Genomic DNA, 57,671 nt, shown 5'->3' on the forward strand with positions numbered 1-57,671 from the left:
AAAAGATTTAATTCCCGACCTCGAGGCTGATCTGATTAAAGCGATTCAGAAGATCATCCGTAGACAGGGCTTCCTTTGCCTCGTCCGCAGCGTCGATCACCGCCTGGCCCTGATGCATCATCAGCAGCCGGTTGCCGTACTGAATCGAATATTTCAGATTGTGGGTCACCATCAGCGTCGTCAGGTGCTTTTCCGTTACCAGCTCCTGTGTCAGGCGCATTACATTTTCGGAGGACCGGGGATCCAGAGCCGCCGTGTGCTCATCGAGGATCAGCAGATCGATCGGCGTCATGGTCGAAATCAAGAGGGCCAGCGCCTGCCTTTGCCCGCCGGAAAGACTGCCCACCTGCACGCTGAGCTTATCCTCAAGCCCCAAATCAAGACGCTGCAGCATGGTGCGGTATTCATCGGTACGGCGGCGGCTGACGCCGCGGGAAAGCCCGTAGAACGAGCCTTTATTGTCCGCGAGAGCCATATTCTCTAAAATGGTCAGCTCCGGGCAGGTTCCCTTTGCGGGATCCTGAAATACCCGGCCAATCGATTTGGAACGCTGAAATTCCTTCCTCTTGCTGATATCCTCACCCTTGAGCAGAATGCTGCCGCTGTCGGGCACGATACTGCCGCAGATCAGGTTGAGCATGGTGGTTTTGCCGGAGCCGTTGCTGCCGACCACCGAAACAAACTGCCCGGGCAGGATTTCGAGATTAAAATCGGAAAACAGAACGACCTCACTGACGGAATCGGGGGAAAAGGTTTTGCAGATATTCCGCAGACTGACCATGCTGTCAGATTTGAGTTGGGTTGACGACATGCGGATGCTTCCTCCTTCCCGAAAACGCCTGATTCCCTACCAGAGCCAGTGTGAACAGCAGGGCCATCAGCAGCTTGAGGTAGTTCGTGGGCAGGCCGAGCTGCATCGCGATCACCAGGCAGGTTTTATACAGGATTGCGCCGATCACCACCATGGCGGTGGGGCGAATGAACTTGATCTTTCCGAACAGGCTGGTACCGATAATGACCGAGGCCAAAGCCATAACGACCATACCCGTACCGCCGTAGATATTTGCGGTTTCTGTCTGCTGCGCCAGAATGGAGCCGGCCAGAGCCGTGCAGCCGTTGCCGATCGCAAGCCCGGCGATCTTCATTCGTCCCGGGTCTTTACCGAGCGAGATCACATACTGCGGGTTATTGCCCGAAGCGCGAAGCAGCAGGCCGGACTTCGTCTTTAAATACAGATCGAGCAGCACCTTGACCACGATAACCACCAGCAGCACGATCAGCACCACACGGTAATCCTGCATACCGGGCGGCATCAGGTGAACAATGGGGCCGGAGGTAAAGATGGTCGGCTTATTGTAGAAGGGAAGCACCGCGGAGCCCCTTGTCACCACAAGGTTCACGCTCCACAGGCCCGTCATCACCAGAATACCGGAAAGCAGGTCGGTAATATGCAGCTTTACATGCAGCAGCCCGGTGACGCAGCCGGCAGCCGCGCCGGCCAGAAAGGCCGCAAGGCACGCGACCCAGGGATTTACGCCAACGGCAATCAAAGCCCCTGTTACACACGCGCCCAGCGGGAACGTGCCGTCTACCGACAGATCCGGGAACCCCAGAATCCGATAGGTAATGTACACGCCCATCGCCATAATTCCGTAAATCAGGCCTTCCTCCATTACGTTGAAGAACAGACCAAAAAAAACATCCATTCACTGTTACCCGCTTTCCGTACAAATCAAGTTTGAACACACAGCAATTTCTCTGCCGCGTGTTCGGCGGGCAGAGAAACTGCAAATCAGATCAGGCTTTTGAATCCAGCATCACAGTATCGCAACGCTGTTTGTGTTATTATTTGCTCGATGCCGCGGAATCTTCCGTGACCGCCTGCGCATTTTCGTAATCCTTCGGCAGGGTCATGCCGAAAATGTTCAGAACATCGGCATTATAGACAGGAGCAAAATCCTTTACAATGTAAACAGGGGTTTCTCCGGCTTTCTTTTCACCCTTCAGAATCGAAGCCGCCATTTTGCCGGTCTCTTTGCCGAGCGCGACATAGTCGATTCCCTGAGAAGCCAGGCAGCCGTTTTTCACCTGCTCGATCTCGGAACCGAATACCGGGATGTTGCCCTTATTTGCAGCCTGCAGAACCACCTGCAGATTATTGACGACGTTGTTGTCCGTAAAGTTATTGATGCAGTCGACGCCCTTGCTGACGAGCGACGCTGCGGCGGAAGCAACCTCAGACGCATTGACGACGCCGGATTCCACAACTGCAAAATTATATTTGCTCGCAACCTCTTTCAGAGTGGCCAGCTGGCTGACGGAGTTCGGCTCGCTGGTTGTGTAGAGCACGCCGATTTTCTTCGCATTCGGCAGGAAGGCACGGATCATCTTGACCTGTTCCTCCAGCGGGAGAACATCGGAGCTGCCGGTGATGTTGTTTTCGGGTTTTTCCAGGCTCTTGACCAGCCCGGCCGCCACAGGATCGGAAACCGCGGTAAACACCACGGGGATATCGGTCTCTTTGGCCGCGCTGTAAGCGGACATGGCCGACGGGGTGGCAATGCCGACCAGCATATCATATTTGGAAGAAACCATGTTCTTCGCGATCAGGTCACTGTTGGAAGCGTCGCCCTGCGCATTCTGGAAATCGATGGTCAAATTTTTGCCATCTTCATATCCGGCTTCCTTCAGTCCTTCTACAAAACCTGTGTAGCAGTTATCGAGCGACGGATGCGGCGCATATTGAATCACACCGATCTTTAGTGTTTTCTCTCCGCCGGAAGCGGCGGAAGAAGCAGAGGTGCCATTGGAGCATCCGGCAAATCCTGCGGCCATGACTGCGGTCAGGGAAACTGCGGCAATTTTTTTGATCAGCTTTTTCATAGGAATATCAAACCTTTCTATTTGCATTATTTCAATATTGTTTCTGAGGAATTTTTGATCGGTTCTGCGCTTCCACCAGCCATCCGGCATATGCCCCACCTCCTGTTGGACAATAAAAAAAGCCCTTGCCCCCGATTGCTCAGGGACAAGAGCGTTTGCTCCTGCGGTACCACCCAAATTGACGCTTTTGCGCCCTCTTTTCTCACATACCCGTTTGATATGCGCTCCACTGATAACGGGCAGAGCCCCCGTCGCAGACTACTTGGCACACTGCCGTTCGCCCCGCCCTCATAAGTCCATTCCCCGTGCGATCTCTTACCGCAATTCCACCACATGCGGCTCTCTGAAAAGACATCCTGCCCGGCTACTACTCTTACTCACAGGTTTCTGTTATTGCCCCTATTATATGACGGCGCTTTTCATTTGTCAACACCGCAGATTCAAAATTCCATTTTTTTCGCAGTATCGTCCCTTTCTATACAAATGATCTGATGTTCAATCCAGCGATTTCTTCCCCCGCTTGCGGCGGGGGAAGAAATCATCCTTTTTCTAAAATGAAACGCGATCAAAAGACAACCTCCAGAAATTGACATTCGCCAAAAAACACGGTAAAGTGATAGAGAACAATTTCTATTTTTTGTGATGCAGCGCCTGCCAATGTTTCAAATTTTTACTAAATCAGGTGTATTTTAGAACATATCCATACAATATATAGTAAATGAATTGTGTAAATCTCTTAAAATTCCGTAAGGCGGCGCGCAGCGCTTGCCAAAACGTAAAATCTGCATTACAATAGGAACAGCAAAAGTAGTTAAGCAACCTAACTAATTCAATTCCGTGTCATATTAATCAATACAGGGCCGCCAGACCGGCCTTGTTCATGAAATGCAAAAGCCAAAACAGCCAAAATATTGCGGAGGAAATGGGACGATAGGATGAGAATCGGACTTGACGTCGGTTCCACGACCATCAAGTGCGTCGTGTTGAACGATGACAATCAAATTGTATATCAATCATATGAGCGGCATTTTTCACAGATCACTGAAAAAATGGCGGAGCTTCTGCGCAAAATTCAGGCGGAAGTTTTAAACGGAGCGCCCGCTTATCTGTCAGTGTCCGGCTCGGCGGGAATGGGAATTGCCCAGACCTGCGACTTACCCTTTATTCAAGAGGTCTACGCGACCCGTGTGGCTATGGGCAAGCTGATCCCCGATGCGGATGTGATTATCGAGCTGGGCGGCGAGGACGCGAAAATCCTGTTTTTGACCGGCGGAACCGAGGTTCGCATGAACGGCTCGTGCGCCGGCGGAACCGGGGCATTTATTGACCAGATGGCGACTTTGCTGCACATTTCTCTGGAAGAGATGAACGAGCTGGCCGCACAGCACGAGAAGATTTATACCATTGCTTCGCGCTGCGGCGTGTTCGCCAAGTCTGACGTTCAGCCGCTGCTCAATCAGGGCGCGCGCAAAAGCGATATTTCTGCCAGCATTTTTGCCGCCGTGGCCAACCAGACCATCGCCGGCCTGGCGCAGGGCCGCCCGATCCGCGGCAAGGTGATCTACCTTGGCGGGCCGCTGACGTTTCTCTCCGAACTGCGGGAGAGCTTTGACACCGCTTTGAAGGTAAAGGGCGTCTGCCCCGAAAATTCTTTGTACTACGTGGCGATGGGCGCCGCGTTCAGCAGTGAATCCGCTGTGGATTTGGACACTGCGCTGACGAACATAGAAGCATACCGTGGGAAGAGCGACTTTTTGTCCATCCCCTCTCTGTTCCGCGACGAGCAGGAATACCGGGAGTTTCAGGAGCGCCACCAGAGCTGTCGCGCAAAGCGCGGAGAAATTACCCAATATAATGGAAAGGCGTACCTTGGCATCGACGCCGGTTCCACCACGGTAAAAGCGGTGGTGCTCGGGGAGGACTGCGAGCTTCTCGATTCCATTTATCAGAGCAATTCCGGCAATCCGGTGCCGATCATCCGCGAATACCTGATGAATCTGTACGAGCAGTACCCCAATCTGACGATCTGCTCCTCCGCCGTGACCGGATACGGCGAAGAGCTGCTGAAAAACGCGTTCAACCTGGATTTCGGCATTGTGGAGACGATGGCGCACTTTACCGCCGCCAAATACTTTATGCCGGACGTCGACTTCGTCATCGACATCGGCGGGCAGGACATGAAATGCTTTAAAATCCGAAACGGAGCGGTGGATAACATCTTCCTCAACGAAGCCTGCTCCTCCGGCTGCGGTTCGTTTTTACAGACCTTCGCGAATACCCTTGGGTACGACATTGCGGATTTCGCCCGGAAGGGCTTGTTTGCAAAGAACCCGGTCGACCTTGGCTCACGCTGCACGGTGTTCATGAACTCCTCTGTCAAGCAGGCGCAGAAGGACGGCGCCACCACGGAGGATATCTCCGCGGGCCTTTCCGTCAGTGTTGTCAAAAACGCGATCTACAAGGTCATCCGTGCCGCTTCCGCCGAAGAGCTGGGCAAAAACATTGTGGTGCAGGGCGGTACCTTCCTGAACGACGCGGTGCTGCGCGTGTTTGAAAAGGAGCTTGGCGTCAACGTCATCCGCCCCGACATTTCGGGCCTGATGGGCGCGTTCGGCGCGGCGCTGTACGCAAAGAGCCGGGCCAAAGAAACGAGCACCCTGCTTCCTTATGAGGAGCTCAGGGACTTTACCCACGAGGTAAAGGTAGCCACCTGCGGCCTGTGCAGCAACCACTGCCGCCTGACGATCAACAACTTTGGCGGCAACCGGCGCTTCATCGGCGGCAACCGGTGCGAAAAGCCGGTCACACGCCAGCAGGGCGGGCCGACGCTCGATATCTACACCTACAAGCTCGATCTGCTGCAAAGCTACCAGCCGGTACCCGGTACCCGCGGAAAAATCGGTATCCCGATGGGCCTGAATTTCTATGAGCTGCTGCCGTTCTGGCATTCGTTCTGGACGACGCTGGGCTTTGAAGTGATCCCTTCTCCCCTTTCGACCCGCTCGCTGTATCTGGACGGGCAGCATACCATTCCGTCCGATACCGTCTGCTTCCCCGCAAAGCTGATGCACGGACACATTGAAGCGCTGCTGCGGCAGGGGATCGATACCATCTTTTATCCCTGTATGTCTTATAATCTGGACGAGGGACTGGGCGACAACCATTACAACTGCCCGGTGGTCGCATATTATCCCGAGGTGCTTTCGGCCAACGTGGAGGAGCTCAAGCAGAAAACCTTTATCCACGACTATGTGGGCATTCACAGAAAGCGCGACTTCCCCATTAAAATGCACCAGATTCTGAATCAGTATTTCTCCGGCATCAGCCTGCATGAGGTTCAGAAGGCCGCGAAGGCCGCCTATGAGGAATACGACAGGTATTTTGCACAGGTGCACAAGGAGGGCGAGCGCATCATTGAAGAAGCAGAACGCCTGCACAAGCCGATCATCGTGCTGAGCGGCCGCCCGTACCACCTTGACCCGGAAATCAACCACGGCATCAACAAGCTGATCACCAGCCTCGGCGCCGCCGTGATTTCGGAGGATGTGATCAGCAACCGCGTGGAGAAATTCCGCACCGGCGTGCTCAACCAGTGGACGTATCATTCCCGCTTGTATGCCGCCGCAAAGTACATCGGCACCCGGCCGGACATGAACCTGGTGCAGCTGGTCTCGTTCGGCTGCGGCGTAGACGCGATTACCACCGACGAGGTGCGCGAGATACTGGAAGCGGAAGGCAAAATCTATACACAGATCAAAATCGATGAAATTACGAATCTGGGAGCGGTGAAAATCAGACTGCGCAGCCTGTTCGCCGCATTGGAACAGTGAGGTGATCGTTCTTGGCGGAACTGAAAAGAGATAAGACCGGACGTATCCTGTTTACCAAGGAAATGAAGCAGGAATACACCATCCTTTGCCCGCAGATGGCGGAAATCCATTTTTCGCTGATTATCAATGTCTTCCGCAACTGCGGCTACAATATGGTACTTTTGAAAAACGACGGCCCAAACGTGGTGCATGAGGGCCTGAAATATGTGCACAACGACACCTGTTACCCCGCCCTGCTCGTGATCGGCCAGTTCATGGACGCGCTGAAAAGCGGAAAATATGACCTGGACCGCACCGCGCTGATTATTACGCAGACAGGCGGCGGCTGCCGTGCCTCTAATTACATTCACCTGCTGCGCAAGGCTCTGCGCAGAGCGGGCATGGAGAATATCCCGGTGGTTTCCCTGAATCTGTCGGGCCTTGAGAGCAATCCGGGCTTTTCGCTGACCCTGCCCATGCTGCGCCGCCTGATCGCGGGCCTTGTGTACGGCGATCTGCTCATGCTGCTCGACAATCAGGTAAAACCCTACGAGCTGAAAAAAGGCGAGAGTGCCGCGTTGGTTCAGAAATGGATTACGGAGCTTACCGCTCAGTTCAACCGCGATGAAGGCTATTCGTTAAAACAGCAAAAGGGAAACCTGGAAAAAATCGCCGCGGAATTTGCGGCGATCCCCGTTCACCGCGTGCCGAAGGTGCGTGTGGGAATCGTCGGAGAGATCTTTGTCAAATACTCCCCCCTCGGCAACAACCAGCTTGAGCAGTTCCTTGCCGAACAGGACTGCGAGGTCAACGTACCGGGCCTGCTGAACTTTATGCTGTTCAAGGTGGATAACCGCATGGAGGACATCAAGCTGTACGGCGGCAATCCGGTGAAATTCCGCGTGGTAAAGGCCATGATGGATTACCTGGTAAAAATGCAGGAACTCTTGATCGCCGCCGTAAAAACACAGCCGTGCTTTGAGGCCCCGATGAATTACGCCCACACGAAAGCACTGGTCAAAGACGTGATCGGCTACGGAAACAAGATGGGCGAAGGCTGGCTGCTGACCGCCGAGATGCTCGAGCTGGTGGAATGCGGCTTTGAAAACATCGTCTGCACACAGCCGTTCGGCTGCCTGCCGAACCACATCTGCGGCAAGGGCATGATCCGCCGGATCAAAGAGATCGACGACCGCGCCAACATCGTGCCGATCGATTACGACCCGAGCGCCACGCGCGTCAATCAGGAAAACCGCATCAAGCTGATGCTGGCGGTGGCCCGTGAATCCCTGAAGCAGCGCACAGAAAAGCAGGTTACAACCGCATAGCACTGATAAAACACCCAAAAAAATCAACTTTGTTCCCCGGTTTCCCTACCGGCACAAAGTTGATTTTTTTGACAAATTCTGATATGATAATGACTATCGAAAACCTTTTGGAGTGGTAAATCATGGACAAACAGGAGGAACAGCACGTGAAAAAGTTCATCCAGGAATTTAAAGAATTCGCGATGCGCGGCAATGTGATTGATCTTGCCGTCGGCGTGATCATCGGCGGTGCGTTCGGACAGATCACTTCGTCTTTGGTAAAAGACATTATTACCCCTGTTCTTTCGGCCATTACCGGAAAAATCAATCTGGGCAAGCTGGCCCTGACGATTCCGGATACGTTCGGCGGCGCCGACATCGTAATCGCCTACGGCGCGTTTCTGCAGAACGTATTGGATTTCGTGATCACTGCATTTGTGATCTTCATTATGATCAAGCTGATGAACAAGCTGCGCCAGAAAAAGGACGAAGAGCCGGCTGCCGAGCCGGAGACCCCTGTATTAAGCAAGGAAGAAGAGCTTTTGACCGAAATCAGGGACTTGCTGAAAGAAAACAACAAAGCGTAATGCTCGCTTTGATAAAATCAGAAACAAAAACGCGCTTGGGCGTGGCTTTTATCAGCCGCTTCCAGGCGCGTTTCTGTGTTTCCCTTTAATGAACGATCATGGTAAAAGCATTGTACAGCAGAACAAGAGCCATGATGAGATTCACCGGTAAGTAATACCGATCATATATGCCCTGAATCATTGTGCCGAAAAAGGCCCAAACCGTCGTAGCGCAGGTCCCCATTGTCGCAATCAGAAATGAAGTGGCGAGTATAACACCAAGACTGCTGCTGAAAGGAGTGACATACCCGATCAAAGCGGTGATGCCAAACATATAGATTTTTACATTGATCAGCTGGAGGAGAAAGCCCGATAACAGGCTGGGGGCTTTTTCCGTGTGATCGCTGCCCGGCCTGCTGGTTAATATGTGAAACGCCAGCCAGACAATGTAGGCTGCTCCTATGTATCTCATATAGCCCAAAGCAGACTCAAAGTGCGATCCCAAAGAATAAACCATAAATGCACAGGCTGTTTGTACCGCATAATAGCCTAAGAAAATACCGGCCAGCAAGAACCGGCTTCTTCGAAAGCCGTACCGAACCATTGTATTCAGTGCAAGAAGATTCCCCGGCCCGGGAGTAAACGCATTGATAAAGCAATAGGATAAAAACCCCGATATTGAAAACACTTCCATATAACTCCTGACAAAATAGATAGAAAAAACCGAGGGACATATGCCCCTCGGTTTTTAGAGAAAGGCTTACACCGCCAAATAAATCTTAACCTCGGGATCAGCGCTCCACAAGGGCTTTAACCCAACGAAAACGTCGTTCTGAAACAATTCGCTTTCCAGGTATGCCCTTGCATGTTCGACACTGTCAAAGCCATGCAGCACCTGCACGTCCTCGTCACGAATCAGCAGCTCCTTCGATACAGCCCCCTGAATTCCGGACAGAAACGGCTGACGATAATCGGAATACACCCTGGCTGCCGCAGGACGATTCGCCTCGCTGATGACCATTGTGATTTCAAGATAAGCTTTTGCACTCATGTTTCATACCTCCACTAAAATTGTCTTTGGTTTCCTGTAACCATGCTTAGACTATAACAAAGGTACTCGGCAGAGTAAATATATTAGCAAATTTATAAGTCACTCATAAATTTCTTAGTTTAAGAGGGCAGCTGGCTGCAGGTTTTGCATGGAGGCAGCTTTTTGTCCAGACTGACCGCCGCATGGGTTCTGGACCATTGACAAATGCTTTGAAGAATCGGAAGCACGGATTTTCCCTTTTGAGTAAGAGAATATTCCACTTTCGGCGGAATTTCATTATATTGAGTACGGTTGATCAGGTCATCCGCAATCAGTTCTTTTAGCATCGCGGCAAGCACCGCATCGGTGATATTCCCCAGCTCTTTTCGAATTTCATTATATCTCATAACCTCTGCAGACGACAAAACGCAGAGAATTCTGGACTTCCATTTCCCGCCGAAAATATCGAGCCCGTATTCGATCGGACACATGATTTCTTTTTCCAGTTTGGGTGTATATTTCATTTTGACTGCCTCCCTGCTCCGCTTTCTTTCTGCGAATCACTATAGCAAAATAAAGTTACTATGTCAAACGGAAGCAATGGGTGCAGGCGTATTGGCACCGCATTTATAAAAAGTCCCCTTTTGCCCGGGCCGGCAGGCAAAAGGAGGTTTTTCTGTATCACAGGCTTTCTAAGCTTCGCCGGCAAAGCCGGACATTCTTTTACGCTAAGCTTTTTCTGTAGAAGCGTCTTACCGTTCCCATTTCTTTGCAAGGGACAGGATTTGATCGGCAAAACGGGCCAAATCCTTGTTGGCGCCGCCCTCGTTGCGCAGAACAGTCTGGTGCAGCTGCTTCTCTGCGGCCAGCAGGCGCTGGAATGCGGAAGCAAGCTTGCGGGCTTTGGCCTTCTGGGACTGCTCACCGCGCTGCAGAGAGACATCGACGCCGAAGTCCAGCTCTTTATCTGCCAGCAGGTCGTATCTGGCTTCGAAATTCGGCACATAAATGTCGTAGCCCAAATCGCTCAGCTCTTCTGAGAAAGCAAGGCAGGTTTCACGCTCGCCGTGCACGATAAACACGCGCTGCGGCTTTGGCTGGAACGCCCGCAGCCACTCGAGCAGGCCCTCGTGGTCGGCGTGGCCGCTGAGCGCGCGGAAGTTGTGAATCTGCGCCTGAACGGTGATTTCTTCGCCGAACAGCTTGACTTCTTTGATGCCGTCGACCAGCAAACGGCCCAGCGTGCCGTTTGCCTGATAGCCGACAAATAATATTGCGCATTCCGGCCGCCAGAGGTTATGCTTTAAATGGTGCCGTATCCGCCCCGCCTCGCACATGCCGCTGGAGGAAATGATAACCTTGGGGGTCGTATCGAAGTTCAGTGCGCGGGAATCGTCCGCGCTCTGGCTGATATTCAGGTTGGAAAACGAGATCGGCTTGAAGCCGGAACGCAGAATCTCAAGTGTTTCCTCATCCGCGTAGCCCGACAGGTCGCCGCTGAAAATACGGGTGGCCTCCGCCGCGAGGGGACTGTCCACATACACCGGAAAATCCGGGAAGCTCTTGACCAGATGGCGCTCCTTGATCTCGCGGATAAAATACAGAACCTCCTGTGTGCGTCCCACCGCAAAGGCCGGAATGATCACATTGCCGCCGTTTGCCAGCGTTTTGTCGATCAGTTCCGCGAGCTGAGGGGTGTAATCGTCCACATGCTCGTGCTGCTTCAGGCCATAGGTAGATTCCATCACGGCAAAGTCCGCCTCTGAAACATACTGCGGATTGCGGATCAGGGGCTGATTTTTGTTGCCGATGTCCCCGGAAAAGACCACCTTTTTCGTTATGTTCTCTTCGGTCAGCCAAGCCTCTGTGAATGCGGAGCCGAGCAGATGGCCGGCGTCGGAAAAACGGATCCGGATGCCGGGTGCGGGCTCAAAAATCTCGCCGTACTCGTACGGCTCTAAAAACGACAGGGTCTTTTCCACGTCGTCGAGCGTATAAAGAGGCTCCACCATCTCGTGGCCGGCGCGGCGCCCCTTGCGGTTTTCATTCGTTGCATCCATTTCCTGAATGTGCGCGCTGTCGCGCAGCATAATGGAGAGAAGCTCACACGTTTTGCCTGTCGCATAAATTTTGCCGTGGAAGCCCTGCTTTGCCAAAAGCGGCAGCCGCCCGCTGTGGTCAATGTGCGCGTGCGTGCAGATCACAAAATCTACCGAAATGGGCAGAAACGGAAGAACACCGTTATCCTTTTCATCCTGACCCTGCTGCAGCCCGCAGTCTACCAAAAACCGGACCCCGTTTGTATCCACACAGTGACAGCTGCCGGTTACTTCTTTATCTGCGCCAAAAAAAGTTAAATACATCAAAACGCCTCCCTGCTCTTATTTTCCAAACGCTGCTGATCGCCATTTCGCTTTCAGTCAGCCTTTTGATGCTCCCCCACCAAAGGGCAAGGGGGGCATCAAAATATTTGTTCCTATAAGAATACCGGGGTCAAGCATCAATTGCAAGACCCCGGCAGAAATTATTTTGTCACTTTCGGCGAAAGCAGGCCCTGACGGTATGCGTTGAGCAGCATGGTCAGATCGTAAATCTGATTGCTGATGTCGTTTCCGTTATCGGTATCCATAACCATCATGCGGGCAAAATGGGTTTCAAACACATCGGAACGGGACTGAATGTCCTTATTCTCCTCCAGCGCGCTGCGCACGCCGTCGAACGGCTGGTGCGACTTGATGCGCATTCCATGCGAGTTGTAGATCAGGGTATACCCGGCGATCCCCGTGGTGGGGTGGTATGCCTCGCAGAAGCCGCCGTCGATTACGATCAGCTTTCCGCCCGCCTTGATCGGGCTTTCTCCGTCGCCCGCGCGCACCGGCACATGGCCGTTGATGATATGGCAGAACGGCGTGTTCAGGCCAAACTCCCGAAGCAGCATTTCGCAGACTTCCTCCTGATTGTACCACTTGTAATAGGGATTCTTTTTCTCCGTCCAGGCGCTTTTATCGTCGATGAACATGCGCTCAAACGTCGTCATCTTCTCGCGCCCAAACAGCGGGGAGTCCTTGCCGCTCCACAAATACCACATATAATCGAGGCAGAACGGCTTATCGGCCGCGGTAGGCGGAGCAAAATAAGCCCGGCGCACCAGCTTATCGGAAAGGTCCATCAGCTCTTTGCCTTTTACGATCCGCCCCCCCACGTTGACGCCGGTCAGCTCGCCGTCGGCCGTCATGGGAATGCACCCGTGGAACAGCAGATTCTGATTAAAGCATTTATACATGCTGCCCTTCGCATACAAAAAGCGCATGTGGCGGTTCAGCCTCTCGCTTTCCTTGAAATCTTCTATCAGCCCGTGCAGAATATTCTTCTCTTCTTCGGTGAGCTCATAGGGATTCTCGCGGTTGACGGTCGGGAACACCGTCGTGTTGAGCTTGTAGGTTTTGCCCTCAATTTCGATCGTGCCCTGCTCGTAATTGATCTGGTGCAGCAGCATCCGGTGCTCCATCTGGAATTCCGGGTGACGGCGGATCAACTGGCCCTCCAGCTTAAAGAGGATGATCGAAATCGCCTTGCGGATGGCATGATTCAAGTCCCCGCATTCCGGGTACTGCTCCTTTGCGAACATGGCAAGCTCGCGCATGCTGATGCCGTAGCCGCTCTCCAGCGTGGCAAGATTCCCGCCTGCCACGGTATTGCGCACCACAGCGGCGGCGCACGCCTCGCTGCCGGAGGCCGCGCCCATCCACAGGATGTCGTGATTCCCCCATTCCACATCCACGGCGTGGTGCTGCATCAAAAGGTCCATGATGCGGTCCGCGCCGGGACCACGGTCAAAAATATCGCCTACAATGTGAAGGTAATCCACCGCCAGGCGCTTGATCAGCGAGCAGAGCGCCGTTATAAACTCATCCGCATTATTGATGCCGATGATCGTGTCGATGATCTTCGCATGGTACACCTGCTGGTTGCTGTCCTCCCCAGGCTGGGCGTGCAGAAGCTCGTCGATGATGTAGCTGAACTCCGGCGGCAGGGCCTTTCTGACCTTTGACCGCGTATACTTGGACGCCGTAATACGGCAAACGCCGATCAATTGATGCAGCGTTTTCTGATACCAGGCATCCAGGTTGGATTCCGTCTGCTTGATGTAGCGAAGCTTTTGTTCCGGATAGTAAATCAGAGTGCAGATTTCGGAACGCTCCTGATCAGACAGGGTCTTGCCAAACACCAGGTCCACTTTCTCGCGGATAACGCCGGAGCAGTTATTGACGATGTGGTAAAAAGCGTCGTACTCGCCGTGCAGATCGCTCATAAAATGCTCTGTGCCCTTCGGCAGGTTCAAAATCGCCTGAAGGTTGATAATCTCCGTGCATACCGCCTGAATGGTCGGATAATCCTCCGCCAGAAGCTTTAGATATTTCAGTTCATGGTTCGACAGATGATATTCTGTGCTGCGCATGACTTACATCCCCCTTTAATCAGATAAAATCATACTGAGCTGCAATAAAAACAGTGGATCACGCTTGTGATTTCTCCGCCTTTAATTGCAGGTCAATATCAGTCCTACCGGACAGTGATCGCTGCCCTGTACCTCTGAATAAATCAGGCTGTCGCTCAGCTTTTCCCGCAGCCGTTCGGAAATGAGAAAATAATCGATGCGCCACCCCGCGTTGTTCTGGCGCGCCTTGAACATGTAGGACCACCACGTATAGGCACCGGTCAAATCCGGATACAGCTCGCGGAAGCTGTCCAGAAAACCGCTCGCCAAAAGCTCGGTCAGCTTGCCGCGCTCTTCATACGAAAAACCGGCGTTGCCGATGTTGCTCTTTGCGTTTTTCAGGTCGATCTCCTGATGCGCTACGTTCAGATCGCCGCAGATGATGACCGGCTTTTTTTCGTCCAGCTGTGTGACATACTCGCGGAAGGCATTCTCCCATTCCATCCGGTAGGGAAGGCGCACAAGCTCACGCTGGGAGTTGGGAGTATACACGTTTACAAGATAGAACGACTCAAACTCCAGTGTGATCGCGCGGCCCTCGCCGGTATGATCCGGGTGCCGGATATCATAGCAGACGGAAAGCGGCTCTTTTTTAGTAAACACCGCCGTTCCGGAATACCCCTTTTTTTCAGCGGAATTCCAGTACTGAAGGTACCCCGGCAAATCCAGCTCCGCCTGACCCTCCTGCATTTTGGTCTCCTGCAGGCAGAAAATATCCGCGTCCGCCTCCCGGAAAAAATCAAGAAAGCCCTTATTCAGGCAGGCCCGAAGGCCGTTGACGTTCCAAGACACAAATTTCATACTGCTTCTCCTTTTTGCTGTTTGGCAGCCGGAAGCTGCCGAAAATCATACCAATTTCTCTGTAAAATCCCGTATTTCCTTGCTGAAATGGGACTTTCGGTTTATAATAAACAGATAACAAAGTAATTGGAGGAATTTTAAATGAATCCTGTTGTAACGATCGAAACCGCCGAGCGCGTTATGAAAGTAGAGCTCTACCCTGAGGTTGCACCGAATACCGTGCGCAATTTTCTGTCCCTGGTAAAGAAGGGTTTTTATGACGGCACGATCTTTCACCGCGTGATCCCGGGATTTGTGATTCAGGGCGGCGACCCGGAAGGCACCGGCATGGGTGGCCCCGATTACCATATTCGCGGCGAATTTGCCAAGAACGGCTCCAAGAATGATTTAAAGCACACCAAGGGCGTGATTTCCATGGCGCGTGCTTCTCATCCCGACAGTGCCGGTTCCCAGTTCTTCCTGATGGCCGGCGATGCCCCGTACCTGGACGGCAACTACGCTGCCTTCGGTAAAATCATTGAAGGTCTGGAGGAAGTTGACCGCATCGTGGGGGCGCCTCGCGACGCGAAAGACCGCCCGAGAGAGGATCAGGTGATGAAAAAAGTAACCGCCGAAACCTTTGGCGTAGAGTACGAAGAGCCCGAGACTCTCCCCCTTTGATTTTTCGTTTTATTTTCTAAAGAGCGTCTCTGTCGGGGAATCCGGCAGGGACGCTTTGTTTTCTTTCAAAGCTCATTGATAAAAACAACCAGATTTACTATTAAATAGTATAACATTTTTCATAAAAAGTAAAGGATCGATAAAAAAGCAACGCTCTTTTTTATCGATCCTTCTTTCTAACTCAAACCGCGCAAAGGAGAGGAGGAACCCCATGTCCCCCTCTCTCCTTTTGCATGGAAAATATAAGTAAAAATCGTGGCTTGTAATCTTATTGAAACAGTGACAGCAGAATACCGGCCGCAACAGCGGAACCAATGACTCCGGCAACGTTCGGGCCCATGGCGTGCATCAGCAGATAATTGCCCGGGTTCGCTTTCTGCCCTTCCACCTGAGCCACTCTGGCTGCCATGGGGACCGCCGAAACACCGGCGGAACCGATGAGCGGATTGATTTTCCCGCCCGACAAGAAGCACATCAGTTTCCCGAGCAAAAGCCCTCCGATTGTGCTGAAGCAGAATGCCATCAGTCCCAGGAAAATGATTTTCAGAGTAGCGGGGCTGAGGAACTGCTGCGCCGTTGCAGTAGCTCCAACCGTTACCCCAAGGAAAATCGTCACAATATTGATCAACGCGTTCTGAGCGGTACTGGAAAGCCGCTCCGTAACGCCGGACTCTTTGAACAGATTGCCTAGCATCAGCATACCGATCAGCGGTGCGACAGAGGGCAGCAGCAAAATGCAGAGGATCGTTACCATGATGGGGAAGCAGACCTTCTCCAGCTTACTGACTTCACGCAGCTGCGTCATTTTGATCTCGCGCTCTTTCTTGGTGGTCAGCGCACGCATGATCGGGGGCTGAATGAGTGGGATCAGCGCCATGTAGGAATATGCCGCAATTGCGATGGACGGCAGAAGATCCGGCGCGAGTTTAGAGGTAAGATAAATTGCCGTGGGGCCGTCCGCCCCGCCGATGATACCGATCGACGCCGCCTCCTCTGGGGCAAAGCCCAGGGCCACCGCCACAATAAATGCAATAACAATACCGAACTGCGCTCCCGCGCCCAAAAACAGACTGCTCGGCCGGGCAATCAGCGGGCCAAAATCCGTCATGGTGCCGATCCCTAAAAAGATCAGCGACGGGTAAATCCCCAGCTTTACGCCCTGATATAAGTAATAGAGCAAACCGCCCGCCTGCCCGTTCGCCGGTGCGTCCATCAGCCCGGTAATGGGCAGATTGATGAGCAGCATTCCGAATGCGATGGGCAAAAGGAGCAGCGGCTCGAATTTTTTGACGATCGCAAAATAAATTAACACAAGTGACAGTACAATCATGACCAAGCTTTGCCAGGTTAGAGCCGCAAAACCCGAACTCTGAATCAGCGTTTGAATCGCTTCAATAAACAATGTCCTTCCTCCTATCTATGATCTGTTTTTTCTGTGCGCCCGCTTTCAAATTTGCGGATTCCAACGGTAAAAATTCGAATCAAGAAGTACAGTACCGCCAAAATCCCAAATACGAGAGACATGCAGAAAACACCAACCAATGCAGCTTCCGACACAGTCATTTCGATCCTCCCTTTCTCTCTTAACGCCATGACCGGCTTACCAAAGGGGGAGTTATGCTCTGTAAGAAGCACCGGAAAAAAGACGACAAAAAAGAGCGGGATGCTTCACACAGAAGCTTCCCACCCTTAAAGCTCAAAATCTTGAAAACAGAATTCGGAACCGAATCCTGCCCAACCGGTATTTTGTATTTTCGATTTGTGCCTATTATACTCAAGTTTTCGACAGAAGTCAAGCATTCCTATCAAAATAGATTTTCCTAACCTGCCTGTCTTACAAAGAGAGCGTAAAACCCACGCCGACTTCTTTTACGGGGATTTTTTCATGGATTGCCGCGCGAACGGCAAACGAGGTACAGTGGCAGGGATACAGCTGCCGGATCCCCGCTTCCTCGAAATATCGGATGGTGGCCTTTACCCTTTCGTTTACCTGAAACAAGTGAAAACCACCGATCACACCCGTAACCGTTTGAGTACCGCACACCCGCTTTGCCTGCTCTATGATATTGCAGATGCCGCTGTGCGAACAGCCGGTGATGACAAAAACACCGTCATCCCCGCAGTAGGCCAAGGCAGAATCATCCAGCATATAGTCGTCGCAGAAGTCCTCCCCTGCTTTTTGTTCCCCCAAAGCTAGGCGGGGTTCAAAATCGCACACAGTTGGAATCTCACCAAGGAAGAAAAGATGCTCGCTGAGCCGGATCGGCTCCTTTGTCAGACGCAGACGGCCGATTTCTTGGATTTCCTGCTCTGAAAAAGACGCGCCGATGCTCTCGGTTTCAAACCGCTTTGCTTTCCAGGTATCCGGGTGCGAAACGATCTCCACGTTTGATAAGTCGTATTCATCCTTTAAATACTGCAGCCCGCCCGTGTGATCGTTGTGCCCGTGGGAGAACACGATCTTCGTCAGCCCGCCGAGATTGATCCCCATTTTGCGTGCATTTTTCCCGGCAATGTCAGAATAGCCGGTATCAAGCAGAATTTTTTCACTGCCATCCTCAATATAATAACAGGCGCCGGGCTCCCCCAGATAATATTGATTGATATAGGTATTGTTGTCGACCAGAACCGTCAGTTTCAATGATACTCCTCCTCTTTCTGAATCATTCCATCGGGCGCCTGCCCGATGGCCAGAACCAGATAGGACAAAAGGCATCTTACGAAAGTAAGATGCCTTTTGCCGCAGCCGCAGAAAAAGCTCTTCCGGAGAAACATGCCCTTTCGGAAACCTTTTTCTGCTGCGATTTGAAACAAATAAGGGCACAGAGTGTGAATTACAGCTCTGTTTTCCACAGGCCATGCAGATTGCAGTACTCATAGACCGCAACCGGCTTTTCATCGTCCTGTAATGTAAATACGGCTTTCGGGGCCTCGCCGGGCTGAAGAGCCGTGCGGTGGCCGCCCGTGGTGGTCAGCAGATAAATCCACTGGATATAGTGCTCCGGCAGCATGGGATGCTCTACACTGCCGACAACAGCAGTAACGGTATTCCCTTCAACGGTCACAACGGGAACGTGCTTCTCGGTAGCGGCATCAGTCGTATTTGCAACCAGCTCGGTCATTTTCTCCCCACAGCATACCATGGGTACGCCGGAGCTGAAGATCATTCCAACCAAATTGCCGCAATGCTTACAGATAAAGAATTTTTGTTCCTTGTTCATATTTCTGCTCCTTTCCAATTGTCGTAAAACGGTGATTGCCGTCACATAAATTATATCTCATTCCATCGGTAAAATCTACCTGTGACGGCAAAATTCATTTACAAGGATTACCAGGGCGCCAGCTATTTTGTATCCGCTGTTTTCACCTGCTTTGCAACGATCAGCAGACGGCCATCTTCCCTGGAATACTCGCAGGTTGACAGCAGCAGAAGCCGATCCCCGAACGATACTCTTTCGCCGGTTTGGTACAGCGCGCGCTTTTCGCACGCGGCGACAAACGTTTGAAATTCCTTTTCATCCGAAGGAAAGGCGGCTTTGGTATAATCGAACGCATTGGGGTCATTCAGCAGCGCGGTGGTTTTGACGACCATCACAATCTGATAAAAGCCATATTGCTCCAGCGTATCAAACAGGATCATCGGATGCTCCTGATAATTGGATTGCCTTTCGTAATCGACAAGAGCGCCGAACATCCCCTTGTTTTTGGTGTGATGCCCGTAAATCAGCACATTGCCGCCGGACAAATCGCTGCGGGAATCCGCATACGGAACCCCATAAGGGCTGTACTTGTGCTGAAAATCGTGATCGAGGTAATAATCCGGGTCTTTTGGGGTCTGCATCACCGGGTAATTGATCGAGGTACCCTCAATCTGAATCCACCCGGCCAGATCGGAGTTTTGCTGTGCCAGCTGACCATACCGTTCACCGGGTGTTTTGGGAATAACCGCCGGAGAGGAGGTCTCTCCGGCGGCTGATGGCACATCTTCAGATAGAGTTATGCGAAGATCTTCAAACCCTTTGTCTGCCGTGATCTGACGCTGGTAATCCAGAAACAGGATCGTTCCGGAAATCAAAGCCAGAACGCTGAACAGGATGCATCCCGCTACGGTCAGACGGCGCTTTACCGTCTGCCTATTTGTCGACATGACGGCCCTTTTTCCTGGAAACCAGCAGAGAAATCACGGAATACCCCAGGCCGGCCAACGACAGGCCCAGCATCAGCGCCCACAAAGGCGACGCGCCGGTATAGCCGGTTTTCGGCCCAAAGGTTTCGACGGTTCCCTTCGGAACATCGTTATCGGGAATCTCTTCTACAGGTGAGGACGGTTCTGTTCCGCCTCCACCGCCCAAAGGCACTTCGTCCGGCGGAATGAATTCAGGGAGCAGTTTGTTTTCGAAGTTGAGCTTTGTACCTACTCCGGAAATACGTACTGTCTGCGCCTTCGGGAGCTCGTATCTGTCTGTCACTCCCTCTTCCGCAATTTCACGGACGGTATAAGTTCCCTTCGGCAGCTCGCCAGTCATGATACGGCCGTCCGCATCCGTTACGAAGCGTTCGGTATAGGTATTGCCGTCCGTAATCTCAAAGGTAAAGCCGGAAAGCACACCATCTTCGGAGGATTTCTGGATCACGATATAGCCCTCGTCGCTGCCGCCTCCAGGATTACCGCCTCCGCCGCCGCCGCCTCCACCGCCACCGGAACGACGGGCATTGGCGATCAGAATTGCGTTGCTGCTGTCATCTGTTGTGATCGACTGCTTATTCTGATTGACCGTTACCGTAAACACCGCACTGGTATTCACTAGATACCGCCCGGGTGCAGCCACTTCGGCAATCTTATATGTTCCGTAAAGCAGGTTAGAGAAGGTAAAGGAACCATCATTTTCGCTCAAAACGGTAGCAATGGCCTTGTCTTTGATCAAATTGGTTTCTGCTGCGTTAAACAAGCCGATGGTCGCGCCAGCCAACGGAAGGCCGGAACTGGCAATCACTTTTTGACCGACGACGGAACCGATAGGGACATTGTAAAAATCAGTGGCCGAACCATCATTGCTGACCGTGACTGCCTGCCCCTGCGAGGTGATGGAGAAATCGTACGAATGGAGCTTGTTTTGCTCATCGGTGTCGGGCAGGTAACCCGCGGGAGTAGTGGTTTCTTTCAGATAGTAATCGCCCACAATCAACTGATTGTCTGCCGAGAGATACCAATCACCCGCAGCGTTTTTGGCCGGAACCTCCAAAGCGGAAAGCTGATACAATCCAGAAGTGACATCGCTCTCAGTCAGATATGCCACCGCAACATCGCCGGATTTACTATACACCGTAAATTTCGCGCCGGACACGGGAGTAGAATCGGCGGAATCCTGTTTCTGCAGTGTTACCGTCCCCCGAATCCGGGTATTGGTTACGGTATAGCCCATTTCGTCGGAATGCTTTAAGAAATCGCCGCCTGTCATGGTAAGTTGACCATTCGTAGTAATCGTAACGGTAATAGTACCGCCGATCTTCTCAAACCCATTAGGTGCAGAGCTTTCCTTTAGCTCATAGGTACCGGGATCTACATCCTCAAATTTTACCGAGCCATCTTTATCGCTGGTTGCTTCCTTGGTTTGCAAGTTAGTCCCGGTGAGGGTAAATGTTGCCCCCAGCACGGGATTCGCATCATCGCTCAGCTTGGCAAAAGAGAAAGAATAGGTGCCTTCTCCCTGGCCGTTTTTGGGTTTGTTTTTAATGACGACCGGGGTGGTATAAGTTCCAGATTTCTTCGTTATGGTACCCTCGGGATAAGTTCCCTCCGGAGGATTGTTTTCAGAGAACACAAAGTAACGGACTATGGAATCCTGCTGATATCCATCAGGCGCCTGTGTTTCTTTCAGTTGATACAGCACATTCTTGTTCAGATAAAGGAAATAAATCTTTCCGGTGGCCGGAGTTGTCTTTGTCAGCACATCCGCATTTTCATCTGCCACCCATTTACCACCCTCTTGTTTCATTGGGGTTAGGGTAAATTGTGCGCCGGGCAATCGGAAATCGGGTGACTCTTCTGAGCCAGTAGTATTCGCGCTGGTTTTCAGTATGCGCAACTGCGCACTGGTGCTGGCATTGACAATCTGATCCAAAGTCAATGTCTGGGCATCATTGGCCTGCTGGTCACCTGTTTCGGTCGAGCCTCCTCCACTCCAGGCAAGTGTGGCGCTGTTGGACATTTTATGATCAATCAGATATAAAAAATACTTTCTCATCACTCTTTCATCCATTTTATCGAATGGAAAGCAATAATACAATAATGATTTGCATTTTCTCTGTTATGCTGATTTATATGGTCACAAACTGGCAATTGTAAGTGTTTTATTTTGGAAATCATCTAATCAACTTGTTAGCTATTTCAAACCATTTGACGGCATATATTTGGGATTTTCCACCTGTGCGCAATATCTGCGTGATGTAACTGCTCTCATCCATTTTGAAAAGACAAATATAATTTTATGAATTGTCTTGCATTTCGGTCGGGATGGAAATACACTAGGAAGAAACGGCGAAATTTCCATTTGACTGTTACTGCCGGAAATTCGTCCGATAGAAAGCGGCCTGCACTCTTTTTGTGGGTTCGCAGAGAAGGAATGAAAGTCACCATGGCACATAAAAACCAAATCAAAACTGCACTTCTGCATTTCGTTATTGTACTTGCTCTGCTGCTGTCAGCGGCGGGAATCGGATACCTGCTGCGCGGCCTCGGACTGCCGGAAGCCAACATCGTAATCGTCTTCTTCTTGGCCGTTTTGTTGACCTCACTTCTGATTTCAAGCTACGCCTTTGCCATTCTGGCATCTGTGCTTGCGGCTTTTCTGTTTAATTTTCTGTTTACCGAACCATATTTCAGCTTTGCGGTAAACGCGCCCAGCTATATGATCACCCTGTTCATCATGAGCATTGCGGCTCTGTTGACCAGCACGGTGACGTTTCATGCCAGACGGAACGAACGCAGCGCAAAAGAGCGCGAACTCGAATCGCGGGCCCTTTACGCTTTGACCAATCTGCTGACGGACGCGAAAACCTTTCCCGAAATTGCAGAGCTGGCGGCCGACACCATCAGCAAATCGGTATGCGCGGGCGCGGCCTGTTTATGCTTTGACGAGAACGGCAAGCCGGAGGATTCCTACATTCAATGCCTGCCGGGGCAAGCGGTACGGCGCCGTACCGAGGATGCATCAGACATCTTACAGCGCCTCTCTGATTTAGACGCGGGTTTTGTCGCCGGCCCCGTATTTTACGACTGGCCGATTTACGCAAAGGATTCGATTCTGGGGCTGATTCGGCTGCCGAAAGAGAAGGCGCAGCGCCTGTCTCCGGCGCAGGTCCGGATTCTGCGCTCCATGATTGAAAGCACCGCCCTTGCGATGGACCGTTTTCGGGCTTCCCAGCAGCGGATTCGTCTGCATGAAGAAACCGTACAGGAGCGCTACCGGGTCAACCTGCTGCGCGCGATCTCCCACGATCTTCGCACGCCCTTGGCGGGAATGATGGGAACCTCCGAAATGCTGCTCGGGATGACCGACAGCTCTGACCCCCGCTATTCGCTGATGGAAGGAATCCATCATGATGCGGGCTGGCTGCATTCACTGGTAGAGAACATCCTCAGCCTGACGCGCCTGCAGGACGGCATGCTCGCCATCAGCAAGCAAATGGAAGCCGCCGAAGAAATTCTGGGCGGCGCCGCACGCTACGTCATGCGCCACCACCTTGGATATGACATTGAGGTTCACGCGCCGGAGGAGCTGTTTCTTGTTCCAATGGACGCGAAGCTGATCAGCCAGGCGCTGATCAATCTGCTGGAAAACGCGATAAAACATACCGACCCGCCCGGTGAAATCTGCGTTTCTGTCGAAGAGGACAAGGAAAACCACAGCGCGGTCTTTTCCGTACGGGATCGCGGCAGCGGGATCGGGGGAGCTGATCTTCCCCATATTTTCGAGCTGTTCTATACCTCTCACGCAAAAGAATCCGATTCGCGCAAGGGGGTCGGGCTGGGCCTCGCGATCTGCGATACGATCGTAAAGGCTCACGGCGGAACCATCTGGGCACGCAACCGCACCGACGGCCCCGGTGCAGAATTTGTATTCAGCCTACCATTGGAGGAGGAAAACCATGGGTGAAGCCACTCATAAAATTCTGGTCGTGGAAGATGACAGGCAAATTCAAAGCTTTATCGGCTATGCGCTTGAGCAGGACGGTTTTTCTTACCTGAGCGCAAACTCCGGGCACAACGCCATGAGCCTTTTGATCTCTGAGCCGATCGAGCTTTTGCTGCTCGATCTGGGCCTGCCGGACTGCGACGGCATGGAAATCATCAAACGGGTGCGCGAGTGGTCGGACATGCCTATCATTGTCGTTTCCGCCCGGGATCAGGACAGAGAAAAGGCGGCGGCGCTCGACGCCGGCGCGGACGATTACCTGACGAAGCCGTTTTCCGCCACCGAGCTTTTGGCGCGTATCCGCGTAGCCATCCGGCATCTGCGCAGGCAGAGCGGCGAAAAGCCCCAGGCGGTGTATCAGGTGGGGGAACTGAAAATCGATATCGAGAAGCGTCTGACCTACCTTCAGGGAGAAGAGCTTCACCTGACCCCCATGGAATACAATCTGCTGGCTTTGCTGTTCAAAAACTGCGGCAAGGTGCTGACGACCCAATATATCATTCGCGAGGTATGGGGAGTCGGCTACGGCAGCGACACCCAGGCCCTGCGCGCACTAATGGCTGCACTGCGCCGCAAAATTGAAAAAAATCCGGCAAAGCCGCGCTACATCGTAACGGAAATCGGCGTAGGATACCGGTTGGTAGACGAATAATTTTTCTGTTTTTACCATGTAAAAATTTTACTGGAAAAAGGATTCTTTTCTATTATTAATGAAAAAGACCCGATGCGGAACAATATCCGCATCGGGTCTTTTTTGTTTGCCGAAAACACGAGAGCCGCCGAAAAATCCCGAAAAACAAGGCGGCAAACGCCGCAAAAAAACGAATATTCCCTGAAACAAACGAATCCGTTCCAATTCTCACAGGATTCTCACACCAATGTCTGTCTTTTCACACCCAACTCACAGGCTCTTCGCTAAAATAAGAACGGAAATCGAGAAAGGCAGACAGGCAAGGTGATACAGTATGAAATCCGCAGCTCCCATTCAACAACAGGAACTGACCAAGCTTTGCAGAGATGCAAAGCTGCTGATTGAGGAAGAGAAATACGAAGAATGCAAACGGCTGATTTCAAACGCCATGGGTACTTTTCCCCATGCACCGCAGCCCCACAACTTAATGGGAATCCTTCTGGAGCAGGAAAACGACATCCTCGGAGCGATGCGGCATTTTCGGTCCGCCTGGGCGCTGGATCCGACTTACCTGCCGGCTCGATACAATTTAAACCGGCTTGGCAGCCTGACTCCCGACAGAAAATGCGCCTATGAAGAATCAGACTGCGGCGAACCCCTTCATCTCGCGTTTTGTACCCGGCGGGATCCAAATGGAATTATACATGTTATGGAACGGAGAGCAGAACGATGAAAGAATCAAACGTACAAACGACCACTCAACAGCCGGCTGCACCGCCGGTCAACGATCTGCCGCGTAAAATCCGGCAGCTGCCCGTATCGGAAGTATATGGAGCGCTGGACACCGCAGAGCAGGGCATCTCCCCCGAAGAGGCGCAGGTGCGCCTGAAAAAATACGGCAAAAATACGATTCAGGAAAAGAAAGGTCAACCGCTGATCTGGAAATTCCTTTCCAACTTTACACACCTGATGGCGATCCTGCTTTGGGTCGCCGGTATCGTCGCGCTGATCGCGGGAATGCCGGAGCTGGCCATCGCCGTCTGGATGGTCAACGTCATTAACGGCGTATTCAGCTTCTGGCAGGAATTTCGCGCCGGCAAGGCGACCGAAGCTCTGAAAAAGCTGCTGCCGGATTACGTCCGCGTGCTGCGCGGCGGCGAGGAGCTTCGCCTTTTGGCGGAGGATCTCGTCCCCGGCGACATTATGCTGCTGTCGGAGGGCGATATGATCTCTGCCGATGCACGTCTTGTCGAGGACAACGACCTGCGTGTCAACCAGTCCACACTGACGGGTGAGTCGAACCCCGTGCATAAGGCGCGCGACCAGGTGCTTCGCACCGACATTTCCACTGTGGAGTCGCCGAACCTGATTTTCGCCGGAACAACGGTTTCCTCCGGCACTGGCAAGGCAATCGTCTGCTCCACCGGAATGGACACCGAGTTCGGCCGTATTGCCGGTTTGACCCAGAGCCTGAAGGATGAATCCAGCCCCCTGCAGAAGGAAATGGGCAACCTGACAAAGAAGGTTTCCGCCATCGCCGTTTCGATCGGCGTGCTGTTCTTTATTCTGGCGATTTTCCTCGCGAAATCCGAGCCTGTGGCGGCATTTATTTTCGCCCTGGGCATGATCGTCGCCTTTATTCCAGAGGGTCTTCTCCCCACCGTTACTTTATCTCTCGCCATGGGCGTACAGCGCATGGCCAAGCGCAACGCGCTGATCAAGCGCCTGTCCGCTGTCGAGACGCTCGGCTGCACCACGGTGATCTGCACGGATAAAACCGGAACACTGACCCAGAACGAAATGACCGTCAGCAATGTCTGGCTCGACGGCCGCAACCTCGAAGTGACCGGAGTCGGCTACAACGCTGAGGGCGGACAAATTCTGGAGGAAAACGGCCGACCCGCCGACAAGGACAACAGCGACCTGTGCCAGCTGCTGACCGGCGCCGGGCTGTGCTGCGATGCCAGACTGCTGCCCCCCAATGAAGAAAATACCCATTATACCGTTCTCGGCGACCCCACGGAAGCCGCTTTGCTGGTTGTTGCAAAGAAGAACGGACTGAATCTGGATGAGCTTTCCACCACGATTCCCCGTCTGCGCGAGCTGCCCTTTGACTCGGGCCGCAAGCGCATGAGCACCATTCACCAGCCCCAGAGCGGCAGCCGCCTGGCGTATGTAAAAGGCGCGCCGAAAGAGGTGCTGGACCTGTGCACCCGCCAGCGCAGAAACGGAGTGGTTTCTGCCATGAGCGACGATGAGCGACGCCACATCATGACGGTGAACGACGAATACGCCAAAAAAGGTCTGCGCGTACTGGCAGTGGCCTGCCGCGAGCTGACCGGTGAAATCGCGCTGCCGACCAGCCTGAGCGAATATACCCCCGAGCTGATCGAGCAGGACCTGACCTTCCTCGGCCTGATCGCCATGGTTGACCCGCCCCGCCCGGAGGTTGCCGCCGCCGTGAAGAAGTGCCACAAGGCCGGCATCCGGATCATCATGATCACCGGCGACTACGGCCTGACTGCGGAGAGCATCGCCCGCCGCATCGGGATTGTTTCCGGTAGCCACCCCCGCATCATCACCGGTCTGGAGCTCGAAACCATGAGCCAGAAGGACCTGGAGGAAGCGCTCAAGGATGAAGTCATCTTCGCGCGTGTTGCCCCGGAGCAGAAGCTTCAGGTCGTCAGCGCTCTGCAGGATATGAAGCAGATCGTTGCCGTGACAGGCGACGGTGTCAACGACTCCCCCGCGCTGAAGAAGGCGGATATCGGCGTCGCGATGGGCCGCTCCGGAACAGACGTGGCCAAGGAAGCCGCCGACATGATTCTGACCGACGACAACTTTGCCTCCATCGTCAACGCGATCGAGGAAGGCCGCGCGGTATACAGCAACATCCGCCGCTTTGTTCTCTATATTTTCACCAGTAATATGTCCTGCGCCGTGCCGATGGTTCTGTACCTGTTCTCCGGCGGACTGATCCCGCTGCCCCTGACGATCATGCAGATTCTGGCCATCGACCTTGGCACCGACATGGTGCCCGCCATGGGCCTTGGCTCCGAAGCGCCGGAAGAGGGCGTGATGGACGCGCCTCCGCGTTCCAGAAAAGATGTTCTGCTCAATCGCCCCTTGATTTTCAGGGCTTTCCTGTGGTACGGTATGCTTGAAGCAATCTTTGGTATCGCTGCATACTTCTTCCTGAACTTCCTGATGGGCTGGCCCGCAATTCCGCTGGCTTCTGAGGGGCTCGCATACCGGATGACCACTTCCATCACCTTTGCCGCCATTGTGCTTTCGCAGGTGGGCGCGGTATTCGCCTGCCGTACGGATCGTACGTCCGTATTCAAAATCGGTTTGTTCAGCAACCGCCTGATTCTGGTCGGCATTGCGGTAGAATTCACGCTTCTTGCGTGCCTTGTTTTCCTGCCGCTGCCTTTCCTGCACAATCTGTTCAACACGGCGCCCCTGCCGCTGAATCACCTGGGAATGCTGCTGTTCATTCCGTTCGCCATGCTGCTGGTGGATGAGGCGCGCAAATGGTTCCTGCGCTGGTCGGACCGCAGAAAGAAGAATAACAACGACCAACCCCATACTAACTTGCCCAAAGACGCAAAAAGGGAGGCTATTCGATGAAAATCATTATTGTAGGGTGCGGACGCAACGGTTCCGGCCTTGCGCAGGCCATGAGCAAAGCCGGTCACTCCGTTACCGTCATTGACTCTGACCCGGCAGCGTTTGAACAGCTCGGCAAACACTTTCAGGGAAAAACAGTAGAAGGCATCGGCTTTGATAAAGATGTTCTGCAGAAAGCGCAGATCGAGCGTACCGACGCGCTGGCGGCCTTTACCTCCAGCGACGAATCGAACGCCGTAATCGCCCGCATCGCCAAAGAGATTTACCATGTACCCAAAGTGGTCGCGCGCCTGTACGACCGCGAAAAGGCCGAGATTTACAAGCGTCTTGGCGTGCAGACCCTCTCCTCCACCACATGGGGCATCAAGCGTGCATCGGATTTGCTTTCGTACTCCACGCTGAACCAGGTTTACAGCTTTGGCAGCGGCGAGGCGGAGCTGGTGCGCGTGGAGCTGCCCACCCTTCTGGCAGGACACCGGGTGAATGAGCTGACGGTGGTCGGCGATATTCACGTTATCGCGATCGAACGCGACAATAAGACCCTGCTGCCGACGACCGGAACGGTTTTTCAAAAGGGCGACGTCGTGTATATCGCAGCAACCTCCGCTTCCGGCGGTCAGTTGCGCAAACTGCTCGGCAAAACGATGTGAGGGGGATAAAATCATGAAGGTAATTATTGTCGGCGGCGGCCAGGTGGGCTGCTACCTTGCATCGCTTCTGATTGAACGCGGGCACAAGGTCACGATTATTGAAGCAAAGGATAACCGGATCGAGGTTTTGAAAAGATCCCTGCCGCACGATACGATTCTGCAGGGCAACGGCGCGGAGCCGAAGGTACTGGAGGCCGCCGGTATCCGTCAGGCAGACGTTGTGGCCGCCGTGACCGGCTCGGACGAAAACAATCTGGTGGTCGGCACACTGGCCCGCCTGGAATACGGCGTGCGCAGAGTGATCGGCCGTGTGAACAACCCGAAAAACGCATGGCTGTTCACCCCCTTAATGGGCGTTGACGCCGCCGTGAACCAGGCCGATCTGATGGCGCGCCTGGTGGCGGAGGAAATGTCGATGGGCGACATGATGACGCTTTTAAAGCTCCACGGCGGCAAGTATTCGCTGGTCGAGCGCATCGTAAGCCCCGGCTCTTCTGTGCAGGGCAAGCTGCTGCGCGATATTGAGCTGCCCACCGAATGCGTGCTCGTTGCGATCATCCGCAACTCCGACCTGCTGATTCCCCGCGGCGAAACCATGCTGCAGGGCGGCGACAAGGTCGTGACGATCGTCCATATCGACCAGCTGGAGAATATGGAAAAGATTCTGGGCGCGGGTGTGTGATACAAAAAGAATTTGATTCCGTTTCCCTTTATCAAACAGGGTCTGGAAAACATCCTGTACCGCCAAATTGAATGTTTGAAAACAAGGTATTTTCCATTTGGAATGATACCTTGTTTTTCTTTGCCGAAAAACGGACTGCCCCCTGTAATCCAAAACTTGATCATATATTACAATACAGATAATTTTATCTTAATATCAATATTTATTTATTGACAAACGATAAATCAATGCTATAATCGAGTTACCAATAAAAACAGAGGGTGATTTTATGAAGCAGCGTGTCACAACCATCTTTTTAAAAATCGTCATCGTCCTGATCGGAATTACTTCGCTCATTTTCGGTGTTTTTCTTCTGCCTAAATTTGCAAACGCCATGTCTGTATTGGTGCCGACGGCGGCATTTTTCAAACTTCCATTCCTGATTTGTATGTATGCGGCAATGATCATTTTTTTCTTTGCGCTGTATCAGGCAATCAAACTGCTGCACTATATCGACAACGGGAAAGTGTTTTCCGATGCATCCATCAAGACGCTGAAGAATATGAAAATAGCGGGAACACTGATGACTGCACTTTTCTATTTGGCCGGTATGCCGGCCGTATATCTCGTGGCACAAATGGAGGATGCTCCCGGTCTTGTCATCATCGGCTTTGGCATGGCTTCCATGCCGCTTATCGTTGCAACCTTCGTGGCTGTTCTTCAAAGATTGCTGCAGGAAGCGATCATCATCAAATCTGAAAATGATTTTACAATTTGAGGTGAGCACATGGCAATGATAATCAATATTGATGTGATGCTCGCAAAAAGGAAAATGAGTGTGACAGAACTGGCTGAAAAAGTCGGCATAACGCTGGCAAACCTTTCTATATTAAAAAATGGCAAGGCAAAGGCGATTCGTTTCTCAACCTTAGAAGGAATTTGTAAGGCTTTGGACTGTCAGCCCGGAGATATCTTGGAATATCAAAATTCCGAAGCATCGCAAACCGAAACGGAATGAAAGATAAATTCGTTGGTAAATACAGGCAGAGGATTCCCATCGCTTGATCCGCTGCGGCGTTTTTCAGGAATAAAACATCCTTAACGAACAAAAAATGGAGCAGCTTTTACGCTGCCCCATTTTTCAAATTGAATCAATTCTGTTTTATAAAGGATCATCCTTCCCGGCTTTTTACGCCGGCGTGCTATTTGCCGAATGCGGCGGTATCTTCCTTTTGCTCTTCCACCAGCTCGTAAATCAGGGACAGAATGTTTTTGGATGACTGTGATTTATCGAAGCTCTGGCAGGACTGCCGCATCTTCTCAAGTTTTTCGCGGTTGCTCAGCAGTTCAGAGATCGTGCCCGCGCAGTCGTCACCCTTGCGGATCCTGACCGCCATATCGTGGCTCATCAGGAAATTGGCGTTATCCTCCTCCTGACCGGGGATCGCGTCGAACACCGCCAGAGGAACGTTGCAGGCCAGTGCCTCCGACACCGTCAGGCCGCCGGGCTTTGTGATGATCAGGTCGGACGCGTGCATGTACTTTTCCACTTCGTTTGTAAAAAAGACCAGCCGGGTGTGCTTGCAGCACATTTGAGGGCTCAGACGGCACTCTTCGATCTTATCCTCAAAGGCCTGGAACAACTTTTCGTTCCGGCCGGTGATGACGATGATCTGGAACGGCAGGTCCAGACAAACAATATCCTCGTAAATCTGGAGGATATTCGAAACGCCGAAGCTTCCCGCCATGATCAGGATGGTAAGCTGGTCGCGCTTCATTCCAAGCTCTTCCAGCAGCGCGGCCTTGTCGGTCTTGTCAAAAAACACATTGTAAACCGGAATGCCGAACGGATACACGATTTCGCGGCGCACGCCCATGGCCTCCATGTCCGGCACCATGTCTTCGCTTGACACCACATAGGCGTCCACATTGTCCGAAATCCACGCCTTATGCGGGCCGTAGTCCGTCATGATGCAGATCAGCGGTACTCTGACCTGCCCTTTTTCCTTTAAATGGGAAACCATTTCCGTTACAAAGGGGTGTGTTGCAATGATCACATCGGGCTGGTATTCCTCAAATAAGGGCAGCAGCCGCTGACTGAACAGGCTGTTAAATTTTGGCACCATCTGGGCCAGGGGATTTTCCTCGTTGGATTTCTGGTACAGCAGACCAAACATTTTCGGGGTTTTCGTGGCCAAAAAATGATATCCCTCGCAAATTGTTTTATCTAAGATCGGATGAATGGTTTTCAGCGCATCCACCACTCTCACTTCAACATCTGTGGTGTTCTCCAAAAGATACGACTCAATTGCATGGGATGCACGTAAATGGCCGCCTCCGGTTGCCGCAGATAAAATAAGAATTTTCACCTGAAGGTTCCTCCTGTGAGAACGGAACGGTTCCGTTCTGCATATTTTCAAAATACAGTCCCGGCCCGGCAGTGCAGAAATGGAAAAGTCTGCATTTCTTGCCGCAGGGCCGCGTATCTATACAATATAGTATTTCCCACTAAGTTTCAAGCCTTGATATGTAAATATTTTACGGAAAAAACGGCCTTTCGAAACTTATGTAAAAGCTGTAACTTTACATTCCTTTGAAAAGGCGATAAAATAGACTCGCGAAAAGCCTTATTGTTATTGTTTTGCCGCGTTTTCGGCTTTCCCCCGAGAGTGCGCAGGACAAATTTTGTTTCAGGAAGGAAGGATTTTGCATGAATCAGCTGACTCATCTCCACCAGGAAGACTCCCTGACGGATCTGTATTCTTCTTCCCCGAAACACAGCAAAAACGGCTCTGGCCGGTGGAAGAAGATCGCGGCAGCGGCGGCCGGCGTCCTCATTCTGGGCGCGGCTGTATTTGCGGGCGTCTCTTACTACCAGCAGCAGGAGAAGGCGAAGAACGATGCCAATCTTTTACAGGCGGATACCTACTACACCGGAACGGTGGTAGAGGGAATCGACCTGGGCGGAAAGACCAAGGAAGAGGCCCAGAAGGCTCTGGAAGCCGCCGAACCCGGTCTTTTGCCGAAAATCGACATCAAGCTGACCTATGGCGATAAAAACTGGACCCTCACCGCACAGGATTTGGGATACAGCTTCAACACGCAGGAGGTTCTGGACGAAGCCTACGGCTATGCCCGCATGGGAAATAACGAGGAACGCCTGAAGCTGATCGAGGAGCTGAAAACGACCCCGAAAACCTACAGTCTGACGGCAACTTCTGACGAAGCGGTGTTAAAACAGAAACTTTCTGAAATTGAGCAGGCTGTCAATATTTCGCCGGTCAACGCAACGGTTGCTTCTTTCGATACCGCCACAGCCACGTTCCAGTACAAGGACGGAAAAGACGGCCTTGCCGTGGAAAGCGACTCGCTGCTTTCTCAGGTGAATGCCCTGGTGGGCGGCAGCGGAACGGGAACGATTGAGATTCCCGTTAAAACGGTTCCCTTTGATGTGACACAGGCCCATCTGAAGAGCCATATGCAGAAGCTCGGCACTTACACGACCGTTTCCACCAACACCGCGGACGGCAACCACAACATGAAGGTTGCCTCGGCAGCCATCAATGGCAAGGTGATCGAGCCCGGCGCCGTATTCTCATTTAACAACGCCACAGGCGACTCGAATCTTCCCGAAAACGGCTACCGCAAGGCCGTGGCCATTTCCGGCGGAAAGAAAGTGCTGGAGTATGGAGGCGGCGTATGCCAGGTATCCTCCACATTATACGGGGCGGCCATCCGCTCTAACATGGAGATCACCAGCCGCGCCAACCACATGTGGCAGTCCTCTTACGTTCCGCTTGGCCTCGACGCAACCGTCAGTTATCCATACTTGGATTTTCAATTTAAAAATCCTACCGAATACCCGGTATACATTGTGGCCGGTATGACCGGCACAAAAGTGACGGTAACGCTTTACGGCTACCAGCCCCCCGATTATGATAATATCGAGGTCGTCTCGCAGCAGACCGGTACTGTTGCGCAGCCTGAGGATCAGTTCGTGGTGGATTCCTCCCTGAAAAAAGGCGAGAAGGTTCTCGACCGCAAGGGCAACGCCGGTATCCGCGCGTCTGCCAAACGCATTTTCTACCTGAACGGCAAGGTGGTCAAAACAGAAGCTCTGCCGAGCAGCTATTACCGCGCCATTGCGAACATCTACAAGGTAGGCCCCGGGACCGAAGGAACCACCTCTTCGACCCCGGCCTCTTCTGCCGCTGCCTCTTCGAAGCCGGCGTCGAGCACACCGTCTTCCTCTGCGGCTTCCTCCTCACAGGCTTCGTCTTCTTCCCACACATCGTCTCAGCCTGCTTCTTCTCAGCCGAATACGGCATCTTCCGACTCCTCCGGACAAACGGAATCGGGACAATAACAGCCCCGCAAAGAGCATTTTGCCTGCTCCTGCACCCGGGCATGTATCAACCTGCGCAAAAAGCGGGATACTAGTTTCGAATGAAAGGAGAAATGAGCTTTGCCGAATCAAACAAAACTCAAAGACCCCAAAATCAGCGTGGTAATTCCCGTCTACAATGTGGAGCCTTTTGTCGGCAAGTGTCTTTCCACTCTGGTTCACCAAACATTTCAGGATTTTGAAATCATCGCCGTCAACGACGGTTCAAAAGATGGTTCTCTCGCTATTCTTCGCGAATTCGAGCGGAATTATGTCAATATGGTCGTGATCGATCAGCCCAATGCCGGCATGTCTATGGCGCGCAACCGCGGAATGGAGGCCGCCCGGGGCGAATACCTCTGTTTTGTGGACAGCGACGACTATGTTTCCCCCTATTTTTTGGAGGAGCTGTACCGTGCGGTAACCGAAAACGGGGCGGACATTGCCTGCTGCTATTATTATTACCACTTTGTCCGATCGGATGTATTGTACAAGTACCCCTTCCGCTGCCACGGCGTTTTCAGCCGCGATGTGGCCATGAACAAATTGCTGCACGACACCCAGATTCAGAGCCTTGTATGGAATAAAATTTATAAAAGAAGCCTGTTTACCGATTACGGTATCACCTTCCCCACCATGGCATTTGAGGATCTGGCCACAGCAAATAAATTATTTTCACACGCAAATAAGGTTGTAGTTGTGGACAAAGCGCTGTATTATTATAATCAGCAGAGTACCAGCACCTTGGCTACGATCAATGCGGACAAGATCAACGACTTCATCCGTGCCACGGCCATGGTTCGCGCCACGCTGGAAAGCGTGGGCGTTTACTCCGATTACGAAAAGGCTTATCGGGCCCTTTGCCGCAAGACCGGCATGTGCTGTCTTTATTATGTGCTGAAGATGCACCTGCGGGAGAGAAAGGGCGCCAACTGTCTGAGCAATCTGAACCGGGTGCGCCGCGGCATCCATTACTGCGGCAGCAAGCAGTTCACACTGGAAAACCTGCGCCGCCATATGCCGGACGTCACCGTTTGTCCGCCTGCACTAAAAGAAAATTATTCCACTCGATAAAGAGGGCGCGCGATTAGCGCGCCCTTCTGACCGTTAAAGCATTACGCGGCCGTAAAATCATTTCTCAATTTTACTTACGCCATTGCCGTGTATTCATAGGGCAGCTGCGCCTGCAAATGTTAGGCAGCTTCCTTGCTTTGCAGCATTTGCCGCCCTGCAAGCTTTGGCGGCCTGTTCATATGTTCAGCAAGCCCGGCGGCAGCTCCTTATGCTGGCTCTGGCAAACTGACTCTGCCCGGCTGCGCGCCGAAAAACTCACTAAGATCAGAAAAACGGAAGTAATCCGCCGGCTGCGCAAACCGGCGCCGATTCATTCCAAATGGAGGAACATTCCTATGAAAGACGGATTTTTCAGAATCGCCGCCGCTACCCCGGTGATTCGGGTAGCGGACTGCCAGCACAACGGATCCGCCATAATTGACCTGATGCGCGAGGCAGAACAGCAGCAGGTGGGGGTTGTGGTATTCCCCGAGCTGTGCCTGACGGGCTACACCTGCGGCGATTTATTTCGCGACGGCACCCTGATCGCGGGTGCGGAGGCGGCCTTATCACGCATCCTGCGCGAAACGCGCGATATGCGCATCATCGCCGTGATCGGCGTTCCCGTTGCGCTGGACGCCGAGCTGTACAACACCGCCGCCGTGATCCATCAGGGCCGGATTCTGGGGCTGGCCACCAAGCGCAGCATTCCGAATTATTCGGAGTTCTATGAAGCACGTCACTTTTCCCCCGCTTCCGCAACCCGCGAAATCCCGTTCTGCGGACAAGCTGTCCCGATGGGCGGCGATTTGATTTTCCGCTGCCTTTCCATCCCGGAGCTGGTACTGGGTGTGGAAATCTGCGAGGATTTGTGGATGCCGGCACCACCTTCGGCCAATCTGGCTTCCTGCGGGGCAACGGTCATTCTGAATCCCTCCGCAAGCGATGAGGTGATCGGCAAGCCCTCCTACCGCCGCGCGCTCGTCACTGGGCAGTCGGCCCGGCTGATTGCCGCCTATGCCTACGCGGATGCGGGCGAAGGGGAATCCTCAACCGACATGGTATTTTCCGGACATAACCTGATTGCCGAGAACGGCACTCTTTTAGCGGAGGCGCCGCTGTTTACCACCGGCCTGACCTGCGCGGACATCGACCTGCAGCGCCTTATCCAGGAACGCCGCCGCATGACCACCTGGCAGAGCGGCTGCTGCTGCACGACGATCCCGTTTGATCTGACCCCTGCTCCGCTGGAGCTTCGGCGTACCTTCCCCTGCCTGCCGTTTGTACCGTCTGATTCCTCCGATCTGTACGACCGCTGCGAGCTGATTCTGACGATGCAGGCCGAGGGGCTGAAGACCCGCCTGCGCCACACCGGCGGAAAATCCGCCGTGATCGGTCTTTCCGGCGGGCTGGATTCCACCCTGGCGCTGCTGGTCACGGTACGCGCTTTCGATTCCCTGCATCTTCCCCGTACGGGAATCACAGCGGTTTCGATGCCTGGCTTCGGCACCACCAGCCGGACCAAAAACAACGCTTCCGGCCTTGCGGGGAGTCTGGGGGTCAGCTTCCGCGAAATTTCCATCGCAGCCGCGGTCGAGCAGCATTTTAAGGACATCGGCCACGACCCGCAGGTACACGACGTCACCTACGAGAATTCGCAGGCGCGCGAGCGCACGCAGGTACTGATGGACATCGCCAACCAGACAGGGGGGATCGTCATCGGCACGGGCGACCTGTCTGAGCTTGCTCTCGGCTGGGCCACCTACAACGGCGACCACATGTCGATGTACGGCGTGAACGCCTCTATCCCCAAAACGCTGGTGCGCCACCTGGTGCGCCACGCGGCAGAGAACAGCCAGCCCGGGGTGCGCGAGCTGCTGCTCGACATTCTCGATACCCCCGTCAGTCCCGAGCTTTTGCCGCCGGTCAACGGCGAAATTTCTCAGAAAACAGAGGATTTGGTCGGGCCGTATGAGCTGCACGACTTCTTCCTGTTCTACATGCTTCGCTTCGGCTTCCGCCCGAAAAAAATCTACCGCATGGCGCGCATGGCTTTTACCGGCGCCTATGACGACGGAACGATCAAAAAGTGGCTGCTGATCTTCTACCGCCGCTTCTTTGCTCAGCAGTTCAAACGCTCCTGCCTGCCGGACGGCCCCAAAGTGGGTACCGTAACGCTGTCGCCCCGCGGCGATTTCCGCATGCCGAGCGACGCAAGCTCCCGTTTGTGGCTGGACGAAATCGAGTCCTTGTAATCAAAGACGTTTTTGTTCTCCCCCGCCGTAGGCGGGGGAGAACTTTTTATCAGTTGCTTTGTAAGCGAATAGTCCAACCAATAAGCACAAATAAAAAAGTGTTTCTAACACAGCTGTTAAAAGCGCTTTGAGGTTACTCTCTCCTACGGCGGAGGAAACTGCCATTAATTGACGGTATGCGCGAATGAAAAGCGTCTTTGGAATGCCTCTGTTAAAACAACTTAGAGTTTCTCTCGCCTACGGCGTAGGGGCCGCTGCTTGATTGGCAGTATACGCGAATGAAAAGGACGGCTTTGGAATACACCAGTTGAAAACATCTTAGGTCTCTCTCGCCAACGGCGAAGGGGGCCTGTTGTTTTTTGACGATACGTGCGAATGAAAAGCGCGCCTCTGGAATACACCTGATAGTACAGGTTGTAGGAGGAGGCGCTTTCTTTTGAAAATTTCTGCGGTGATTCAGCAGCTGAACGATGTTCTGCATCCTCTGCTGTGGGGCTGGCCCGTTCTGGCCGCCATTCTGCTGGCGGGGGCAAATTTCACCTTCCGTTCGGGCTTTTTCCAGTTTACACATTGTAAACTCTGGTTCAAAAATACTTTCGGTAAACTTTTCAGCCAGAATTCACGTGGTCGGGACGGGATTTCCCCCTTTCAGGCGGTTTCTACCGCGCTGGCCGGTTCGATCGGCACCGGCAACATCGTGGGGGTCGCCACCGCTTTGACTCTCGGCGGCGCGGGCGCGATCTTCTGGATGTGGGTCTCGGCGCTTCTGGGAATGATGACGATCTTCTCTGAAAACGTGCTGGGCATGAAATACCGGATCAAGAATTCAGACGGCACCTGGCTGGGCGGCGCGATGTATTACCTTGAGCGCGGCGTTCACAGCAAGGTGCTGGCTGTGCTGTTTTCCGTCGGCTGCGTGCTGGCCTCGTTCGGGATGGGAAATATGGCGCAGTCGAATTCCATCGCCGGTGCGCTGCAGGATACCTTCGGCGTCGCACTTCCCGTTACCGGGCTGGTGCTGGCCGTTCTGCTGGCAATTATGACCTTTGGCGGCATTCGCCGGATCGCCCGTGTTGCGGAACGTCTGGTTCCCTTTATGGCGATCAGTTACCTGCTTGCGGCGGGGATCGTTCTGTACTGCCACCGTCAGGCACTGCCAGAGGTGTTCCGGCAGATTATGGATGAGGCTTTCGGCCTGCGGCAGGCGGCCGGAGGAATCGGCGGGGCGGCGATGGCGAACGCATTGAAGACCGGCGTTTCGCGCGGGGTGTTCACGAATGAGGCCGGGCTTGGCAGCTCGGTCATGGCGCATTCCGGCAGCACACTGAAGGAGCCGGTGGAGCAGGGGATGTGGGGCATTTTTCAGGTGTTTCTGGACACGATTATCATGTGTACGGTAACGGCGCTCGTCATTTTATGCAGCGGCACGCTTTCGAGCGGAAAAGACGGTGCAGCGCTCTCGGCCGCGGCCTTTTCCTCGGTATTCGGGAACTACGGCGGCGCACTGATCTCTGTGTGCATCTCGCTGTTTGCGTTTGCGACCCTTTTGGGGTGGTCTTATTACGGCGAATGCGGGGTGCGGTACCTTGTGGGCAACCGGGCAGTGCCCGCCTACCGGATTCTGTTTGCCCTCTCGGCAATTGCGGGCTGTACGCTCGACCTGCATCTCGTTTGGGGAATCAGCGATATTTTCAACAGCCTGATGGCATTCCCGAACCTGATCGCCCTGTTCCTGCTCAGCGGCGAAGTGCTCGACGAAACCACCAACTATCTGGCCAAGTGCCGCCAGAAAGAGAAAGCGGAGGGAAAGCGCCGCCTTTTCGCCAGAATCCGGCACAGTTATTCCTCGCACAGCCAAAAATACGAGAGCAATAAATTTTAACTATACCTTTAAATAGATAAACCCTATATGATTTATAGGGTTTTTTCGTTGACAAATAGAAAGACGCTCTCTATAATGAGTGTAATCCCCAGAGAAAAAGGATTTCTTTTTTTACAAAACCCCGTTTCTGGCGCTATGCTCCCCATTTACTATCCGAGCGTTTTGGTATATACTAAGAGGGTTATTGTAGAAAAGGAGGGAATTTTGTGGCATCTCAAACTTTGATTGAGATTCAGGAGCTGGAAAAGACATTCCAAACCAAAAACGGCACTGTTCACGCCTTAAAAGATATTAATCTGCAAATTCAGCAAGGGGATATATTCGGGATCATCGGCATGAGCGGCGCCGGAAAGAGCACCCTGGTGCGGTGCATGAATCTGCTGGAGCGCCCCACGGCCGGCCGCGTGTTGTTCGACGGCAAAGACATCGCGAAGCTGAATGATCTGCAGCTGCGCACGGTACGCCGTTCCATGGGAATGATCTTTCAGCAGTTCAACCTGCTGATGCAGCGCACCGCAGAAAGCAATATCTGCTTCCCGCTGGAAATTGCCGGGGTGGACAAAAAGACCGCAAAGGCACGAGCTAAGGAGCTTTTGGAGCTGGTGGGCCTTTCCGACCGCGCAAAATCGTACCCGTCGCAGCTTTCGGGCGGGCAGAAGCAGCGCGTGGCGATTGCCCGTGCTCTGGCACCGAACCCGAAGGTGCTTTTGTGCGATGAAGCCACCAGTGCGCTGGACCCCACCACAACCGCTTCGATTCTGTCTTTGCTCAAGGACATCAATCAGCGGCTGGGCATCACCATTATCATTATCACGCACGAGATGAGCGTCATCGAGCAGATCTGCAACCGGGTAGCCATCATCGACAAGAGCCATATTGCCGAGGTCGGCAGCGTAGAGGAAATCTTCTTCCGTCCCAAAACCGCCGCGGCCCAGAAGCTCGTTTACCCGGACGGCCGCAAGAGCGAGCCCTTCTCGGCGCAGGACGCCGGCGCTACCTGCTACCGGATCGTATTCGACGGCAACTCTTCGTTTGAACCCGTGATTGCGGACATGGTGCTGGAATTCAAAATCCCCGTGAATATCATCTATGCGGATACGAAAAATATTGACGGCAAGGCATTCGGCCAGATTGTCATTCAGGTTCCTCAGCAGGAATCCCTGCGGGAAAATATGCTGCGTTATCTGCAGCGACGCGGGCTGACGGTGGAGGAGGTGAGCGGCTATGTGGGATAACACCACAATCCAGATGCTGCTGGTCGGCATTGGGGAATCCTTATATATGACCGTGTTTTCCGCTCTGTTCGGCTATGTGATCGGCCTGCCGCTCGGCATTCTGCTGGTCATCAGTGCAAGGGACGGAATTCGCCCCAACGCTCCGCTTTACAAGGTGCTCGACGTGATCGTCAACATCACACGTTCGATTCCCTTCCTGATTCTGATGGTCATGGTGATTCCGCTGACCCGGCTGATCGTGGGTACTTCCCTCGGTTCCACCGCGACCATTGTTCCGCTGACACTCTCAGCCGCGCCGTTCATCGCGCGTATGGTGGAGTCCTCCCTGATGGAGGTCGACAAGGGCGTGATCGAGGCCGCTCACTCCATGGGCGCATCTGATCAGCAGATCATTTTTAAGGTGCTGCTGCCGGAGGCGGTTCCTTCCCTGATCAACGGAGCGACCATCGCCATTGCCACGATTCTGGGGTATTCCGCAACAGCCGGTTTTGTCGGCGGCGGCGGACTTGGCGCAATTGCGGTCAATTACGGTTACTATCGCTATCAAACCGATATTATGCTCGTCACGGTTGCCCTTCTGGTCATTGTGGTGCAGATTTTCCAGGAAATTGGAATGCGCTCCGCCGGGAAAAGTGATAAGCGTAAGTCTTAAACATAAAATCGGTGTGAAAATTGTATGGAGGTATATTGACAATGAAAAAAATTCTTTCTCTATTATTGGTTGCGGCCCTTTCTGTTTCTGCTCTGGCAGGCTGCTCCAACGGTTCCTCCGCCAGCAGTGCGGCGACGGCTTCGGAACCCGCTTCTTCCACAGCAGAGCTGCAGACCATTAAGATCGGTGCATCCCCCACGCCCCACGCAGACATTCTGAAGAAGGCCAACGAGCTGCTTAAGGACAAAGGCTACCAGCTCGACATTCAGGAATTCAACGACTATGTGCAGCCGAACCTTGCACTGGAAAACAAAGAGCTGGACGCAAACTACTTCCAGCATATTACCTATCTGAATGACTTCAACAAGGAAAAGGGTACCCACCTTGTTTCTGCGGGAGATATTCACTATGAGCCCTTCGGCATCTATGCCGGCAAAACCAAATCTTTGGATGCGCTGAAGGACGGCGCGACCATCTCGGTTCCAAACGACACCACGAATGAAGCCCGCGCGCTTCTGCTGCTGCAGGATCAGGGCCTCATTAAGCTTAAGGATGGCGCAGGCATCACCGCTACCAAGAACGACATCACCGAGAACAAGAAGAACCTGAAGATTCAGGAAATCGAAGCGGCTCAGACCGCCCGTTCCCTGCCCGATGTTGACCTTGCTGTCATCAACGGCAACTATGCCATCGCCGGCGGCCTGAAGGTTGCCGATGCGCTTGCCGCTGAGGCTGATACCTCTTTGGCTGCCACCGCTTATGTGAACGTGATCGCGGTACGTGACGGCGATGAGAACAACCCGGGCATCAAGGCTCTGGTAGAAGTTCTGAGAAGCGACGACATCAAAAAGTATATCGAAGACACCTACGCGGGCGCTGTTGTCCCTGCGAAATAAGCATTCCTTTCAAAAAACAGTCCGGTTTTCTCCGGACTGTTTTTTTTATATTAATTAATGTGAAAACAGCAAGCTTCCCCACTTCTACGGGGGAAAATTCAACGGCGCTTTGAACAATACATTACGCATTAATAAAAAAATTGAAAAAATGATAAAATACCTATTGACCCTGACGCGGCGTCATAGCTTATGATACTCTTTGAAAGGAGGAATTCCCATATGAACACCAACGAGGTTGCGGGTCTGACCGGCCTGAGCGTGCGCACGCTGCATCATTACGATGCAATCGGTTTGCTGTGCCCGCAGCGGAACCCCGAAAACGGGTACCGAGAGTATTCCGAAGAGAATCTGGATCGTCTGCAGCAGATCCTGTTCTTCAGGGAATGCGGTTTTCCCCTTTCTGTCATCCGCGAGCTGATGGAAAATCCCGAATTTGACCGGGAGCAGGCATTTCAGGTACAAAAAGCTTACCTGGTGCACGAGCGGCGACGGATCGACACCATGCTGGACACCCTACTCAAAACACACAAAACATGGAAAGGAGAAATCACCATGACACCGAAAGAAAAATTTGAAGGCTTCGATTTCTCGAAGAATCCTTATGAAGAAGAAGCGCGGCGCCGCTGGGGCGACGAAACGGTTCAGAAAAGCAACGACACGCTTTCCGCTCTGGGAAAAGAGGGGCAGGAGAAGGTCGCGCAGCAGATGGAAGACATCTTCTGCACGCTCGCACAGTGCCGTCAGCTTCCGCCGGATTCCCCCGAGGTGCTGGAGAAAGTCGGACAGTTCTATCATTTTCTGAATGACAATTTCGGCTATCATTATTCGCCGGAAGCTTTCGCAGGACTGGGTCAAATGTATGTGGACGACTCACGCTTTACCGAAAATATCGATAAATACGGCGAGGGTCTTTCGGCTTTTCTGGCACAGGCCATGAAGCACTATGCCGACACTTTGAACTAACGGCACCGAGTGATAACAGGGAAAGGATTTGCCCCTATCAAAACAAATCCGACCATACAAAGCGGGAGCGAGCCCTTTTCAGGGGCACGCTCCCGCTTTCTCTTTATGATGATAGAAAAGGAATCAGTCTTTGACGAAGGTGCCTTGTTCCAGCTCCAGAAAAGCCTGCTGCAGCTCCTGACGGGTATTCATCACGATCGGACCGCCCCAGGCAATCGGTTCTTTCAGCGGAGGGCCGCTGAACAGCAGAAAGCGTACGCCCTGTGCGCCCGCTGTAACCGACAGCTCTTCTCCCTCACGGAACAAAACCGCATGCTTTTCCTGAATCTCTCCATCCTGCTCTGCAAAGCTTCCTTCTCCGCGCACTACATACACAAATACCGTATCCGCAGCAGGAACGGTCAGATTCCATTCGCAGCCGGGGTTCAGCGCAACGTCCAGCATCGTCATCGGAACAAATTCGCCCTGCCCGGGGCCTGCTGTGCCCTGGTAGCTGCCGGCAATCACGCGGGTGGTGCCTGCTTCGGTTTCCACCGCAGGAACCTGTTCGGCACGAATATCATGATATTTCGGGACTGTCATTTTATCTTTGGCCGGCAGATTCAGCCAAAGCTGGACACCCAGCATACGGGGGCTTTCCTTCGGCATCTCCTGATGCAGAATACCGCCGCCCGCCGTCATCCACTGACAGCAGCCGTTATCAATACTGCCCTTATTGCCGAGGCTGTCACCGTGCTCGATCGTTCCCTCAATCAGATAAGTGACAGTTTCGATCCCCCGGTGCGGATGCCACGGAAACCCTTTCACATAATCAGCCGAATCGGTAGAATCGAATGCGTCCAGCATCAGAAATGGGTCGAAATCCTCTACATCCGGGCGGCTGATCACGCGTACCAAACGCACCCCCGCGCCGTCATATTGTGTACTTCCGGTAACTGTTTTACGAATGGTTCTTCTCATGCTGTATTCCCCTTTCCGTTATTCTTCTTCTATTAATTTTGATAATCATTCTCATGTTATTATATCATAACACACTGTTCCGAATTTTGCCAGACCTTACTTTCCACTGCCGGAAGATGACTTTTCACTTACTTTGTGGTATACTAAAACCAGAAAGGATGAGTGCTGATGGAAAAAATGATTCCGCGGGACAAAATGAGCAAATCACAGCGCAGAAAGCTGGATCTGCAAAAGCGCGCCGGCTGGGGCAGCCTGAATCCCGTAACCAGAAAAACGCCGAACGGCAAAGCATATAATCGAAAAAAGATTCAAAAGGGAGTGGATGAAGAGTTCCGCCGTTTTGAATCTTTTTCTTTTTGCTTTATTTCAGCAGAGCCTCTTCCCATTCTTTCTCGCGAAAGCCAACCAGCACGGTTTTCCCGTCTGTCAGAATCGGCCGCTTGACCAGCATTCCGTCGGTGGAAAGAAGCGCCAACTGCTTTTCCTCACTCATATCCGACAGCTTTTTGGAAAGCTCCTGCTCCCGGTAGGCTATGCCGCTGGTGTTGAAAAATTTTCGCAGCGGCAGCCCGGATGCACGATACCATTGCGTCAGCTCCTCCTGCGACGGATTCTGCTCTTTAATATTCCGTATCTCGGCGGAAATCCCATGCTCTTTCAGCCAGCGTTCGGCCTTTTGGCAGGTGGTGCATTTGGGGTAACATACAAATAAGCGCTCCATTATGATTCCTCCTGTTCTTCTATTACATACTGTACCCGGCCAACAATACCGGATTCCAGCATTACTTTAATGCCATGCGGATGATTCGGGCTTTTTGTAAGCAGGCGTGCAACCCGCCCCCGCGTCAGCCGTCCCGTTGGCTGATCCTGCTTTTGGACGACGTCTACCAATGACCCAACCGTTATATTTTTTCTTTGCTTTCCATCCATGGGTTTGATACTCCTTTTATTTTCAAAAAAGATCCTCTTCTAGATTTATTCTTCTTGGGATGTCTTAACCTGTGTCTTATGCTGGGGCGGACTTGTTTAGAACCGTAGGAGGCTTTCGTTCGCGACAGATCAGATTGTTTTCTCTGCGGATTTTTTTCGCGATGTGAATGCAGGATCAGTCTGTCTGCTGGCACATACACCCGAAGCCTTGTTTCGGTTTGTGCCGCGAGGTTATTATAACACAAATTCCATCCATCCCAAACCATTCCCCACAAATCGCCGTGATTTTTCAGGCTGGAAGAAGCATCTGTTTCTCGCAGCCTGTGAAATTCTTCGCGTGTTTCTGCAAAAGGCTTTCAGCCAATTGCAGGATATTTTCATTCAGAAATTTCGGAAAGGGAATATTGACAGAAAAACGCCCTATTTTTCTTTTTCTTTTGGGGCCGTTATCCCGTGACAAACCACCGTTTTCGTTGTATAGTAATACACATTAACAGATTTTTTATTTTTCGTTATTTCAGCACCTTGTTTCTGAAAAATCTGGTCGGCGCTTTGCATCCCAGTCTAATGGACAACGGCGCTTTCTTCGCCGGTACGGCCTCGTACCCTTGCCCAAATACAGCTTTAAAGGAATTGGTGTGATCTTGTTGCACAGCAAAACGCTTCTCATCATAAAACAGCGAACCTCTTACTTACTGGAGAAGTATCTCTCCGGAAAAAGCATCCACTACCAGCAGGTTCTTGCGCTGGCTTTGCCCATCTTTTTGGAGCAGGCCTTTATTCTGGGCATCAACTTTTTTAACACAGCCCTCATCAGCACCGCGGGCGTTGCGGCAATCAGCGCCGTGAACATGGTGGATTCGCTGAATCTGCTGATGACGACGATTCTGGTAGCGGTAGCCACCGGCGGTACGGTAGTAGTGGCGCAGTATCAGGGCAGCCGCAATCAAGAGATGGTGTCGCGCTCGACTGAACAAACGGTAGCGGCGGTTCCTCTTTTAGCACTGGGCCTGGGTCTGGTACTCATTCTGTTCCGCGACCCGATTTTGTGGCTGCTGTTCGGCAGCGCCGACGCGGACGTTTTTTCAAACTCACGTCTCTATCTTTTGGGCAGTGTTCTTTCTTACCCCGCGTTTGGCCTGTACCAGGGCTGCGTCTGCTGTCTGCGCGGTGTAGGGCGCACCCGGCCCGCTCTGGCGCTGACTTTGATCACCAATGTGTCTTATGTGCTTTTGAATCTTCTGTTTATCTCTGTATTCCACTGGGGCGTGGTCGGGATGGCCGTTGCGGTAAATATCGCACGCGGTCTGGGTGCGGCCTGTTCCCTCCTCTTCCTCACCCGCCTGGATGATACCCTCCATTTTGAGTACCGGGGCGCTTTACGTCTTAATAAGGATATTCTGAGACGAATCATGTACATCGGCCTTCCCTTCGCGGCGGAACAGGTGTTCTTTAACGGCGGCAAGCTGCTGACGCAGACCTATATTGTCGCTCTGGGCACTCTGGCAATCACGGCGAACGCCATTGTCTGGTCGATCATTATGGTGTTGCAAATTCCCAGCAACACTATCAGCCAGGTTGCGGTGACGATTATCGGCCAATGCATGGGACGGCGGCAGGTCGACGATTCCCGCAAATTCATCCGGACATTTGTGATCCTCTCGAGCATATGCTATTTGATTATGCTGCTGGTCGTACAGCCGCTGCTGCCCGGCCTGATCGGCGTTTTCAACCCGCCGGAGCAGATCATTCCCGAAATCCGGCGCATCGTGATCGTGACCGCGATCGCCATGCCCTTCGTGTGGTCACTCAGCTTTATTATTCCCGCCTCCATCCGCGCGGCGGGCGACGCCAAATTCAGCTCGGTTGTTTCTTTGTGCTGCATGTGGACCCTGCGTGTTGCCGGCGGTTGGCTGCTGGCTATTCCGTTCGGCTTGGGACTCATCGGCATTTATGTGGCGATGATCCTCGAATGGACGGTCCGGTCCGGAATCTTCCTATTCCGGGTGAAGGGCAACAAATGGTATGCGCATCACCTGATTGATTAAATGCCCCAAAACAGGAAAGGATACCTTATGAAACCGGAATATACCCTGATCCGCTCCAGCCGCAAGACCCTTTCGCTGGAGATTACGCGCGATGCCGCCGTAGTGGTGCGCGCCCCCAAGCGCTGCCCGCAGAGAGAAATCGACCTGTTTGTCACCCAGCGGGAAAGCTGGATTCAATCCGCTCTGGAACGGCAGCGCAGCCGCATAGAGCAGCACCCGGAGCCGAGCGACGAACAGCGCGAACAGCTTATTCGCCGCGCAAAGGAAATCCTGCCGGAACGGGTCGCCTATTATTCCGGCCTGATGGAGCTGCACCCAACCGGCATTACGATCACGGGGGCCGTTTCCCGCTTTGGCAGCTGCAGCCCCAAAAACCGGCTTTGCTTTTCCTGGCGACTGATGCAATACCCGATGCGCGCTGTGGATTACGTTGTGGTACACGAGCTGGCTCATATCCGCCATAAAAACCATGGCAGGGATTTTTATGCACTGGTACAATCCATTTTGCCGGATTATCGGGAGCGCTGGCAGCTGCTGAAGGAATGATGTTGTTTTGAAGGCAAAATGTTGGAAGCAATCATTTTTTTGTACGAAAAATGAGCAAAATCCATTGACATAGCATACAACTTATGGTATCATAACTCTCGCACCTTGTGTTGGAGGGGTGTCCGAGTGGTTTAAGGAGCTAGTCTTGAAAACTAGTGATCTCGCAAGGGACCAAGAGTTCGAATCTCTTCCCCTCCGCCATTCGTAAATAAAGCTGACAAGCTTATCAATAAAATAGATTCGGAGAAATACCCAAGTGGTGAAGGGGCTCCCCTGCTAAGGGAGTAGGTCGGGTAACCGGCGCAAGGGTTCAAATCCCTTTTTCTCCGCCAAGGTAAAAACCCCATGAATACTGGAGATTCCAGTATTCATGGGGTTTTTTTCATTCCTCAATAATATCAAATTTAATACTACAATAAGGTTTTTTACTTAAATATTAAAAAAATGCAACACAAAATCGCCCTCATTCGTGGCCGGGAGATAAGGACGTTATTCTTCGTAAAACACATGTCCTAAACTTCTTGCTCTAACTTAGATATACGTATCTTTTCTGCTATCAAATTGCTTATACGATAAGCTTCCTCCTCAATTTTGCGATCAACTTCAAATGTGATACCTCCATATTTACGGCTTTCATCAAACAAACTCGAAGGAGTATTAGAAAACCAAATCGCAATCACACTATTCTCTCCGAATCTGCTTTTAAAAGCCTCTGATTCAAATTTGGTCCATAACCGCTTGGGATAATTATCACTAAGTAACGGAACAATGAACTTTGCTTCACTTTGATAAATCGGTAGTAAATATTCTTCAACATTATTTGCCAGTATATTAGCCTGTTCATTCACATCATAAAAAACACTAATTTCATTTTCAGATAAATATTGAAAAATTAATTCTGCAAGATTGCGATCATTCCCAGCAAAAGACAAAGCGATATCATACTTTGTTGTATCCTCATATTTAATATATCCAATTTGCCTTGCAAATTTGGACCAATAAATATTTCTCAGAAAAAAAACAAACTTTGGATCTTCTACTGATATAGTCCTAGTTATAGAATCGTAGTGTATATATTCACTTAACTCTTCTGCATGATTAGACATTAAATCATCTAAATATCCTTTTTCCACTACCTGCCCCACGCTTGCCTTTTGTTCAGGATGCTGGACTATAGCAGTATCAAGTTGTAAAGACCAATCGTTGCTTTCTGCCAACCATTTCAAAATATGTAAATAAGGTGCTCTACCTTCTTTACGAAGTTTACTTCCAGTTGCAAATATTTTTGCAACTGAAAAGAAAATTCTCGACTGATCACTAAAAAGACTGTTCAATACAGATGCGTAAGATGATGTAGTCGTTATTTTATTTTCTTGTGTGTTCAAAATATTATCTAAAATACACACCTTTTGGCACAGCATTTGCGCTATATGAAAACTGCCATATGAATTTTTAACTATATCATCCTTATTCCCAAAACTAATATTTAAATGGGATTCTCCTTTTGCTATTAATTCTGCTATTTTTTTATTTGAATTCGCTTCAAAATGTATAGTATCGATTCTATTATTTAGATCGGGAGAGAATCTTACTAAAGAATCTCCAGCTCTATTAATTCCAATAATAATAAGCTTATCAGGGGAATCACCCTCATCCGCTAAAACTTTCATTTTGTTAGAAATGGCATTTTTGAGAGAATCGTCCAGTCGATGGGAATCATTTCAATAATCTTTACATCGTCTGATTTTCTAGCAGTTAAAAGTAGAAAGTCCTTATTAAGATTTAGTTCCTCAAGTATTTTCAAAACCGCAGTTGTTTTTCCTATTCCTGATGGCCCTTCTATCACTACACCTCTTGAAGGGGTACGAACAGCTACCATAAGTTGGTTATATTCTTCAGGAATTACATATGTGTATCTAGGAATGCCAGAGAGAGTAAACACTTCTTCTAATTTTAACATATCCATAGTTTCACTTTCCTTATAATAATTTCCACTTTTAATATGCTACCATTAATTGCGGGAATATTCAATATCATAAGCAAATATAAAAACACCCCAATTGTTATTTGGATTACGGAAAATCGTTGTTCTCTATTCGGGCCTATCTGTCTTTTCCGGCAGTGCCGCTTCCGCCCTTGATTCTACCTAACTTTTCAATCCGCATGAACATAAAGTTCATGCAGTCTTTTGTAGTCTTTCTTTCCATTTTGTGTTATACTTTTATTAGTCTATTCTAACACATAAATATACCTAAAGGAGTGAGTTTATGAGCCATCCCACGCCTCTGGATTTGCAGTCTGTACAGGGAACCATGCTGATTCCCCTATGGGGCCGCGCCAAATACAGCGCAAAATACCGGAACATTCTTCAGGACAAAGACGCCATGGAAATCATCCGGAAGCATTCGTTTGATTTTTCCGGCATTGAAAAAACCTTCGGTGATTTCAGCGGACTTTGCTATATTGTCCGCGCGCGGAAAATGGATGACGCCGTTCGCCGCTTTATGGAGAAGCATCCAAAGGGCACCATCGTCAACATAGGGGCAGGGCTGGATACCGGGTTTTCTCGTGTGGATAACGGCAGCATACATTGGTACAACCTTGATCTGCCCGATTCGATCGCGTACCGTAAAACACTGCTGCCCGACACGGAGCGAAGCACCTGCATTCCCAAATCGTTCTTTGACGAGTCGTGGTTTGATGATATCCTCTTCGATCAGGACAACGGAATTCTGTTTATTTCGGGCGGCGTCTTCTACTATTTCAAGGAAGAGCAACTGAAAGCCATCTTCTCCTCCATGGCATGCCGGTTTCCAGGGGGCGAGGTATATTTTGACGCGGAATCGAAAACCGCCGTGGAAAAGTCCAATGAAATGGTACAGAAAACCGGGAACAAAGGCGCGCAGATGTACTTCTATGTAAACGATGCCACGGCCATACAAAACTGGTCCACGGCGATTCGTGAAGTGAGCCTTGAGCCGTACTTTAAGGGACTCGCCTATACCGATGGCTTGAAAACACGCGCGCAGATGGCGGTTATGGACAAGGCGGGAATGATGAAGTTCGTTCACGTGAAATTTGCCGACTAAAGAATCGCTTACAACGACACCCGGTATAACAGCTCTGTCTTTAGTACGCGAGGCGATTCCATTCCCCGGGCCTTTTTGCAGCGGCAGGTTTCTGCTTTGCCACACGGATCCTGTGTTTCTGTTTTCAGATGCATCTCTTTCTCTCTCCAGAAAAAGCCGCATGATCAAAAAATCATGCAGCTTTTGTTTTATCTAAAACTGATGATACGCATCTCACAAAGAGAAAACTGCCGGATAAGCGAAAGAAGTTTTCTGGATTTACTTTCATACCAGCCGGCTTTTTTTCAAGCTGAAAGAACGGCATCTGCAAAGCACGACCAACTCAAATTCAAAACCATTTTTTCTTCTTGAAAAACAGGATCATCACAATGCTGACGACGACCATCACTGCCCAAACAACAGGATACCCCCACGTCTGGTTCAGTTCGGGCATATATTTAAAATTCATCCCGTACACGCCCACAATAAAAGTAAGCGGGATAAAGATGGTGGAGATGATGGTCAGCACCTTCATGATTTCGTTCATCCGGTAGCTGATGTTCGAAAAATGCAGATCGGCCAGGCCGGACAGCAGATCGCGGTAAGTTTCGGTAGAATCGATGGCCTGCACGATATGATTGTAAACATCCCGCAGATACGGTTCCGTTTCGGGATGAATCAGCTCGCTCGATTCTTTGTCCATCAGCGAGGCCACGTTGCGCAGCGGCCAGATATGCCGGTTGACCCGCAGCAGGTTTTTCTTGATCGCGCGGATTTGCAGCAGATGCTGCTTTGTGGTTCGTTCCATGATACTGTCTTCCAGATCGTCGATCTGCCCGCCGATCGCTTCGAGCACATCGAAATAACCGTCAACAATGGCATCCAGCAGCAGATAGGCCAGATGATCCGCCCCCATGGAGCGCACACGCGCATCGGCCTGAATGCGCCTGCGGATGCTCTCGAACACATCCCCTTTGGTATCCCCAAAGGTAAGGACATAATTGTGCCCAAGCAGAATATTGGTGTGCTCTACCGTCAGAGCGTCGCCGGTAAAATAAATCATTTTCGTCACGACGGAAAGAAACTCGTCGTACTCCTCTACCTTGGCGCGCTGAAATTGATTGCGCAGATTGTGAATGACCAGCGGGTGAATATGAAACACAGTCCCGATCTCATTCAATAGCTCTTCGCTGCAGGGGCCGTCCACATTGATCCACCGCACATGTTTTTCAGCAATATCTGCCAGTGAATCCAGCCGCGGCGAGGATGAAAAATCCCAAAGAAAAATATCACAGACATCTGTACTGTAATCAAAAATCTCGATCGACGGCCATTCTTCGGATTCTCCCAAGCTTTTTTCCCGCTCCATTGGAACAAATTCCTCCTGTTTTCATTCTTCTTATGTGTTCACTCTTACTTTATTCTTCCCTGTTCGTCGTACTGTAAATGGATTTACTCTTCGAACTGCGATCCCGTTTTCGAATCTTGCTCTTACCCATAAGCAATGAGCGAACTTCTATTATCGCTATTATACCACAAATTTGCAGGAAGAGATTGACATAGATCATCAATAGCAGAATCACTCGGCCGATGGTTCAACACTCTCAGGCGCCTAAAGCTTTGGATCGCACCGTAAGGTTATTATGATATATTTTAGCTTCACGCACTCTTCTTTTATGTTTTAGAGAAAGCCTTTATCGTATGATTTTTCCATAGAAAGAGAAAATATTTGCAGAGTATCTGGTAAATTTAACAACTTGGCAGTAAAATAAAGGAAGCCTGGTATTTATTGAGGCTGAAAAGGAAAGAATTTCAAGTGATATCACAAAAGAAAGGATGTACTTTATGAAGGCAATGCTTGACAGATCGGGTTGTATTTCCTGCGGACTCTGTGCAGAAACCTGTCCAGAAGTATTTCGCATGGCAGACGACGGCGTAGCAGAGGTTTATCAGGAGGATGTTCCGGAGAGCGCAGAGGCAACAGCCGTTGAAGCACAGGAAGGGTGTCCTGTTTCCGTTATCACAGTAGATTAAGTTTTCTGAAAAAGCTGTGGCGGCCATATGGCCGCCACAGCGCTTTATGGAAACACGTTATTCATCCTTCAAAAACATTGTTTTCAGCAAATGCTTCCCGGTTTCTGTGCGGAACAGGGTCGACAGAACGTTGCGGATCGCCTGCTCGCTCAGCGCATCCTCATAGGCGTTTACCAGAAAATCCGCCTCCACCAGAATCTGGTGATCCATCTGCTGAATATTGCCGTAAGTATGATGATGGCCTACCAGCCAGCATACACGGTCTACGAACGGCTCCGGATAACCGAGCGATCTTAAAAGCACCTCGGCCTCCGGCGGGCCCTCAAGCTCCTGATACTTTCCTGAGCTGCTGTGATATTTTTCTTCGCTGTTTTTGATCCCAATATCATGCACCAGAGCCGCAACCTCAAGAATTTCCTGCGTATCGGGGTCAATGTGTTCCATTTCTCCAATGAGCTTGGCAAAATGATACACCTTAATGAAATGCTGAATCCGTTTCGGATCACCGGCGTAATAGTCGATCATTTTGACCGTAACCTGCTGCGTACCGCTCATGCCTGAATCACTCCTTTTCACTGCCCTACCATTCTGTTATGCTTACAGATCATTCTTGAAAAAATCTCTGATGCTGCCCGGAAACAACATGGACGGCATCTGTTTTATGGGAAAAGCGGGCCCGCCCGTTTGGCAGTCCGCGCGGAACAGTGATTTCATTTCTTTCTTTATATCACACCTGAGGCATTCCCGCAACCAGGCTACGCAATCATTTTAAAAAGATTTTCAGGTAGTCTAATCGGCCTGCTCCTGTACCCTTTGGCGGATCAGTTCCAGATTGGACTTCAGGCGTTCATCCGCAGGCCGCATTTTGCAGGCCTTTTCCGCGTGGTCCTCCGCCTTCCCATACAGGCCCAGATAATAGGCGGAAACCGCCCCCAGATCGTACAGCTCCGCTCCCCAGCATTCCGGCTCCATCAGGTAGCTGCCGCTCTTTTGCGTGATCGAAAGCGCCGACCGCACCATAGTGTACACCAGCGGCCAGTTTTTTTCCTCATAGGCCAGTCTGGCGAAATCCAGATACGGCTCGCGCACCGTCGGGCATTCCTCAATCGCGCGGAACAGCCATGTCACGGCCGCCTTGCCATCCTGCAATTTTTCATAGCTCTGCGCGATAAACCGCATGGCGGCGCTTCTCTCTTCGCCCCATCTTGCCGCCGGAAGCTTTAGATACTGTTTCAGCGTTTCAATCGCAGAATCGTATTTCTGGTAATACAGATACTCTCGGCCAAGCCAGAACGTGGCCCTGTCGTCAGACGGGTCTTCCTTTACTGAAAGCTCCAGCAAGGGCAGATACTGGCTTCTGGGCTTTGAAACATCCGGGTAATGATGAAGAACGAGTTCCTCGATCCATATCTCGTTTTCTCCGCCTTCCCCGGTGTATTCCAAAATCTCATGTACAGGGCGAATCCAGTGGAAATCATGCCGCCGGTGAATCTTTTCTCTCTGGTATTTTTGATCGGGCATACCGTCGGAACGATGATTCCAGATATACGGGTATTTTGCGCGGGTATACTCCGGGCTCCAGGCGGATTCCAGAACCGCTGCCCACCCGGGCTCATGGATCTCATCCAGATCGATCGACACACAAATGTCTACGTCGTCAGGGACATGGCTGAGCGCGCGGTTTCGCGCCTCATCAAACCGCCAGGGAATAATTTTCTCTTCATAGACCGTCGCGCCGCGCTCTCGAAGCTTTTCGACCGTACGGTCTATGGAGCCGGTATCGACCACAATCACCAGATCGGCTTCGCTGACGGAATCCATCCAGCGGTCGACAAACTTTTCCTCGTTTTTACTGATCGCGTATACACAAATCTTATATTGGCCCAATCGCATTCTCCCCCTTATTCAAGATCATCTCCTTCTGATAGTATATGACCCTGCTTTGGGGAGAGTGCCGAACCGGGCTGGTCCTAAAACAGCCGCCCGGCGATTGAGTTCCGGACTTTTTAGACCAATGCGGCAATCGCACTTTCGCGGCTGCCGGGCAGCAGATCAACCACCGGAATCTCGATCATAGTATAAGCGCCGGGCTGCTGGCGCATTGCGGCTCTGGCGCACGCAACCATAATCTGCGATGTCAGAGCAGGGTTGTTGATCTCCATACGAAACTCAAACCGCTGGTTGTCCGTTTCGCCGGATATGCCCTTTCTCTCCATCCGTACACCATGCCCTTTATCGATGACGGCACTGATATCGGGCACCTGAATCACATGTATTTCATCATGGGCGAAATAATCGTCGCTCCGGATCGCGGTGGTGACCTGCGCAAGATCAGCATCGTCCTCCAGCTGCACATAAACCATTCGTCTGTGTACGCCCGTGCCCAGCGGAATCGTCATGGAAAGCGCGCCCTTTACGCCTTTGACCGCCTTGGCCGCAACCGTGTGGCCCATGCTCATGCCGGGGCCGAAATTCGTGTAGGTGATGCCTTTGGGCGCGCAGGCCTGCATCAGCGCACGCACCACGGAATCACTGCCCGGGTCCCACCCGGCGGAAAGAACCGCCACCCGGCCGCTTTCTTTCGCTTTTTGGCCCAAAACCGCCCGCAGTTCGGGAATAGAAGTATGAATATCAAAGCTGTCTACCGTATGAATGCCCATCGCAAGAAATGTTTGCGCATATTCCTGCACACTGCGCGTCGGTACGCACAGCAGCGCAATATCCACCGGCCCCAGCTCGCTTACATCCTGTACCACTTTGATGCCGGCCAGTTCCTTTGGCACCGGCCCCCCGGCGTTTCTTCTGACGACCCCGGACAGCTCCATATCCGGCGCGGCAAGAACCGCCTCCAGCGCATACTTGCCGATGTTTCCGTATCCTACAATTGCAATCCTTGTCTTATTCATAAAGCACCTCCTTTTAGACTTATTGTAGAGAATTTTTCCGTATTTTGCAAGTACTGTTTACCGATGCTGCAAAAGCAGAAGGAACTGACAAAATCCGCGGAACAGTTTGGAAGCCGAGACAAAAATCCAGCGTGGTTTTTGTCTGTCAATTAGTTGACAATCTGGCCAATTCCTTTTATACTCTAATTAAATTGCAGATAAAATCCGCAATTTAATAACTGCCGTGAAGCGGCCGGCGGTATGTGCCGCTACGAGAGCCTTATCATACGAACCCCGCGAACATTTCATATTTTTGCGCACCGCTGTCCACAGTGTTAAAAAAGCGTTTCTCGCTTCTTTCATTGAAGATTTGTATGATAACGAGACCTAACCCGCCATTTCTGCCAAGTATTTTCTTCGCAGATCTGCCGGACCGAATCCCACAAAAAACGAATCTGACGGAAAAGCACTGCTGATCTGAAAGAAACGGATCGATAGTCCTCTTTTACAAGCGGGCCGTCTGTTTTGCTGCGTTTTGATCAGACCCCAAAGCCTTTCCGAATTCTCGGAAGGGCTTTTATTTATTTCAGGAGGAATGCGTTATGAACCGAGTCGCTGTGATCAGCGCCATTTTAGAGCAGCCGAATTTATGTCAGCAGGAATTCAATCAGGTGATCTCTTCCTTTCAGGGCATCGTCAAGGGCCGCATGGGAATCCCCATGCCGGAGGAGAACATGGCCGTGATTTCTCTGGTAGTGGTCAGCAGTACCGACGAGATCAACAGCCTGACCGGGCGCCTCGGCAGGCTGGAGCACGTGACCGTCAAGACTTCGATTTCGAAAAAGGAGGTTTCCTGAATGGAGCAAAATCAGGCCCCGCGTTCCGTGAGCACGCACATTGCGCTGTTCGGCAGGCGAAACGCCGGAAAGTCCAGCCTGATCAACGCGCTGACCGGCCAGAACATCGCCATTGTTTCCGACCAGCGCGGCACGACGACCGACCCGGTGTACAAAAGCATTGAGCTGTTCCCGCTGGGGCCATGTGTGCTGATCGACACCGCCGGACTCGACGACACCGGCGAGCTGGGCGCGCTGCGGCGTGAAAAATCGTTGGAGGTTTTGGGCAGAACCGACATCGCCGTGTATGTAGCGGACGCCGAAAGCGGCCTTGCCGCCGAAGAAGAGGATTTTCTGCAGCAGCTTCGGCAGCGCGGCCTACCGGTGATTCTGGTATGGAACAAAAGCGATCTGGAGTGTCTTCCCGCGCCGGAGGGCGCAATTGCGGTTTCTGCTCAAACCGGACAGGGAATGCAGCAGCTGATTGCGGTGTTATCGAACGCAAAGCCGCAGCAAAAAGCACCGGGCCTGCTGGACGGCCTTGTTTCGCCCGGTGAGCTGGTGCTGCTGGTGACTCCCATCGATTCCTCCGCACCCAAGGGGCGGCTGATTTTGCCCCAGCAGCAGGTGCTGCGCGCCCTTTTGGAGCTGCCTGCCCCCGCTCTGGTGGTGCAGCCGGAGGAAATCCCCGCGGCGCTTGCCGCGCTCGCGGCTCCGCCCGCACTGGTGATCACCGATTCGCAGGCCTTTGCGCGCGTGGCGGAGCTTTTGCCGCCGGACATGCCGCTGACCTCGTTCTCCATTCTGTTTGCCCGCGCCAAGGGCGATCTTTCAGAGCTGGCGGCGGGCGCCCGGGCGATCGCCGCGCTGAAAGACGGCGACCGGGTTCTGATTGCCGAAGCCTGCACGCACCACCGGCAGGAGGACGACATCGGCAAGGTGAAAATCCCGCGCTGGCTGCGGCAGAAAACCGGAAAAGAACTGCACTTTGAGTTTTCTTCCGGACTTGGCTACACCAAGCAGCTGCCGGAATACGCGCTCGTCGTTCACTGCGGCGCGTGCATGATCAACCGCGCCGAAATGCTCAGCCGCATCCAGCAGGCGCGGGAGGCCGAAGTGCCGATCGTAAACTACGGCGTGCTGATCGCCTATGTGACCGGTATTCTCGACCGCGTGCTTCAGCCGATCCCTGAAACCCACAAAAAGGAGGGAAGCTATGCGTGACCTTGCCCGTATGACCCGCGCGGAGCTTGCGGAATTCATCCGCGACGGCGGAGGCGCCGACTATGCAGAGCTGATGCGGGAAGCCGACCGGCTTCGCCGCCTTTCTTACGACAACGAGGTTTACACCCGCGGCCTGATTGAGTTCACCAACTTCTGCAAAAACGACTGCCTGTACTGCGGCATTCGCCGCAGCAACCCGTACGCGGAGCGCTACCGCCTGACCCAGCGCCAGATACTGGAGTGCTGCTCGCTGGGCTGGGAGCTTGGCTACCGCACCTTTGTGCTGCAGGGCGGCGAAGACCCATACTTTACCGACGAGCGGATCGAACGCATTGTGTATTCCATTCGCAGTACGCACCCGGACTGCGCCGTGACCCTTTCAATCGGCGAGCGCAGCCGAGAATCGTACCAGCGTTTTTACAATGCGGGCGCACAGCGCTATCTGCTGCGCCACGAAACCGCAAACGACGAGCATTACCGCAAGCTGCACCCTGCTGCT

Annotated in this window: 51 protein-coding genes, 2 tRNA genes and 1 other annotated feature (1 of these 54 running past the window's edge); of the genes, 29 read left to right on the plus strand and 24 right to left on the minus strand. The window is 52.1% G+C overall.

Annotated elements, in window-relative coordinates; all coding sequences use genetic code 11:
* Positions 1 to 7: 7 nt before the first annotated feature.
* The 3 genes from HMPREF1141_RS00235 to HMPREF1141_RS00245 form a co-directional block, all read right to left on the minus strand.
* Positions 8 to 781 carry an ATP-binding cassette domain-containing protein gene (locus tag HMPREF1141_RS00235; protein ID WP_035316319.1) on the minus strand — a complete coding sequence of 258 codons (774 nt, stop codon included), beginning with the start codon at positions 779 to 781 and terminating at the stop codon, positions 8 to 10.
* Between the two features lie 4 nt (positions 782 to 785).
* Positions 786 to 1,706 (minus strand): ABC transporter, encoded by a 921-nt coding sequence (locus tag HMPREF1141_RS00240; RefSeq protein ID WP_009059818.1) that lies wholly within the window; start codon positions 1,704 to 1,706, stop codon positions 786 to 788.
* 139 nt (positions 1,707 to 1,845) lie between these two features.
* Positions 1,846 to 2,883 carry an ABC transporter substrate-binding protein gene (locus HMPREF1141_RS00245; protein ID WP_242824532.1) on the minus strand — a complete coding sequence of 346 codons (1,038 nt, stop codon included), beginning with the start codon at positions 2,881 to 2,883 and terminating at the stop codon, positions 1,846 to 1,848.
* Between the two features lie 935 nt (positions 2,884 to 3,818).
* Here HMPREF1141_RS00245 and HMPREF1141_RS00250 point away from each other — a divergent pair.
* From HMPREF1141_RS00250 to mscL, 3 genes are all read left to right on the plus strand, one after another.
* The gene (locus HMPREF1141_RS00250; protein ID WP_009059864.1) at positions 3,819 to 6,713 is read left to right on the plus strand and encodes an acyl-CoA dehydratase activase-related protein; all 2,895 of its coding nucleotides are present in this window, start codon (positions 3,819 to 3,821) and stop codon (positions 6,711 to 6,713) included.
* A gap of 11 nt (positions 6,714 to 6,724) precedes the next feature.
* Positions 6,725 to 8,020, plus strand: coding sequence for a 2-hydroxyacyl-CoA dehydratase (locus tag HMPREF1141_RS00255; RefSeq protein WP_009059754.1), 1,296 nt, complete (start codon positions 6,725 to 6,727; stop codon positions 8,018 to 8,020).
* A 122-nt stretch (positions 8,021 to 8,142) separates the two neighbouring features.
* Positions 8,143 to 8,586, plus strand: coding sequence for a large-conductance mechanosensitive channel protein MscL (mscL, locus tag HMPREF1141_RS00260; RefSeq protein WP_009059812.1), 444 nt, complete (start codon positions 8,143 to 8,145; stop codon positions 8,584 to 8,586).
* An 85-nt stretch (positions 8,587 to 8,671) separates the two neighbouring features.
* Here mscL and HMPREF1141_RS00265 read toward each other — a convergent pair whose 3' ends face one another.
* The 6 genes from HMPREF1141_RS00265 to HMPREF1141_RS00290 form a co-directional block, all read right to left on the minus strand.
* Positions 8,672 to 9,253, minus strand: a complete 582-nt coding sequence (locus HMPREF1141_RS00265; protein WP_242841501.1) for a LysE family transporter — start codon at positions 9,251 to 9,253, stop codon at positions 8,672 to 8,674.
* 72 nt (positions 9,254 to 9,325) lie between these two features.
* Entirely contained in the window at positions 9,326 to 9,616 is a 291-nt protein-coding gene (locus tag HMPREF1141_RS00270) for a hypothetical protein (RefSeq protein ID WP_009059824.1), read from the minus strand.
* Positions 9,617 to 9,735: 119 nt separating this feature from the next.
* Entirely contained in the window at positions 9,736 to 10,119 is a 384-nt protein-coding gene (locus HMPREF1141_RS00275) for a helix-turn-helix domain-containing protein (protein ID WP_009059778.1), read from the minus strand.
* 228 nt (positions 10,120 to 10,347) lie between these two features.
* Positions 10,348 to 11,958 carry an MBL fold metallo-hydrolase gene (locus HMPREF1141_RS00280; RefSeq protein ID WP_009059862.1) on the minus strand — a complete coding sequence of 537 codons (1,611 nt, stop codon included), beginning with the start codon at positions 11,956 to 11,958 and terminating at the stop codon, positions 10,348 to 10,350.
* 161 nt (positions 11,959 to 12,119) lie between these two features.
* Entirely contained in the window at positions 12,120 to 14,054 is a 1,935-nt protein-coding gene (locus HMPREF1141_RS00285) for a fructose-bisphosphatase class III (protein ID WP_009059822.1), read from the minus strand.
* Between the two features lie 81 nt (positions 14,055 to 14,135).
* Positions 14,136 to 14,894, minus strand: coding sequence for an exodeoxyribonuclease III (locus HMPREF1141_RS00290; RefSeq protein WP_009059819.1), 759 nt, complete (start codon positions 14,892 to 14,894; stop codon positions 14,136 to 14,138).
* Positions 14,895 to 15,035: 141 nt separating this feature from the next.
* Here HMPREF1141_RS00290 and HMPREF1141_RS00295 point away from each other — a divergent pair, with 141 nt between their 5' ends.
* Positions 15,036 to 15,554: a peptidylprolyl isomerase gene (locus HMPREF1141_RS00295; RefSeq protein ID WP_009059825.1), complete on the plus strand. Its 519-nt coding sequence runs from the start codon at positions 15,036 to 15,038 to the stop codon at positions 15,552 to 15,554.
* 268 nt (positions 15,555 to 15,822) lie between these two features.
* Here the strand turns inward: HMPREF1141_RS00295 and HMPREF1141_RS00300 are convergent, their stop codons facing one another.
* The 5 genes from HMPREF1141_RS00300 to HMPREF1141_RS00320 form a co-directional block, all read right to left on the minus strand.
* Positions 15,823 to 16,956, minus strand: a complete 1,134-nt coding sequence (locus HMPREF1141_RS00300; protein WP_009059858.1) for a sodium ion-translocating decarboxylase subunit beta — start codon at positions 16,954 to 16,956, stop codon at positions 15,823 to 15,825.
* Between the two features lie 275 nt (positions 16,957 to 17,231).
* Positions 17,232 to 17,294 (minus strand) — a sequence feature (sodium ion sensor (DUF1646 type); this cis-regulatory element may regulate processes involved in with the transportation of sodium ions).
* 94 nt (positions 17,295 to 17,388) lie between these two features.
* On the minus strand, positions 17,389 to 18,195 hold the full coding sequence (locus tag HMPREF1141_RS00305; protein ID WP_009059802.1) for an MBL fold metallo-hydrolase: 807 nt from the start codon (positions 18,193 to 18,195) through the stop codon (positions 17,389 to 17,391).
* Positions 18,196 to 18,388: 193 nt separating this feature from the next.
* A complete protein-coding gene (locus tag HMPREF1141_RS00310; RefSeq protein ID WP_009059854.1) occupies positions 18,389 to 18,775 on the minus strand; it encodes a desulfoferrodoxin family protein in 387 nt (128 codons plus the stop codon).
* A gap of 122 nt (positions 18,776 to 18,897) precedes the next feature.
* Positions 18,898 to 19,701, minus strand: coding sequence for a class B sortase (locus tag HMPREF1141_RS00315; RefSeq protein WP_009059760.1), 804 nt, complete (start codon positions 19,699 to 19,701; stop codon positions 18,898 to 18,900).
* Positions 19,688 to 21,799 carry a prealbumin-like fold domain-containing protein gene (locus tag HMPREF1141_RS00320; RefSeq protein ID WP_035316314.1) on the minus strand — a complete coding sequence of 704 codons (2,112 nt, stop codon included), beginning with the start codon at positions 21,797 to 21,799 and terminating at the stop codon, positions 19,688 to 19,690. The genes HMPREF1141_RS00315 and HMPREF1141_RS00320 overlap by 14 nt, the downstream gene beginning before the upstream one ends.
* 390 nt (positions 21,800 to 22,189) lie before the next feature.
* Here HMPREF1141_RS00320 and HMPREF1141_RS00325 point away from each other — a divergent pair, with 390 nt between their 5' ends.
* The 8 genes from HMPREF1141_RS00325 (at position 22,190) to HMPREF1141_RS00365 (ending at position 30,339) form a co-directional block, all read left to right on the plus strand.
* Entirely contained in the window at positions 22,190 to 23,710 is a 1,521-nt protein-coding gene (locus HMPREF1141_RS00325) for an ATP-binding protein (RefSeq protein WP_035316315.1), read from the plus strand.
* Positions 23,703 to 24,401 carry a response regulator transcription factor gene (locus HMPREF1141_RS00330; RefSeq protein ID WP_009059843.1) on the plus strand — a complete coding sequence of 233 codons (699 nt, stop codon included), beginning with the start codon at positions 23,703 to 23,705 and terminating at the stop codon, positions 24,399 to 24,401. The genes HMPREF1141_RS00325 and HMPREF1141_RS00330 overlap by 8 nt, the downstream gene beginning before the upstream one ends.
* A 313-nt stretch (positions 24,402 to 24,714) precedes the next feature.
* Positions 24,715 to 25,113 (plus strand): hypothetical protein, encoded by a 399-nt coding sequence (locus HMPREF1141_RS00340; RefSeq protein WP_009059823.1) that lies wholly within the window; start codon positions 24,715 to 24,717, stop codon positions 25,111 to 25,113.
* Positions 25,110 to 28,010, plus strand: a complete 2,901-nt coding sequence (locus HMPREF1141_RS00345) for a cation-transporting P-type ATPase (RefSeq protein ID WP_009059850.1) — start codon at positions 25,110 to 25,112, stop codon at positions 28,008 to 28,010. The genes HMPREF1141_RS00340 and HMPREF1141_RS00345 overlap by 4 nt, the downstream gene beginning before the upstream one ends.
* On the plus strand, positions 28,007 to 28,660 hold the full coding sequence (locus tag HMPREF1141_RS00350) for an NAD-binding protein (protein WP_009059765.1): 654 nt from the start codon (positions 28,007 to 28,009) through the stop codon (positions 28,658 to 28,660). Before HMPREF1141_RS00345 ends, HMPREF1141_RS00350 begins: the two co-directional genes overlap by 4 nt.
* A gap of 13 nt (positions 28,661 to 28,673) precedes the next feature.
* Positions 28,674 to 29,342, plus strand: a complete 669-nt coding sequence (locus HMPREF1141_RS00355) for an NAD-binding protein (RefSeq protein ID WP_009059834.1) — start codon at positions 28,674 to 28,676, stop codon at positions 29,340 to 29,342.
* Positions 29,343 to 29,610: 268 nt separating this feature from the next.
* Entirely contained in the window at positions 29,611 to 30,099 is a 489-nt protein-coding gene (locus tag HMPREF1141_RS00360; protein ID WP_009059835.1) for a DUF2975 domain-containing protein, read from the plus strand.
* 9 nt (positions 30,100 to 30,108) lie between these two features.
* Positions 30,109 to 30,339, plus strand: coding sequence for a helix-turn-helix transcriptional regulator (locus HMPREF1141_RS00365; RefSeq protein ID WP_009059817.1), 231 nt, complete (start codon positions 30,109 to 30,111; stop codon positions 30,337 to 30,339).
* Between the two features lie 184 nt (positions 30,340 to 30,523).
* Here HMPREF1141_RS00365 and HMPREF1141_RS00370 read toward each other — a convergent pair whose 3' ends face one another.
* The gene (locus HMPREF1141_RS00370) at positions 30,524 to 31,690 is read right to left on the minus strand and encodes a glycosyltransferase (RefSeq protein WP_009059789.1); all 1,167 of its coding nucleotides are present in this window, start codon (positions 31,688 to 31,690) and stop codon (positions 30,524 to 30,526) included.
* A 341-nt stretch (positions 31,691 to 32,031) separates the two neighbouring features.
* Here HMPREF1141_RS00370 and HMPREF1141_RS00375 point away from each other — a divergent pair, with 341 nt between their 5' ends.
* The 8 genes from HMPREF1141_RS00375 to HMPREF1141_RS00410 all read left to right on the plus strand — a co-directional run bounded on the left by HMPREF1141_RS00375 (position 32,032) and on the right by HMPREF1141_RS00410 (position 42,641).
* Positions 32,032 to 33,687 (plus strand): VanW family protein, encoded by a 1,656-nt coding sequence (locus tag HMPREF1141_RS00375; RefSeq protein ID WP_009059783.1) that lies wholly within the window; start codon positions 32,032 to 32,034, stop codon positions 33,685 to 33,687.
* A gap of 99 nt (positions 33,688 to 33,786) precedes the next feature.
* Positions 33,787 to 34,779: a glycosyltransferase gene (locus HMPREF1141_RS00380; RefSeq protein WP_009059836.1), complete on the plus strand. Its 993-nt coding sequence runs from the start codon at positions 33,787 to 33,789 to the stop codon at positions 34,777 to 34,779.
* A 335-nt stretch (positions 34,780 to 35,114) separates the two neighbouring features.
* Positions 35,115 to 37,013 (plus strand): NAD(+) synthase, encoded by a 1,899-nt coding sequence (locus tag HMPREF1141_RS00385; RefSeq protein WP_035316322.1) that lies wholly within the window; start codon positions 35,115 to 35,117, stop codon positions 37,011 to 37,013.
* A gap of 436 nt (positions 37,014 to 37,449) precedes the next feature.
* A complete protein-coding gene (locus tag HMPREF1141_RS00390; protein WP_009059821.1) occupies positions 37,450 to 38,895 on the plus strand; it encodes a sodium:alanine symporter family protein in 1,446 nt (481 codons plus the stop codon).
* 206 nt (positions 38,896 to 39,101) lie between these two features.
* On the plus strand, positions 39,102 to 40,130 hold the full coding sequence (locus tag HMPREF1141_RS00395; protein WP_009059792.1) for an ATP-binding cassette domain-containing protein: 1,029 nt from the start codon (positions 39,102 to 39,104) through the stop codon (positions 40,128 to 40,130).
* Positions 40,120 to 40,782, plus strand: a complete 663-nt coding sequence (locus tag HMPREF1141_RS00400) for a methionine ABC transporter permease (RefSeq protein WP_009059790.1) — start codon at positions 40,120 to 40,122, stop codon at positions 40,780 to 40,782. The genes HMPREF1141_RS00395 and HMPREF1141_RS00400 overlap by 11 nt, the downstream gene beginning before the upstream one ends.
* A gap of 41 nt (positions 40,783 to 40,823) precedes the next feature.
* The gene (locus tag HMPREF1141_RS00405; RefSeq protein ID WP_009059800.1) at positions 40,824 to 41,678 is read left to right on the plus strand and encodes a MetQ/NlpA family ABC transporter substrate-binding protein; all 855 of its coding nucleotides are present in this window, start codon (positions 40,824 to 40,826) and stop codon (positions 41,676 to 41,678) included.
* Between the two features lie 219 nt (positions 41,679 to 41,897).
* Positions 41,898 to 42,641, plus strand: coding sequence for a MerR family transcriptional regulator (locus HMPREF1141_RS00410; RefSeq protein WP_009059808.1), 744 nt, complete (start codon positions 41,898 to 41,900; stop codon positions 42,639 to 42,641).
* 123 nt (positions 42,642 to 42,764) lie between these two features.
* Here HMPREF1141_RS00410 and HMPREF1141_RS00415 read toward each other — a convergent pair whose 3' ends face one another.
* The 3 genes from HMPREF1141_RS00415 to HMPREF1141_RS00430 all read right to left on the minus strand — a co-directional run bounded on the left by HMPREF1141_RS00415 (position 42,765) and on the right by HMPREF1141_RS00430 (position 44,531).
* Positions 42,765 to 43,601 (minus strand): pirin family protein, encoded by an 837-nt coding sequence (locus HMPREF1141_RS00415; RefSeq protein WP_009059814.1) that lies wholly within the window; start codon positions 43,599 to 43,601, stop codon positions 42,765 to 42,767.
* A gap of 361 nt (positions 43,602 to 43,962) precedes the next feature.
* A complete protein-coding gene (locus HMPREF1141_RS00425; RefSeq protein ID WP_009059851.1) occupies positions 43,963 to 44,322 on the minus strand; it encodes an arsenate reductase family protein in 360 nt (119 codons plus the stop codon).
* Positions 44,322 to 44,531: a YwbE family protein gene (locus HMPREF1141_RS00430; protein WP_009059816.1), complete on the minus strand. Its 210-nt coding sequence runs from the start codon at positions 44,529 to 44,531 to the stop codon at positions 44,322 to 44,324. The genes HMPREF1141_RS00425 and HMPREF1141_RS00430 overlap by 1 nt, the downstream gene beginning before the upstream one ends.
* Before the next feature lie 638 nt (positions 44,532 to 45,169).
* On the opposite strand from HMPREF1141_RS00430, the gene HMPREF1141_RS00440 reads away from it, so the two are divergent.
* From HMPREF1141_RS00440 to HMPREF1141_RS00455, 4 genes are all read left to right on the plus strand, one after another.
* Positions 45,170 to 46,579 (plus strand): MATE family efflux transporter, encoded by a 1,410-nt coding sequence (locus tag HMPREF1141_RS00440; RefSeq protein ID WP_242824533.1) that lies wholly within the window; start codon positions 45,170 to 45,172, stop codon positions 46,577 to 46,579.
* Positions 46,580 to 46,606: 27 nt separating this feature from the next.
* Positions 46,607 to 47,125, plus strand: coding sequence for a SprT family zinc-dependent metalloprotease (locus tag HMPREF1141_RS00445; protein WP_009059853.1), 519 nt, complete (start codon positions 46,607 to 46,609; stop codon positions 47,123 to 47,125).
* Between the two features lie 112 nt (positions 47,126 to 47,237).
* Positions 47,238 to 47,326 (plus strand) — tRNA-Ser (locus tag HMPREF1141_RS00450).
* Between the two features lie 41 nt (positions 47,327 to 47,367).
* Positions 47,368 to 47,457, plus strand: a tRNA-Ser gene (locus tag HMPREF1141_RS00455).
* A gap of 180 nt (positions 47,458 to 47,637) precedes the next feature.
* Here the strand turns inward: HMPREF1141_RS00455 and HMPREF1141_RS00460 are convergent.
* Positions 47,638 to 48,795 carry a TIR domain-containing protein gene (locus HMPREF1141_RS00460; protein ID WP_009059767.1) on the minus strand — a complete coding sequence of 386 codons (1,158 nt, stop codon included), beginning with the start codon at positions 48,793 to 48,795 and terminating at the stop codon, positions 47,638 to 47,640.
* Positions 48,792 to 49,091 carry a hypothetical protein gene (locus HMPREF1141_RS17430; protein ID WP_081487960.1) on the minus strand — a complete coding sequence of 100 codons (300 nt, stop codon included), beginning with the start codon at positions 49,089 to 49,091 and terminating at the stop codon, positions 48,792 to 48,794. The genes HMPREF1141_RS00460 and HMPREF1141_RS17430 overlap by 4 nt, the downstream gene beginning before the upstream one ends.
* A 301-nt stretch (positions 49,092 to 49,392) precedes the next feature.
* Between HMPREF1141_RS17430 and HMPREF1141_RS00465 the strand changes: the two genes are divergently transcribed.
* The gene (locus tag HMPREF1141_RS00465) at positions 49,393 to 50,214 is read left to right on the plus strand and encodes a class I SAM-dependent methyltransferase (protein WP_009059756.1); all 822 of its coding nucleotides are present in this window, start codon (positions 49,393 to 49,395) and stop codon (positions 50,212 to 50,214) included.
* Between the two features lie 328 nt (positions 50,215 to 50,542).
* Here the strand turns inward: HMPREF1141_RS00465 and corA are convergent, their stop codons facing one another.
* Positions 50,543 to 51,562 carry a magnesium/cobalt transporter CorA gene (gene corA / locus HMPREF1141_RS00470; protein WP_009059865.1) on the minus strand — a complete coding sequence of 340 codons (1,020 nt, stop codon included), beginning with the start codon at positions 51,560 to 51,562 and terminating at the stop codon, positions 50,543 to 50,545.
* Between the two features lie 485 nt (positions 51,563 to 52,047).
* On the opposite strand from corA, the gene HMPREF1141_RS00475 reads away from it, so the two are divergent.
* Positions 52,048 to 52,227: a ferredoxin gene (locus tag HMPREF1141_RS00475; protein WP_313294210.1), complete on the plus strand. Its 180-nt coding sequence runs from the start codon at positions 52,048 to 52,050 to the stop codon at positions 52,225 to 52,227.
* A gap of 57 nt (positions 52,228 to 52,284) precedes the next feature.
* Here HMPREF1141_RS00475 and HMPREF1141_RS00480 read toward each other — a convergent pair whose 3' ends face one another.
* The 3 genes from HMPREF1141_RS00480 to HMPREF1141_RS00490 form a co-directional block, all read right to left on the minus strand.
* Positions 52,285 to 52,782: an HD domain-containing protein gene (locus HMPREF1141_RS00480; protein WP_009059859.1), complete on the minus strand. Its 498-nt coding sequence runs from the start codon at positions 52,780 to 52,782 to the stop codon at positions 52,285 to 52,287.
* A 234-nt stretch (positions 52,783 to 53,016) separates the two neighbouring features.
* The gene (locus tag HMPREF1141_RS00485) at positions 53,017 to 54,114 is read right to left on the minus strand and encodes a glycosyltransferase (protein ID WP_009059795.1); all 1,098 of its coding nucleotides are present in this window, start codon (positions 54,112 to 54,114) and stop codon (positions 53,017 to 53,019) included.
* A 119-nt stretch (positions 54,115 to 54,233) separates the two neighbouring features.
* Positions 54,234 to 55,133: a diaminopimelate dehydrogenase gene (locus HMPREF1141_RS00490; RefSeq protein ID WP_009059797.1), complete on the minus strand. Its 900-nt coding sequence runs from the start codon at positions 55,131 to 55,133 to the stop codon at positions 54,234 to 54,236.
* Between the two features lie 581 nt (positions 55,134 to 55,714).
* Between HMPREF1141_RS00490 and HMPREF1141_RS00495 the strand changes: the two genes are divergently transcribed.
* The 3 genes in view from HMPREF1141_RS00495 to hydE are tightly spaced (at most 10 nt apart) and all read left to right on the plus strand, a layout consistent with a single transcriptional unit that may run on beyond the window.
* Positions 55,715 to 55,969: a TM1266 family iron-only hydrogenase system putative regulator gene (locus tag HMPREF1141_RS00495; protein WP_009059799.1), complete on the plus strand. Its 255-nt coding sequence runs from the start codon at positions 55,715 to 55,717 to the stop codon at positions 55,967 to 55,969.
* Complete coding sequence (hydF, locus tag HMPREF1141_RS00500) at positions 55,970 to 57,172, plus strand: [FeFe] hydrogenase H-cluster maturation GTPase HydF (RefSeq protein ID WP_009059839.1); 1,203 nt, start codon at positions 55,970 to 55,972, stop codon at positions 57,170 to 57,172.
* 10 nt (positions 57,173 to 57,182) lie between these two features.
* Positions 57,183 to 57,671 carry the start of a [FeFe] hydrogenase H-cluster radical SAM maturase HydE gene (gene hydE, locus HMPREF1141_RS00505; protein ID WP_347475654.1) on the plus strand. The gene runs 540 nt beyond the window's last position, so the window shows 489 of its 1,029 coding nt (coding positions 1-489); its start codon is at positions 57,183 to 57,185; its stop codon lies beyond the right edge, outside the window.

This window comes from Clostridium sp. MSTE9 (assembly GCF_000277625.1).
GTDB lineage: Bacteria > Bacillota > Clostridia > Oscillospirales > Acutalibacteraceae > Faecalispora > Faecalispora jeddahensis.

Coding starts and splice junctions, on each gene's coding strand:
- HMPREF1141_RS00385 (WP_035316322.1), top strand. CDS start 35,115: ATGAAAGACGGATTTTTCAGAATCGCCGCCGCTACCCCGGTGATTCGG.
- HMPREF1141_RS00340 (WP_009059823.1), top strand. CDS start 24,715: ATGAAATCCGCAGCTCCCATTCAACAACAGGAACTGACCAAGCTTTGC.
- HMPREF1141_RS17430 (WP_081487960.1), bottom strand. CDS start 49,091: ATGGATATGTTAAAATTAGAAGAAGTGTTTACTCTCTCTGGCATTCCT.
- corA (WP_009059865.1), bottom strand. CDS start 51,562: ATGGAGCGGGAAAAAAGCTTGGGAGAATCCGAAGAATGGCCGTCGATC.
- HMPREF1141_RS00350 (WP_009059765.1), top strand. CDS start 28,007: ATGAAAATCATTATTGTAGGGTGCGGACGCAACGGTTCCGGCCTTGCG.
- HMPREF1141_RS00315 (WP_009059760.1), bottom strand. CDS start 19,701: ATGTCGACAAATAGGCAGACGGTAAAGCGCCGTCTGACCGTAGCGGGA.
- HMPREF1141_RS00425 (WP_009059851.1), bottom strand. CDS start 44,322: ATGGAGCGCTTATTTGTATGTTACCCCAAATGCACCACCTGCCAAAAG.
- HMPREF1141_RS00430 (WP_009059816.1), bottom strand. CDS start 44,531: ATGGATGGAAAGCAAAGAAAAAATATAACGGTTGGGTCATTGGTAGAC.
- HMPREF1141_RS00445 (WP_009059853.1), top strand. CDS start 46,607: ATGAAACCGGAATATACCCTGATCCGCTCCAGCCGCAAGACCCTTTCG.
- HMPREF1141_RS00405 (WP_009059800.1), top strand. CDS start 40,824: ATGAAAAAAATTCTTTCTCTATTATTGGTTGCGGCCCTTTCTGTTTCT.
- HMPREF1141_RS00280 (WP_009059862.1), bottom strand. CDS start 11,958: ATGTATTTAACTTTTTTTGGCGCAGATAAAGAAGTAACCGGCAGCTGT.
- HMPREF1141_RS00480 (WP_009059859.1), bottom strand. CDS start 52,782: ATGAGCGGTACGCAGCAGGTTACGGTCAAAATGATCGACTATTACGCC.
- HMPREF1141_RS00275 (WP_009059778.1), bottom strand. CDS start 10,119: ATGAAATATACACCCAAACTGGAAAAAGAAATCATGTGTCCGATCGAA.
- HMPREF1141_RS00240 (WP_009059818.1), bottom strand. CDS start 1,706: ATGGATGTTTTTTTTGGTCTGTTCTTCAACGTAATGGAGGAAGGCCTG.
- HMPREF1141_RS00365 (WP_009059817.1), top strand. CDS start 30,109: ATGGCAATGATAATCAATATTGATGTGATGCTCGCAAAAAGGAAAATG.
- HMPREF1141_RS00270 (WP_009059824.1), bottom strand. CDS start 9,616: ATGAGTGCAAAAGCTTATCTTGAAATCACAATGGTCATCAGCGAGGCG.
- HMPREF1141_RS00290 (WP_009059819.1), bottom strand. CDS start 14,894: ATGAAATTTGTGTCTTGGAACGTCAACGGCCTTCGGGCCTGCCTGAAT.
- HMPREF1141_RS00325 (WP_035316315.1), top strand. CDS start 22,190: ATGGCACATAAAAACCAAATCAAAACTGCACTTCTGCATTTCGTTATT.
- HMPREF1141_RS00410 (WP_009059808.1), top strand. CDS start 41,898: ATGAACACCAACGAGGTTGCGGGTCTGACCGGCCTGAGCGTGCGCACG.
- HMPREF1141_RS00235 (WP_035316319.1), bottom strand. CDS start 781: ATGGTCAGTCTGCGGAATATCTGCAAAACCTTTTCCCCCGATTCCGTC.
- HMPREF1141_RS00320 (WP_035316314.1), bottom strand. CDS start 21,799: ATGAGAAAGTATTTTTTATATCTGATTGATCATAAAATGTCCAACAGC.
- hydF (WP_009059839.1), top strand. CDS start 55,970: ATGGAGCAAAATCAGGCCCCGCGTTCCGTGAGCACGCACATTGCGCTG.
- HMPREF1141_RS00355 (WP_009059834.1), top strand. CDS start 28,674: ATGAAGGTAATTATTGTCGGCGGCGGCCAGGTGGGCTGCTACCTTGCA.
- HMPREF1141_RS00495 (WP_009059799.1), top strand. CDS start 55,715: ATGAACCGAGTCGCTGTGATCAGCGCCATTTTAGAGCAGCCGAATTTA.
- HMPREF1141_RS00310 (WP_009059854.1), bottom strand. CDS start 18,775: ATGAACAAGGAACAAAAATTCTTTATCTGTAAGCATTGCGGCAATTTG.
- HMPREF1141_RS00285 (WP_009059822.1), bottom strand. CDS start 14,054: ATGCGCAGCACAGAATATCATCTGTCGAACCATGAACTGAAATATCTA.
- HMPREF1141_RS00295 (WP_009059825.1), top strand. CDS start 15,036: ATGAATCCTGTTGTAACGATCGAAACCGCCGAGCGCGTTATGAAAGTA.
- mscL (WP_009059812.1), top strand. CDS start 8,143: ATGGACAAACAGGAGGAACAGCACGTGAAAAAGTTCATCCAGGAATTT.
- HMPREF1141_RS00250 (WP_009059864.1), top strand. CDS start 3,819: ATGAGAATCGGACTTGACGTCGGTTCCACGACCATCAAGTGCGTCGTG.
- HMPREF1141_RS00360 (WP_009059835.1), top strand. CDS start 29,611: ATGAAGCAGCGTGTCACAACCATCTTTTTAAAAATCGTCATCGTCCTG.
- HMPREF1141_RS00375 (WP_009059783.1), top strand. CDS start 32,032: ATGAATCAGCTGACTCATCTCCACCAGGAAGACTCCCTGACGGATCTG.
- HMPREF1141_RS00475 (WP_313294210.1), top strand. CDS start 52,048: ATGCTTGACAGATCGGGTTGTATTTCCTGCGGACTCTGTGCAGAAACC.
- HMPREF1141_RS00400 (WP_009059790.1), top strand. CDS start 40,120: ATGTGGGATAACACCACAATCCAGATGCTGCTGGTCGGCATTGGGGAA.
- HMPREF1141_RS00330 (WP_009059843.1), top strand. CDS start 23,703: ATGGGTGAAGCCACTCATAAAATTCTGGTCGTGGAAGATGACAGGCAA.
- HMPREF1141_RS00345 (WP_009059850.1), top strand. CDS start 25,110: ATGAAAGAATCAAACGTACAAACGACCACTCAACAGCCGGCTGCACCG.
- HMPREF1141_RS00490 (WP_009059797.1), bottom strand. CDS start 55,133: ATGAATAAGACAAGGATTGCAATTGTAGGATACGGAAACATCGGCAAG.
- HMPREF1141_RS00245 (WP_242824532.1), bottom strand. CDS start 2,883: ATGAAAAAGCTGATCAAAAAAATTGCCGCAGTTTCCCTGACCGCAGTC.
- HMPREF1141_RS00415 (WP_009059814.1), bottom strand. CDS start 43,601: ATGAGAAGAACCATTCGTAAAACAGTTACCGGAAGTACACAATATGAC.
- HMPREF1141_RS00460 (WP_009059767.1), bottom strand. CDS start 48,795: ATGAAAGTTTTAGCGGATGAGGGTGATTCCCCTGATAAGCTTATTATT.
- HMPREF1141_RS00465 (WP_009059756.1), top strand. CDS start 49,393: ATGAGCCATCCCACGCCTCTGGATTTGCAGTCTGTACAGGGAACCATG.